This is a genomic window from Geitlerinema calcuttense NRMC-F 0142, from assembly GCF_030285425.1.
The window spans coordinates 1-49,176 of record NZ_JASVEJ010000034.1 but is presented as its reverse complement, the minus strand read 5'-3'; the positions used below and the strand labels follow the sequence as shown (position 1 = coordinate 49,176).

The window sequence follows — 49,176 nt, the reverse complement described above, 5'->3', positions numbered from 1 at the left end:
CCCCATCCCCCCATCCTCTTCTCCCCAACTCCCAACACCTAATTCCCTTCTTCCCACTCAGCACTCAGCACTTTCCACTCAGCACTAAAAAATGTTTGTTGGTTTACACATTCACAGCGATTACAGCTTACTTGATGGGCGCGTCCCAACTCCCGGATCTGGTCGATCGGGCGGTAGAATTGGGAATGCCGGCGATCGCCCTAACCGATCATGGCGTCATGTATGGGGCGATTGAACTGCTGAAAGTTTGCCGCAATAAAGGGGTTAAACCCATTATTGGCAACGAAATGTATGTCATTAACGATGATATTGAAGTTCGCCACAAACGGATTAAACGCTATCACCAAGTTGTTTTAGCCAAAAATACCCAAGGGTATAAGAACCTGGTGAAACTCACCACCATTTCTAACCTCAAAGGGATTCAAGGAACGGGGATCTTTGCGCGTCCTTGTATTAATAAAGAACTGCTGAAACAATATCGAGAAGGCTTAATTGTCACCAGCGCTTGCTTAGGGGGAGAAGTTCCCCAAGCAATTTTACAACGGCGTCCCGATGTGGCGCGGCGGGTGGCCCAGGAATATAAAGATATCTTTGGGGAAGACTATTATTTAGAAATTCAGGATCACGGATCGAAAGAAGACCGGATCGTGAATGTGGAAATTGTTAAAATTGCTCAAGAACTGGGGATTAAAGTCGTTGCAACCAACGATTCCCACTTTATCTCTTGTTATGACGTAGAAGCCCACGATGCGCTACTGTGCATCCAAACTGGGAAACTGATTGTTGAAGATAAGCGCCTGCGCTATAGCGGTACAGAATATCTTAAGTCTGCCGAAGAGATGGCGCAACTATTCCGCGATCACTTACCGGATGAGGTGATTAAAGAGGCGATCGCCAATACGCTAGAAGTGGCGGACAAGGTGGAACCCTATAATATTATGGGTTCTCCCCGCATCCCCGATTACCCCGTCCCCCCCGAACACACCGCAGACACCTATTTAGAGAAACTGGCGTGGGATGGGTTGCTAGAACGACTGGGGAGGCGATCGCGATCGGAAATTGACCCCGTTTATAAAGAACGCATGGAAACCGAACTGAAGGTTCTCCAACAAATGGGATTTTCCACTTACTTTCTAGTGGTTTGGGACTATATTAAATTTGCTAGAGATCGTCAAATTCCAGTCGGGCCCGGACGCGGTTCGGCGGCGGGTTCTTTAGTTGCTTATTGTCTAAAAATTACCAACATTGACCCCGTACATCACGGCTTATTATTTGAGCGATTTCTCAATCCCGAACGGAAATCGATGCCGGATATTGATACCGATTTCTGTATCGAACGTCGGGATGAAATGATTAAATATGTTACCGAAAAATACGGCGAAGATCGCGTCGCCCAAATTATTACCTTTAACCGCATGACTTCAAAAGCCGTCTTAAAAGACGTGGCGCGGGTATTAAATATTCCCTACGGGGACGCCGATCAAATGGCGAAACTCATTCCCGTTGCGCGGGGGAAACCTGCCAAGTTAAAGGTGATGATTTCCGATGAAACACCTGCCCCTGAATTTAAACAAAAATACGAAAGCGATCCTAACGTTCGCCGCTGGGTAGATATGGCGATGCGAATTGAAGGAACGAACAAAACCTTCGGCGTTCATGCGGCGGGTGTAGTAATTGCAGCCGAACCTTTAGACGAAATTGTACCGCTACAAAAGAATAATGACGGGGCAGTTATTACCCAGTATTTCATGGAAGACATTGAATCGATGGGTCTTCTGAAAATGGACTTTTTGGGATTAAAAAACCTCACAATTATTAAAAAAGCCGTCGATTTAATTAAATTAAATCACAACCTAGAACTTGACCCCGATCAAATTCCTCGCGACGAACGCAAGGCATTTCAAATCCTCTCCAAAGGTCAAATTAAAAAGATGCCAGAGGATATCCAAAAAACCTATAAAGTTTTGGAAGCGGGCGATCTAGAAGGCATCTTTCAGCTAGAATCCTCTGGGATGCGCCAAGTGGTGCGCGACCTCAAACCCTCTTGTATTGAAGATATTTCTTCAATTCTAGCCCTTTATCGACCGGGGCCTTTAGATGCCGGTCTAATTCCTAAATTTATTGACCGCAAACACGGGCGCGAGGATATTCAATACGAACATGAAATTCTAGAACCCATTCTGCAAGAAACCTATGCGGTTTTGGTCTATCAAGAACAAATCATGAAATTAGCCCAAGATTTAGCCGGATATTCCTTGGGACAAGCAGATTTGTTAAGGCGGGCAATGGGTAAGAAAAAGCCCGAAGAAATGCAGAAACATCGCGTCCTATTTGTGGATGGGGCAGCGCAAAATGGAATTAGCAAAGCTTTAGCCGATAATCTGTTTGAGCAGATGCTAAAGTTTGCTGAATATTGCTTTAATAAATCCCATTCCACAGCCTATGGATATGTTACCTATCAAACGGCGTATCTCAAGGCAAATTATCCGGTTGAATATATGGCAGCTTTGCTTTCTGCCAATAGCGATAATCAGGATAAAGTCAAAGCTTACCTTAACAATTGTCAAGCCTCAAATATTGAGATAGAAGGGCCAGATATTAATCGGTCGGGTGTAGAATTTACCCCGATCGGGCAAAAGATTCTATTTGGCTTATCGGCGGTGAAAAATGTGGGGGAAAACGCGATCCACTCTATTTTAGAAGCGAGAAAGACCGATGGGCCGTTTCGATCCTTAGCCGATTTGTGCGATCGCGTAGACTTGCGGGCGGTTAACCGTCGTACCCTCGAAACCCTGATCCACTGCGGCGCTTTTGATAAACTCAACCCCAACCGTCGCCAACTGGTTCGCGATCTCCCCTTTGCCATCGACTGGGCGCAAAGTCGGGCAAAAGACCGTGCGGTCGGTCAAATTAACCTGTTTGATATGATGGGGGATACCCACGCTGAGGGTAAACAAAGTAACGCCTTTGAATCTGCCCCCGCTGCACCCCCCGCAGCAGACTATTCTCAACAAGAGAAACTGCAAATCGAGAAAGAACTCCTCGGCTTTTATCTTTCCGATCACCCCTTAAAGTCGCTGCATCGCGCCACTCAGAATATTGGACTTTCCACAGTGAGTTTATCGCGCTTGGCAGAGGTAAACAAACGGACTAAAGTTTGCGCGATCGCCATCCTCACCGAAGTCAAAAAGTAGTAACGAAAAAAGCGGTGAAGAGATGGCCATCTTGAAAATAGAAGATATGGAAACCCAGGCGGATGCTGTGGTTTTCCCGGAAACCTACAAAAGATTGGTAGCCTCATCGAACCGGATGCGCGGTTAATCCTCTGGGGAAAAGTCAGCCAGCGAGAAGACAACTATCAGATCGTCATTGACGATGCAGTCCAGATTGAACCCGATCGCCTCGTTGTTCTGCAACTGAACTACGATCAAGTCAGCGACGCCCAATTCCGCCAACATCTCCTCGTCAGTTTGCAAGAACAATCGGGGGAACCGCGCCAACCCAAAGTCCCCGTCATTGGGATTATTGCGGGACAATCCTCGCGCTATATTATTCGCTTTGGTCATGAATTTTGGGTACAAGACTGCGAAACCACCGTCAACCGCTTAAGCAGTAGCAGCTTTTCGGTGAGTTTGCAGCCTCTTTCCCAGTAGCCTAGACTGCGAGGAAGCGTTGAATCACCTCGTTACTGAGTTCAGTCGTTGAACCCGAAGCGACGATACCGCCCTTTTGCATCGCATAATACCAATCCGCTTGGCGAACAAAATGCAAGTGTTGTTCGACCAACAGCACAGAAATTCCCGTTGTTTCAATAATTCGCCGCACGGCAGCTTCAATTTCTAGAATAATTGAAGGTTGAATGCCTTCAGTGGGTTCGTCCAGAACTAACAGGCGAGGACGACCCATCAACGCCCGCGCGATCGCCAATTGCTGCTGCTGTCCCCCGCTCAAATCGCCTCCCATTCGCCCTAGCATCGTCTTGAGGACGGGGAAAAGCTCAAAAATCTCTTCTGAAACCTCACTGTTACCCCGGCGTCCTTCCGGGCGCGCCTCCATGCCTAAAAGGAGATTTTCCTTAACGCTGAGACGGGGGATGATCTCGCGACCTTGGGGAACGTAACCAATCCCTAGGCGGGCCCGTTGGTCTGGGGTACATTCGGTAATGGGTTTATCGCCTAAAACCACCTGTCCGGTACGGGGTTTGAGCAATCCCATAATCGTCTTGAGGAGAGTGGTTTTTCCCACGCCGTTACGACCAATTAAGCAAACCATTTTGCTACTCGGAACGCTGAGATCCACATCCCGAAGAATATGACTTTCGCCGTAATAGACATTGAGACCCGATACTTGCAGCATCAGTTGAGTCCCTTCAGATGCGATCGCCGGACTTGCTTGTACCATTTTGACGCCTAAAACAACAACAGCTTGAGGAGGCTTTATTCTACCCCTTTTGATGAATAAACCAGAGGAACCCTAGAGATCGTATTAGAATATACCCAATGTCAAAATCAGGGTGCAGCCTGTGCTGCAAATGAGAGCGATCGCCATCAGGCGACCCCCGCAACGTTCCTTCCACTCCATCCTGTCCAAGATCGATTCAGATAACCCGCAAGTTTGGGCTTAAGAGGCAATAATGAGAACGGTCACTTCCTTAGCAGAAGTTGCAACTGATTTAGAAAATCACGCTAATTCTGGGCGGATCAAAAAACTGATTTTTAGCCTTTGTCAAAATCAGTGGGAAAATGACCTGACAAAAATCGAACGAGTTCCCTTTGTAGAACTCGTTCAACAGTTTCGCGAGTTACATTCCAGCTTAGATAAAGCCGATCTAGCTCTCGATCGCATGGTAAAAACCCTGAACAAACCCGCCGAATATGCCTTAGTGGCTCAAGTCATTCTTCAGCATTTTCGTCCCCTGTATCGCATTCTAGAAGAACCCACCCAAATCTTACCGAATGCCACCGACTATTCGCCCGCGCACCAATCTCACCTAACCACCGTTTACGATCCCTTTCGCCTGCGTTTGTCTGTCATGCAATATACAACGCCACTGCGAGCCAAAATCGTCTTATTTTCAGCGCTATATCATCCCTTTGGCTTTCGTTCGCGAGATTGGATCGAACTCAAAAATCTAGAATTAGACTACTTACTGGTTAAGATTTTTCGGGAGTGCGAAAGCGCCAAAGAACTGGAAAAGAAACTGACTCAAGTCTCGCCGGGAGTCCCTGAAAAATCAGAACTTCTCCAAGCTGCCAGCGCCATTGTTCAAGCCTTAACGCCCCTTTATCCAAAACGTCAAATCGCCCTGAATCAAGCCTCGCCCTACTACCAACATCCCACAGAAATTACTCAGTTAATGCCGAGCAACTTAACTGAAGAAATTCTAGCCAATTGGGACGATAGCGACGATGACGAAGAAGCCACTTGTCAATTCTTCATACCTTAAACCGAGAGTTCAACTTCAACTATGGATAGCAACGAACTTTTACAGCGGTATGAAGCAGGCGAAACAAAATTTCCAGGGGCTAGCTTAAGCCGAGCTAATTTGAGCAATGCCGACTTAATTGGAATTAATCTTTATCAAGCAGATTTACAAAATGCCAATTTAGTCTTTGCTTACCTTAACCGCGCCAATCTCAATCGCGCCAACTTAATGGGCGTCAACTTAAGTGGAGCCAACCTTTCCCAAGCTTCTCTAAGTTCAGCTAACCTAAAAGATGCCGATTTACATGGCGCGCTTCTTCCCCAAGCCGATTTACGCAATGCGAATTTAATCTTAGCTAATCTCTTAGATGCTAACCTGATTGAAGCCGATTTAAGAGGAGCAGATTTAAGCGGCGCGAACCTCACAGGAGCTTGTTTGCGAGGCGCTAATTTCCGAGAAGAAAAGCGCTTATACACCTCATCTTTGCGCGGTACTACCTTACGAAAAGCCGACTTACAAGGCGTCAATCTCACGGGTGCTAATTTAGCAAAAGTAGACTTAAGCGGCGCAAATTTAGCAGAAGCAACCCTTCGCAATGTTGACTTACGAGGCGCAAATTTAAACGGTGCAAACTTAAGCGGAGCCTTTTTAACAGAGGCAAACTTAAGCGAAGCAAACTTACAACAAGCCACCCTCGTGAATACTAAAATAGAACGGGGAAATTTGACCAACGCCGACTTACAAGGGGTCAATTTATCGGGTTCTTTGCTTGCCGATGCTAAACTAGTTCGCGCCAACTTAAGCCAAACCAATCTTTACCGAACTCGCCTCACGCGGGGCGATTTAAGCCGAGCGAAATTAGTGGGTGCTAATTTAACAGAAGCGGACTTAATTGAAGCTTATTTAGCGCGAACCGATCTAACCAACGCGAATTTAACAAAAGCCAATTTAGTCCGGGCAGAAATGAGCAGCACCAACTTATTAGGGGCAATTTTACAAGCAACCATCATGCCCGATGGTAGCATTCGGAACTCAGGATAAAGAAGAACGGTTCCGATCGGCTAACGAATGTCTCAAAAGCTTGCTGGTGTAGGGTTTTGTGGTATTCAACCCAGCCTTTAAAAAAGATTTCTCCCAGAAAGCGGTTATCCGCAATTGACTGACTATACTGCTGTAGCGAAACCCAACACAACCCTGACTGCTGTTGGGTTTCGTACCTCAACCCAACCTACGCGAAAGAGGGTGAGTGTCAGTCAACCAGGCGGTTATCCTTTGAAAAGCGCGATCGCCTCCTCATCCCTTGGGTGCAGAAGTTCTAGATGCGCCAAATCGCTACACTGCCCCAGAGTTCTCCTAAAGCGTGGAATCTGACCCCCTCTTGCTCTAAACTGGGAGGGCGATAAATTGTCGGGTCTAGGAAGGAGCGAAGGGATGCGACTCTCACAAATGCTGTTTTATACGTTACGGGAAGATCCAGCAGAAGCCGAAATCCCTAGTCATAAGCTATTAGTTCGGGCGGGGTATATCCGTCGCATTGGTAACGGGATTTACGCCTATTTGCCCTTGATGTGGCGCGTTTTGCAAAAATGTCTCAGATCGTGCGCGAAGAAATGAACGCCACAGGGGCGCAAGAATGCCTGCTCCCCCAACTGCAACCCGCACAACTTTGGCAAGAGTCCGGGCGCTGGGATACTTATACCCAAGCCGAAGGGATTATGTTTGCCCTCACGGATCGCCAGGATCGGGAACTCGGTTTAGGTCCAACGCACGAAGAAGTAATTACCACCATTGCCAAAGAAACGATCCGTTCCTATCGCCAGCTACCCGTTCATCTTTACCAAATTCAAACCAAATTCCGCGATGAAATTCGCCCGCGCTTTGGCTTGATGCGGGGTCGCGAATTTATCATGAAGGATGGCTATTCCTTCCACCCGGATGAAGCCAGTCTCGCCAAGACTTATCAGGATATGGATGGGGCGTATCGCAATATGCTGCGACGTTCCGGCTTGCAGTTCCAAGCGGTACAAGCGGACTCTGGGGCAATTGGCGGCGGCGTGTCTCAAGAGTTTATGGTGCTAGCAGATGCGGGGGAAGATGAAGTTCTTTATACTCCCGATGGACAATACGCGGCGAATGTCGAAAAAGCGCTATCTCTGCCGCCCGATAAGGTTGATTCGCCGTTTAAAGAGTACGAAAGACGGGCAACCCCCGATACAGAAACCATTGATAAGGTTTGCAAGTTTCTCAAATGTTCGCCGACGAATGTTGTAAAAAACGTTCTGTATCAAGTGGTTTACGACAATGGCATGACGGTACTGGTGTTAGTCAGCATTCGCGGCGATCAAGATGTTAATGAGGTAAAACTCTACAATGGCTTGACGGGGTTAGCACCGCAATACAATGCCAAAACGATTTTAGCGCTAGAAGTTCCGGCCGCAGGGTTGCAGCAGGTTTGGGCTACTCGTCCTTTACCGTTGGGATACATGGCTCCGGATTTGGGGGATGATTATATTAGTCCGGCGAAGAATGTGGCCCCGCGCTTTTTACGCATTATCGATCGCACGGCGATGGAATTGGAAAATTTTGTCACTGGGGCGAACGAAACTGGATATCACGTGGTTGGGGCAAATTGGGGTAAAGAGTTTCAACTCCCGCAACACCAGATGGATGTCCGCAAGGCGAAAGCAGGCGATCGCGCTATTCACGATCCCGCCCAAACCCTACAAACCGCTAGAGGCATTGAAGTCGGTCATATCTTCCAACTCGGAACCAAATACTCTCAGGCGATGGGGGCGACTTTTACCACCGAACAAGGGGAAGAACTTCCTTTCTATATGGGTTGTTACGGGGTTGGCGTTTCCCGGTTAGCTCAAGCAGCCGTCGAGCAATCCTACGATAAAGATGGGATTATTTGGCCAGTGGCGATCGCCCCCTACCACGCCATTATCTGCGTTCCCAATATCAGCGACGCCCAACAACTGGAAGTTGCCGAAAAACTCTATACCCAATTAAATGCGGCTGGAGTGGAAACCTTATTAGACGATCGCAACGAACGGGCAGGCGTAAAATTCAAAGACGCCGATCTGATTGGCATCCCCTTTAGAATTGTGACGGGTCGTTCTTTATCCTCTGGCAAAGTTGAAATTGTTCAGCGAATAAACCACGCCGCAGAAGAGGTTGCCATTGAGGAAGTTGTTACTTTCTTAAAGGAACGTATCAATACAGCGCTTCAGGCATAAAAGCGAATATAATAGCCCGTCGAAAATCAATTTTTAGGCGGGCCTATGTCTTCTCCCCTTGCTTCGCCTCAACGAATTTCTTCTATTAGAGAAATTCCCTTTCATCCCGGAATTCCCATTGGCTTCATCGTTTTATTAGCAGCCATTCTCTATTTCTTTCAATTGGATGCTAAAAGCCTGTGGATTGATGAGTTAATTAGTATTGCTGACGCTCAAAACGTCGCGTTTCCTCCAACATTTAGCAAGGGTCGCCTACTTTACTACCTTCTCCTGCGCGGATGGATGCTGCTAGGCCATCATGATGCCTGGTTAAGAAGCTTGTCCGTTCTATTCGCTTTAGGCAGCGTGATTTTAATTTATCATCTGGGCTGCCGTCTATTTCGACCTGCTACAGGGTTAATTGCTGCCCTTTTGTTCGCGCTTTCCCCGACCATTATCAACCACGCCCAAGAAGTTCGCTACTATACCTTAAGTCTGTTTCTCGGACTGGCAGGAAGCCTTTTATTGGTTCGAGCTATCGATCGTCCGGGTGCCATTCAACCGCTGTTAGGGTGGTCAATTTTCAGAATATTAGCGATTGTTACCACCCCCATTAATGCAGCCCTAGCGATCGCAGATGGTGCGATTGTGGTGTGGCATTTTCGGCGCAATAAGAGAGCAATTGGGCGATTTTTGGGAGGGGCGATCGCGATCGCCCTCGGTTCTCTCCCCTCCCTCTACTCCATCCTCAACTCGCGCGGTTCGCATTGGGTAGAGGCTTCCACCCCAGGTTTGAGCCATGTTTTGCGAGAAATTCGCTTTCTCACCGCCTATCCTTTTCCACCGACTCCTCCCTACCAAACCCTGTTTTTTCAAGGATTTATTCTGGTGCTGTGGGGATTAGTTGCGATCGCCCTGTGGTTGCGCCCCCCCGAACCGCGCGTTACCTGGGTTAGCATCTGGGCATTTGTCCCCCTCGGCGCAATCTTTATGCTCTCCCAGGGGAGCCGCTCCTTTTGGGTCACGCGCTACCTTTTGCTCGTCAGTCCCTACTTATTCTTATCGATCGCCATCGCCCTGGAAAAACTGTGGCAGCGTTGGCGCATCTTGGCGTTGGGCGTTTTGTTCGTTTACGCGATCGCCCTCAGCTTAGGACTGCACGCTTATTATACTCGCAGCGATCGTTATATCGGCGTCACTGGAAATTACCGCGATCTGATCCAAACCATCAGCAACCGCGAACAACCCGGCGATCGCATCTTATGGATTTCCAGCCATACCCGACCCCAACTGGCCTTAAACCATTACTATTCAGGAAAAGCCAGCATTAACTACCCGCAACCCCTCCCGCGCGATCGCCTCAACGAAACCGCATTGAGAGCCTGGATCGCCCAACTCCCCTTCTCCCCCTCGCGCACTTGGTTGGTTTACCCCAACAACCGCATCACCCCAGAATTCAGCACCCTACTGGAAAACCAGTTTCAGGTTCAGTTCCATAGGGACTTTAGAAACGCCCATCTCTGGCTGCTTGTCCCTCGAAGTCTACCCCAGAATCGATCTTGAGGGAGGCATTCTTGAGAAAATAAGCCAAACTAGAGTCGAGATAGAGTCTTGCTCCCCACCCATCTTGCAAACATGGCCAAAGTTGAATTAAAGGCGATCGCATTATCTCTCAGGCAAAGAGAACTTATCCTAGGGGTTATCTTGGCTCTAGTGGCTGGCGCGACAGGATACTTACTCGGACGCCCCCTCTTAGGAATTATCTCAGCGATCGGCATATTCACAATGGCGATCGGCTATCAGTATCCCCAACTCAGCTTATGGCTATTTTTGCTATATATGCCCTTTGCGGGGACTGTCACCTATAACCTCGGTCAAGGGCATGGACTGTTTCATCTTGTCAAAGACATCTTCTACTTTCCTGCCCTGATCGGTTTGATCCACATTACCAAAAATACCCGCTCCTTTCGCGCGATCGCCTCCCCTCTAAAATGGCCCCTACTCTTCTTAGGTGCAATCTGCCTGCTGTGCTTCCTATTCACGAATCTACCAGCCCAGATTGTCCTGCAACGCCGCGCCTATCCCCTGCTCATGGGTTTAGTGGGATTTAAAACCCTATTTGGCTACATCCCCTTAATTTTCTGTGCCTATTACCTAATCCGCGATCGCCGCAGCCTCTTATTCTTCACGCGATCGCACACCGTCGTGATTTTAGCGTGCTGTAGTTTAGCCTTTATTCAATACCTAATGCTGATCCACGGCATTTGTCCGGGCAGTCAAAACCTCACCGGAGAACATGCCGTCAGAGCCTCCCTCGGCGCGCGTTGCTTTGTCGGCGGATCGTTACTCTTCAACCCCGAATTATCCTTAATCCGCTTGCCCGGAACCTTCGTCGCCCCTTGGCAATGGGGATGGTTCCTGATCTCCGGCAGCTTTTTAGCCTTCGCGGCAGGGGCTAGCGATCCCAAGCGGTTGTGGCGATGTTTAAGCTTGATTGCGATCGCCCTTTTAGTCGTCATGACCGTGATTTCCGGTCAGCGCACCGCTTTAGGCTTCGTCCCCATGATCTTAGTCTTTTTACAGATTTTCACCACCACCCACAAAAAACTGCAACCCTTTGAACTGGGACTAGCCGTTTTTCTCGTCATCTTACTTCTGAGTAACCTCGACAAAGTTCAACAACAACTCGACAGCTTCATCAACCGCTGGAACGCCTCCCCCCCACCCGCCTTCATGATGGAACAATTCATCTGGGTTATCAATAACCTGAATAGTTGGTTAGGAAACGGGATCGGAACAGCCACCAACTCCTCGCGCTTCTTCGGTTATCCCCGCCTGATTGAAACCTACTATGCTAAAGTTCTGTACGAAATCGGTCCTTTCGGCGTTCTCGGCGTACTCGCCCTAGTTACCACCCTCAGCTACATCACCTTCAAAGCCTACCGTTCCCTACAAGACCCCAACCTGCGGGCTTTAGGACTATGCCTTTGGCTATTTGTCCTGTTTATTAGCTATTTTCCCTACTACTATCCTCTCGATGTCGATCCCGTCGCCGTCTACTACTGGTTCTTCGCAGGCGTCTTGCTCAAACTTCCCCATCTAGAACGGGGGAAGAAGGGAGTTGGGGAAGAAGGGAATTAGGAGTTGGCAATTCCCAATTCCCTCAATAAGCTCTGGGTGTGGAATACTGACTTAAAACTTCCTTGCTGAGGCGAACGAGGGGTTCGGGGCCTTCTACCATGAGTAAATAACGGCCCTGGCGGAGGTGATGGCGATAGATACCTGCTGTACTGCCTTCCCCAAAAAAGCCCATAAGACCGCCAACTACAGCCCCACAGAAGCCACAGACGAGGATTGCGGCTGGAAATAGCGCCCAACTGAGATCGATTGGGGGAACCCACCAAACTTTTAGGGTGAGGATAATCAGAAAGCCTGCGATCGCTCCTAGGCCTCCTGTAGCGATCGCCATGCTGCGAGCTTGACGGAAGGTAATTTGCATCGGTTTGAGCAAACCGACCCATTCCGGAGAATTATAGCCCTTACCCACAATCGCCAAATATTCCGGGGAGATGCCATGTTGTTGCACCAAGCGGTAAGCAGCAAAAGCCGCCTCCGCATCCGGGAGAACTGCGATCGCCAGATGAGAACGACGCTTAAACTTGGTTTTGCGAAAACGGCGCGAGTTCTTCACACCACCCGTCCAACTTACAAGAGTTCAGTCCAGTCTCTTTGAATTCTAGCGCTACTCACTTGTTGACTTGCCAATTCTTAGGCTTGCCTTATCAAATTTTTCATTAAGCAATTGGGTCAAAGAGTGCGATAAGTTAGAACTACTCAGGGCTTGACCCCATTAACGACTCCTTTTACTTTACAACTGCCTATGCCTCCTCGTTGGCCTCGCAAACCCACCCGTAACGACCCCGCCTATCGTCGTTTAGACGATCGCATGAACTTTGCGGTTCATGTGGGTCTTTTTGCTGCAACCAACTCCGGGTTGTGGTTTTTCCAAACGTTACGATCCGCTCATTGGCAATGGTTGATCGCACTAACCTTAAGTTGGATGGGTTTGCTGTTGATTCATGCGATCTATATTTTTGCGATCGCTGACTATCAAAAACAAAGCACTCCCAACTCCTAGATAGAGGATCTCACTAAATTATGACTAACCTAAATGCAACTGAAGCCATTGAAAAACTATCGGCTGAAATTGGCGAAAATATCTACATTGATGTGGCCAAGTGGCATCTGTATCTTCGGGATGCTCACCTACATACCGTCTTAGCAGAACGTCTTTATCCTATGCTGACTAGCAACTCGCTCAATGAAGACGACGTTCTCGGCGTTCTCCAAAGTATTCCAGTCAAACTCGGCGGCGGGAAGCGAGAAATTCCCCTAGCCGATCTCCTTCCCATGCAAGTTCAAGTCAATCTCATGGATTTACTTGAAGAATATCAGCGCCAACTCTAAAGAAAGATTAAAAATCGACAACTGAAAAAATAGAGAACAGGTGGGTCTGAACTCGCCTGCTTTTTTTTAGGGTGCGGAGTTTGATGGACTGAGTTATGCTCAGAAAAATTCGACTCAAATCAGATCTTGCTCCATTCTCAGTCAGACCTGAGAAACTGGGTTTCAACTTGAGCGATTGGCAAGAAACCCGGTTTCTAGCACTGGCGCAAGATGTCAGACTCAACAAACTCTCCTGTCTCTCTCATCCCTCTCTCCATCTCCTGATTCTTTATGAAGTCCTCTTTTGTTCAGCGCCCGTCTGCTGTTCGCAAGCCCCACAAATCTCTATCCCTCAGACCTCTGTTGATCGTTCCGTTTGTCGCCCAAATTTTTCTGGCGGTTGGACTGACAGGTTATCTGTCCTTTCGCAATGGTCAACAAAGCGTCAACGAGGTGGCTTCTCAACTGCGCCGCGAAATTGTTGCCCGCATTCAAGAACGCCTATCTATCTATCTAGCCACTCCCCATTCTATTAACCAGATCAACGCCGATGCGGTTCGCTACGGAACGCTCGATTTAAGCAATTACAACCTGATGATGAGCCATTTTTGGCAGCAAATTCAGGCGTTTGAATTGATGAGTTTGATCTATGTTGGTAACGAGCAAGGAGAATATATTGGTGCGGGCCGCGAAGGAGGGACGATTACGGTTGATTTAGTCAGTGAAAGTACCGGAGGATATTATCATGCTTATCTTCCCGACGCCCAAGGATATCCCGCTCAACTCAGCAATACGTTGAGCCGTCCCTACGATCCTCGGCGGCGTCCGTGGTACATTGCAACTGTTGAGAATCAAAGTCCAATTTGGTCGCCAATTTATACTTATTTCAGTCCGCCAGCGCTGGGAATTACGGCGACTCGTCCGCTTTATAGCGACACGGGAGAACTTTTGGCAATTTTTGCAACGGATCTGTCTTTATCGACCATTAGCCAGTTTCTCAGTACCTTGAAGGTTGGGAAAACTGGACAAAGTTTTATTCTAGAGCGGTCGGGAATTTTAGTGGCGACTTCTACGGCGAATCCTCCCTATCGGTTGAATGAAAAAGGAGAAGCCGAACCTATTACTGGAGATCGAAGCACTAATCCAGTTACGCAAGCAACAACGCGCTATCTTTACGAGCATTTTGGCAGTTTAGAACAGATTCAACAGCCTCAACAATTGGCGTTTAAGTTTAATCAAGAACGGCTATTTTTAGAGGTTTCGCCGATTAGCGATCGCTATGGGATTAACTGGTTGGTGATTGTCGCCATTCCCGAAGCCGATTTTATGGAACAGATCCACGCCAATGCTCGCACAACGATTGGATTATGCTTGCTGACGCTAGGGGTGGCTACAGTTGCCGGAATTGCGATCGCGCGGCGGGTTATTCGTCCAGTTACTCAATTAAACCAGGCTGTTAGTGCGATCGCTCAAGGCGATTTAGAACGGCGCGTTAGCGTTACAGGGATTGATGAATTAGAAACCCTCGGTCAATCTTTTAATCAGATGGCTATTCAGCTACAAACCTCATTTAGCGCTCTAGAAGAGGTCAATCGGGAGTTGGAAAATCGAGTAGAAGAACGCACAACAGAATTGAGGTTAGCTAATCAAGAAATTAGTTCGCTTAACGAGCAATTGAAGGAAGAAAATGTGCGAATGAGTGCGGAGTTAGATGTTGCTCGTAAAATTCAACAAATGATTTTACCCAAGGAACAAGAATTAACGGCTATCCCCGATTTAGAAATTGCTGGCTTTATGGAAGCTGCCAATGAAGTTGGGGGCGATTATTACGATATTCTTCAAGGGGAAAATCAAATTAAAATTGGGATAGGCGATGTTACAGGACATGGACTAGAAAGCGGCGTTTTAATGATTATGGTACAAACCGCAGTTCGCACGCTGCTTGCTGTTAACGAGCGCGATCCGGTTAAAATCTTCAATGCGCTCAATCAAACGATTTACAGAAATGTCCAGCGAATGAATTCTCATAAGAATTTAACGCTTTCTTTGTTAGATTATTGGGAAGGAAATCTGTATTTAAGCGGTCAACATGAAGAAGCCATTGTTGTGCGAAGAAATGGAGAAATTGAGCGCATTGATACGGATGAATTAGGCTTTCCCATTGGTTTAGTCGAAGATATTAGCACCTTTGTGGGTCAACATTCTCTTTACCTAAATCCGGGGGATGGGATTGTTTTATATACGGATGGTGTAACAGAGGCGGAAAATAGCGATCGCGCTCTCTACGGAATCGAACGTTTAATGACCATTATTCAACAAAATTGGTCGCGTTCTTGCTCAGAAATTCGCGCCTCTCTGGTTGAGGATATTCGCCAACATATTGGCGATCATACAATTTATGACGATATTACCTTGGTTGTAGTCAAGCGCCGAGCTTGAATAGGGAATTGGGAATTGGGAGTTAGGAGTTGGGGAAAGAGGGGGGAAGATTCTTGCAATCCTGGGTTTAGCTTAGGATGAGAGAGGCTCAGTTGGTATAAGGATAAGAGCGGTGATTCGAGGAACGACGCGACTTTTAGGGGTAATTGGCTATCCGGTGAAGCATTCGCTATCGCCAGTGATGCATAATGCGGCGATCGCGCATTTGGGGGTAGATTATGTTTATCTGCCGTTTCCCATTCAACCGGAAAGTTTAGAGACTGCGATCGCGGGATTTCAAGCCATCGATCTGGTTGGATTTAGCATTACCATTCCCCATAAACAGGCCATCATACCCCTCTTATCAGAGATTACCCCCATTGCTCAGGCTGTGGGAGCCGTCAACACCGTTTGGCGAACCGAGACGGGGTGGAAAGGAACCAATACAGATGTTGCAGGGTTTGTGGCACCCCTAGCGAGTTTAAACCAAGATTGGACTCAAGCCCGTGCTGTCATTTTAGGGAACGGAGGCGCAGCGCGGGCAGTTGTGGCGGGATGTCTTCAGTTAGGGTTTGCTGAAATTCAGGTTGTTGGGCGAAATTGGCAGAAATTACAGGCATTTCAAGCCAGTTGGGGGGCGCAGATTTTGCAAATTCACCCCTGGGAGAACTTGGCGCAACTCCTCCCCGACGCAAGTTTGTTCGTGAATACCACACCCATCGGGATGCATCCCCATATCGCTGATTCTCCAGTGGAATTGGCAGTTTTGCAAAACTTGCCAAAGGGCGCGATCGCCTACGATTTAATATACACTCCAAAGCCGACCCGATTTTTGCAACAAGCCGCCCAATGTGGCGCAACCCCCATTGATGGATTAGAAATGCTAGTCCAACAAGGAGCAGAAGCATTACAGTTATGGTTAGGGCAACCCGTCCCCGTTGAGGTGATGCGTCAATCTTTAATCGAAGTGCTAGGAGACAAGCTTTCAGCCTGAACCGGGGTTGAGTGCGATCGCCAACACCCCAAATACAATGGATTTACCCCCTAGAGTCTACCCGAACTATGAGCGCTCACATCCTGCTAGTCGAAGATGAACCTAGACTTGCTCGTTTCATTGAGTTAGAACTCGGTTATGAAGGGTACAAAGTGAGCGTAGCCAATGATGGTTTTACCGGGTTAACCCATGCTAGAGAATTGCAACCCGACTTAGCGATCCTTGACTGGATGCTTCCGGGGTTGTCTGGAGTGGAAATTTGCCGGAGGTTGCGGGCGACGGGCGATAAAGTCCCCGTGATTATCTTAACGGCGAAAGATGAGATTGGCGATCGCGTTGCCGGGTTAGATGCTGGGGCGGATGATTACGTGGTTAAACCCTTCAGCATCGAAGAACTCTTAGCCAGAGTGCGGGCGCATTTGCGACGCACCCAAGATGAAGAGTCAGAAACCCTCCAATTTATAGATATTGTCTTAAATCGGCGTACCCGACAAGTGCATCGGCGCGATCGCCCCATCGATCTTACCGCCAAAGAATTCGACTTACTTGAATATCTCATGGCCCATCCCCAACAGGTCTTAACCCGCGACCAAATTTTAGAGAAAGTTTGGGGATACGATTTTATGGGCGATTCTAATATTATTGAAGTCTATATTCGCTATCTGCGGCTGAAACTGGAAGCCCAGGAAGAAAAACGCCTGATTCAAACCGTGCGCGGCGTGGGTTACGTATTGCGAGAATCTTAAATGCACAGTTCCAGCAACTTAACCTGGCTATCTCGTCCTTCTACCGCCAAAGCCCCAGCATAATTCTCCCCCAGATTTAAAGCCTGGAGCAACCACCGATCCGGACTATCTCCGACAGTGCTGAGTAACTGGGCGGGTTCTGTGGGCAAAAGCGATACTGTAAACTGATTGAGGGGTAGAGAAAGTCCTTTACCCGTTGCTTTAATATAAGCTTCCTTGCACGTCCAACCCCAGAAAAAAGCCAAACACCGCATTTCTGGCGGAAGTTGGCGCAACATTGCAAACTCTTGGGGTGCAAAAAACTTCTGAGCAATCTCCAAATCGGGAAAGTCCGTGCGGATAGATTCTACATCAATCCCCACAGCGCGGTCGCGCGTTACGGCGTAGAGAATTAATCCGGGCGAGTGCGATACATTAAAACAGACCGCAGGCGGTTCTAATTCCGGCTTGCCAAATTCACCATAACGAAAACATAGATCCGCAGCCGCCTGACCCGTATAATAACTCAGAAGCACCCGCAGCAAACCGCGAGCCAGAATAAAGCGATCGCGATCGGTTTCAAACCGAAACTTTGCGGCCCGCTCTCGCTCCTCTAAACTCAGGATCGCCTGCAAGCGTTCAAGCGGAAAGGTTTGTTGCCCTTCAAAAACTCGCCAAACCTGCACCTCATTCTCTGCTAAGGTAAACCTTTGGTCGGGATACTCCGTTAAAATCACCGGACAGCGCAACCATCCCTCTAGAGAAGCAACCATTCTCCTTCCCCTCAACCCAGAACTTGCTCTAATAGATCGGAGATTTTTCGCAATACCAGCGCTTGATGAGCGTGTAAGAAGAAATGATCGCCTGGAAACATTTGGAGTGTAAAGGCTTGAGTCGTTTGTTGTCGCCAAGCTTCCAAATCTTCCGGCTTTACCTTCCAATCTTGCAAACCGCCAAAGGCAAAAATCGGACAATCTAGGGGGGGTTCTGGTTGATAGCGATAGGTTTCTACCACAGAAAAATCAGCCCGCAGGGTTGGTAATAACAGTTGCATCAACTCCGCATTTTGCAAGACGGCTTCCGGCGTACCATTATAACGACGCAGCTCTTGCAGCAATTGATCATCTGGTAGAGCGTGTAGCGGCGGATCGAGATCCGGGAGTTGCGGGGCGCGATGACCCGATAGCAATAAGTATAGGGGAAGGCGATCGCCTTTTCGACGCAGCGATCGCGCTAGCTCAAAACCCACCAACGCCCCCATACTATGCCCCAAAAACGCAAAAGGCTTCGTGCAGTGGGGAACCAGCGCCACCGACAGCGCTTCAATCAGGGGTTGTAACTGTGCAAACGGCTGCTCAAACAACCGCGCCCCCCTTCCGGGGAGTTCTATCGGGCAAACCTCCACCTCAAAGGGCAAAGCATCCGACCAATTGCGGAAGCTAACCGCGCCCCCTCCAGCATAATGGAAGCAGAATAGGCGCAACTTTGCTCTGGGATTGGGTTGGGGGTAGGTAATCCAAGATTTAGACTGAGAACTCACGTTAAACATGGGGATGAAACGGACAACCTCGAACAGCTTGATGATTGGGATCGATCAGTTGGGTACGATTGCGCGTAAATTTATCTAATACATTAACTGCCGTACTTTTCTCACAACGCAAGCTGCCAATTTCCTCTCCTCCAAATTTCTGACAAACCGAGCGATGGGCTTCAGTTAGGCTGAAATAGGCTTGCACAAAGCGTTGGTGCTGCGGTTGCAAAGTCGCCGGAAGCGTTTTAAAAACAGGGCGCAACTTTTTCCACAACTCTACCAAAGCCGCATGATCCCACGACATCAAACCGCTAAAGTCATTAGATTGGACGTTGGGAGGACTCATACTAGGGCGGATCTGTTGTTCATACGCTTGTCGGCTCACGCTTCCCGCTAGGTGCATTAAAGCACCAGAAGCCAGCATTAACTCAGTTGCCGTTTCGAGTTCCGTTTGGGCTTGCATCAAGTTCCCCAGGGATAAATAACGCTCAAACCGTCGCAAACTGACAATTAAGCCTTGGGTATTCACAAAAAACAGCCAGTGAAACCCCTGCCAAATTTGCTGGGGATCGAGAGTTGCGATCGCTATTTTTGCATTGACTTGAGTCATGACCGGTTCTCTAAAGATAAGTTAAAAACGCGTGCGAGTAGGAACGCATGACTTTTCATCCCGGCTTTTAACCGTTCGGTTTGGGTTAAGTCAAACGGTTCGCTATCGCACTGAAGTTTCAGAAAAATTTGATAAGTCATCAGCAGACTCCACACTACGCAGGTTGGAGATTCTGAAGATTGGACATGGCTGACGTTGAAATAGTTATCAAAATCTGACACTTCCCAAGGCTTCAGCGGCGTTTGCGTCGAAGGGATGGGTGCGGGTTGAAGGGTACCCAGATCTAAACTCGCCAGTTCCCGATCGAGAGCGGCGAGGGCAATGCGATTCTCGCAGGGATCGCTTCGCGAATCGCAGTTTTGGTCTAGAATTTGTAAAAACTGTTGAAGGGTTTGACCGAGTTTGACCCGATCCGTTTCATTCAACGGTTGCTCGATGGGTAAGTCCCAAGGTGCTAGCAAGTAAAGTCGATTGGGAAAAGGATTTTGGGTCATCGGCGGGCAAAATGAAGTTGGGCGTTGGTGGGTTGATAGCCCTGTTGACCTATCAAAATGAGTGGGGTTGAATTAACTTAAGGGAGGCGGAAAAAATTCGGCTTCCTGCAAGTCGCGAATCCCATTTTTCATCGCTTGCAGAACCGCTTGAATATCCGCATCGCTATGAGCGGTCGAAAAGAAACCGCCGCCTTCTCCGCGCAGTAAAATACCTTGATGGAATAAGCTGTAGCGCAATAGGTTTAACCCCGCCATGAAGGGCATCATTTCCGATGGGGGAACATCGGGGAAAACTGGACCGAAGAATGAGCCAGCATTGGCCATCCGCACAGGAAGCTGACAGGCTTCTAGGTGATGGTTGAGTTCGGTGACGTAAGCGGCGGTGCGCTGGTTGAGTTGCTCTTGTAGGGAGGGGCCTTGCTGTTTAAGATAGTGGAGGACGGCCCGTGCAGCAGCGATCGCTAAGGGGTGTTTGCAGTGGGTTCCCGCAAAGAAGGTTCTTTCTACCTGGGGAAAGGAATCATCGCCATAATCCCACATTCCCCCGTCAATGCGATCGAGATATTCTGCTTGACCTGCAATGACGCCAATGGGCATCCCGCCGCCTACCACTTTACCATAGGTGGCGATATCGGCTTTGACACCAAACCAAGCCTGCGCGCCGCCTAAATGCAGGCGAAACCCCGTCACCATCTCATCAAAAATTAAAACAATTCCCGTGGCTTGCGTCAGGGTTCTCAGTTCTTGAAGAAAGGCTTTCGGCTGTAAATTCGGGTGGCGGCTTTGGATGGGTTCGACTAAAACCGCTGCAATTTCGGTTTGATGGGTTTGAATGACTTCTAAAGATTGGGGATTGCCATACTCTAAAACTAGGATATCTTGAACCAGACTGGAGGGAATCCCAGGGACGAAGGGTTCCGCTGAGTGGTTTGCACCCGGTTTGACTAAAACGCTATCAAAATGACCGTGATAGGAACCGGAAAAGACTACAATTTTAGGGCGTTTTGTTGCTGCCCTTGCAAGGCGAATGGCACTCATAACGGCTTCGGTTCCGGTATTGCTAAAAGCAACCCGTTCCATGCCTGTTAATTCGCAAATTAATTCGGCAACTTCCCCCACTTGTTCGGCTTGCGGGCCGAGGGGAATTCCTTTTTCCAATTGTTGGGCGATCGCGTCTTTAATAAAAGGGGGATTGTGTCCCAAAAGATTCGCCCCAAATCCCATCATAATATCGATGTATTCGTTATTATCGACATCCCAGACTCGCGAACCTTGGGCTTGTTTTGCCACAATTAAATAGCACAATTCTTTAATTGGCATTTCAAACCAATCTGGAACGCGCGGATCGGCTAAGACGGCGCGACATTCCTGAGTCATTTTTTTGGAATTTTGAGTCGCTGTGTATAGCGGGCAATGAATTCTTGAAGATATTGTTGTCTTAAATCAGGGGTTGTCTTAGTAAGCATCTTTAAGGAATCCTGTCAAGCCAAGTATGTTACTTTTGGGTCTGTTTGTGTTACTGCAAAACTTTATCTCTAACTCCTCACTCTAGAGTAAGGCGAGTTAGAAATTAGTTAAGCTTGTTTAGAATCGCGATAGAAAATTAAAGGTTCTTTTTCTTGCGCTTGGAATTGGGTTGTTTCTGAAAAAGAAGGCTTGCAAGCCATAAAATAGGCATAGCGTTTTTCTGGAGACTTTGAGAGTTTTCCGGTAGGCTTATAAACTTGGACTTGCGTAAATCCTACAGCTTCTAGAGCAGCCTGTACTTCTTGCTGGGCATAAGGTTTTACGGAAAAAGTTAGATCTGAGCGCTGCCAATCTTTCTCGACCCAATTTAATAAAATTGAGGGTTTGAGATAGCGGAGAACAGCGTTGAAAATAGAGCGCTTAATTTGCTGCGATCGCGAATGAGTTTGAGCAGAAGAAGACGGGCTTTGAGGTTGGAACATAGTAATTGTAAACGTTCCCTTTTTTTGGAGAGGATCGTAAGTTTCACCAACCATCCAAGCATAATCTTCTTTCAGTTCGCCATCATTCACCGGAATGTTACGATATCGCTTTTCTAAGCCTAAGTCAAATAGAAATAGTCCGTTAGGCTTCAGCGCATTAAACACATTCTGAAAGACTTGCTGAAGCTCTTCTAAACTCAAAATGTGATTCAATCCCGAATCTGTTGAAAGCACCGCATCAAATTGAGTCTCAAAGTGAAAATTACGGGCATCTTCTAAGACAAAAGTGACTTGCGGGGCATTCTCGCGGGCATAGTGCAACATTTGCTCCGAACCATCTAACCCCGTGACTTGATATCCTCGTTGGGTGAGTTGGTGAGAAAGCTGTCCCGTACCGCAGCAGAGGTCGAGAATTTTAGCCGATTTAGGAATAGCAGGAAACAGCACCTTTTCCAAACAAGGCATAAATCGTTGATAGGCGAGTTGGGCTTCTGATTGGTTATAAAGCCACGCCCAAGGATCGTAATCGGTATAGCGATTGATTGAAGACATTTGCAGATTTTTCCTAAGATTAAATAGAGGAGTTCAGAACAGAAGGCTGGGGTAAAAATTCCCGTTTGATGAGGTGCTTAAAGTAGGTTTCCCAGAGGCAATTGTCCAGGGGAATACAACGAATGGGGCTATGGGCTAACCCGGCTTGCACGTTCTGACAATCAAACTGCAATGCGGGTGGGTTGGAAGCCGCAGTCTGAGGGGGAAATAGGGGAACGAGGGGATATAAAGCATGTTCTGGTTGGTGTTGGGCAATCTGTAGCAATTTTGCCCGCCATTGCTCGTAGGGCAGAGATTGGATAGAATAGCCAAGCGATCGCAGTTGCTCAAATAGCACCCCAGACGAGACAGGCTGGGGATGAACCAGGTGAAAAACGCGGTTCTCCGTTGGGTGTTGCGATAGCGTCACAATCGCTTTGCTGGCATAATCGACAGGCAACACATCCAGCATCATTTCGCCTTCGGGAACGCTTCCCAACTGCACGCAACCGATAATCAGGCGATAGAGGAAATCATTGACATTAAAGCAGCCCGTTTGACTGTCCCCCGCAATTCGCCCTAATCTATAGGTAAAGATGGGAAGACCGCGATCGCGCGCTTGCTGCATTAAGCCTTCTGCCACCCACTTACTTTGGTTGTAACCGCCCAGGGGGGCAGGAAAATCTGCCAAACTATCCGTTTCTTGAATTACCTGCACGCCAGACGCTTGAGTCGGCGAGAACACGCTAGTTGCAGACAGGAAATGGACGGGTTTGGCTTGTCCTTGACAGGCGAACCGCAGCACCTCCTGAGTCCCTAACACATTCGTCGGTTTCAGCAGCGTATAGGGGTAAGCATGATGCACCCACGCGCCCCCGTGATAGATAACCTGAATGCGATCGCCCATTGCGCTAAACTCAGATTCAGATAACCCAAAACGCGGTTTCGCCAAATCCCCCACCACTGGGATAATGCGAGTTTTAAAGCCTTCCTGCCAAATCTGATAAGACTCCAGCGTCCCCTGTAGCTGTCGTTGCGCCGCCTCCGCCGTCTCAGCGCGTACCAAACAGTAAATTTCCGCCCTCGTTTGCTGCAACAGTTCAGCCAGCAAGAACGCCCCGATAAACCCCGTCGCCCCCGTCAGGAAAATCGCCTGCGGGTTATCCCCATTCGCCCTATTCTGAGGAGGAATAATCCTAGGGTCGAGAACCGCTTCCCCTTGGAGGAATGCCAAGAGATTATCTAACTTAGCAGAAGATTTTCCAGACAAGCGTTGGGCTAACCCCACCACCGTTGGCGCTTCAAACAAATCCAACACCGCCAACTCCACCCCAAAGCGCTGTAACAGACGGGAAATTAACTGAGTCGCCAGTAACGAATGACCCCCCAACTCAAAAAAGTCATCATTAACCCCCACCCGTTCCACCTGGAGAACCTCTGCGAATATCTCCGCTAGCTGCATTTCAACAGGCCCGCGCGGGGCAACATAGGCTCCCGCCAACTCTGGGCGGGTAAAATCAGGTGAGGGTAACGCTTGACGGTCTACCTTACCATTGGGATTGAGGGGCAAAGCCTCCAGTTGGATAAACACCGCAGGAACCATATACTTCGGTAACTTTGCCTCCAACTCCCGGCGCAAGTCGCCCTTCGTCAGATTTCGACCCGGTTCCGCCACCCAATAAGCACAAAGGCGCTTATCCCCCGGTTGTGCCTCTCGTACCACCACCGCACAGTCGCGGATATCGGGATGTTGTAGCATCAGGGCTTCAACTTCCCCCAATTCAATCCGAAAACCGCGTATTTTCACCTGATTGTCTAAGCGACCGAGCAGTTTAATCTGCCCATCTCGGCGATAGTAAGCTAAGTCCCCCGTCTTGTAGAGGCGGCTTTGCTGGCTGAAGGGATTGGCAATAAAGGCTGCTGCGGTTTTTTCCGGGCGGTTGAGATAGCCGCGTGCCAAACCCACGCCCCCAATGTACAACTCCCCAGGAACGCCCGCTGGGACGGGTTGCAGATAGCGGTCGAGAATATACAATTGCTTATTCGCCGCCGGACGCAGAGTATCGCCGTAGGGAACCATACTGGCGTTGACGGTGGTTTCCGTGGGGCCGTAGGCGTTGATAAACAGGCGTCCTTTCGACCATTGGGCAATCAGTTCCGCCGTGGGGGCCTCGCCGCCGACAAGTACCATTTCCAAGGCGGGGAAGTCGTCGGGGGAGAGAAGCGCCAGGGCGGAGGGGGTGAGGGTAATATGGGTAATGGCCTGTTCGCGCAGCAGCTTGGTTAAGGCAGGTCCCGGCGAGAGTTCTGCTGGCGTGGCGAGGTGTAGGGCCGCGCCGCATCCCAAACTCATCACAAATTCTGGGATAGAGGCATCGAAGCCAAAGGAGAAGAATTGCAAAACCCGGCTGTGGGGTTTGACTTGGCAGGTGCGAATCTTATCGGCTGTTAAGTTGCCTAAGCCTGCGTGGGTGACGAGGACGCCTTTGGGGGTTCCCGTAGAACCGGAGGTATAGATGAGATAGGCTAAGTTTTCTGGAGTGATGCGGGTTTCGGGGTTGCAGTCCTGTTCTTGGGCAATGGTCGGCCAGTCGGTATCGAGACAGATAAGTTGGGCAGAGTGGGCCGGAAGCTGCGAGACTAGGGACTCGGTAGTCAGCAGCAGGGGGACTTGGGAGTCCGACAGCATGAAGGCAAGGCGGTCTGCGGGATAGGCCGGGTCAAGGGGAAGGTAAGCACCCCCCGCTTTGAGAACGCCTAATAAAGCAATTATCATTGAGAGCGATCGCTCTATGCAAATCCCAACTCGGACTTCCGGCTGGACGCCCTGTTTTTGCAGATAATGGGCCAGTTGGTTCGCCCGTTGATTCAATTCCCGATAGGTGAGGCGCTGATTTTGAAAAGCGACCGCAATGGCATCCGGGGTGCGTTCGACTTGGGCTTCAAACAGTTGGTGAAAGCTTTCCTCTGGGTAGGGCGTTGCGGTTTGGTTCCAGTCCCCCAGAATTTGCTGCTGTTCGCCGGGGGTAAGTAGGGGAAACTGGGATAGGGGCTGTTGCGGGTTGGTCAGAATACCCGTTAGCAAGGTTTGGAAATGTCCCACCATCCGGGCAATGGTATCGGCTTCAAACAGATCGCTATTGTACTCGAAGACCCCCAATAGGTCTGAATCAGTTTCGTAGAAATCTAAGCTTAAATCGAGTTTGGCGGTGGGATTTTCCGGTTGCAGGAAGGACAGGTTTAAGCCGGGAAGTTGCAAGTCAAGTTTTGAGGCATCTTCCAGCATAAACTTAACCTGGAAGAGGGGACTATAACTGAGATCGCGATCGCTTTGCAATTCCTCCACTAACTTTTCAAAGGGTAAATCTTGGCGGTCGTAAGCCTCCCAAGTCACCTGGCGCAAGCGTTGGAGGAGTTCTAAGAAGGTGGGATTTCCCGATAGGTCGGTTCGCAACACTAAGGTATTGACAAAGAAACCTATCAAACCTTCAATTTCCGTGCGGTTGCGGTTGGCGATGGGCGAACCCACTAAGATATCCTCTTGGGCGCTATAGCGATGCAATAGGACTTTGAAGATGGCCAACAGCGTCATAAATAGCGTTGCCCCTTGCTGCTGGCTGAGGGCTTTGAGGGCGGCGGTTTGTTTGGAGTCGATAGAAAATAGCTGTCTGGCCCCTCGGAAGGTCTGAATGCGCGGCCTGGGGCGGTCTGTGGGTAGCTGGAGAACGGGTAACGCGCCGCCGAGTTGCTTTTTCCAGTAGGCTAACTGAGTCTCCAAAACCTCGCCCTGAAGCCATTGGCGCTGCCACAGGGCAAAGTCAGCGTACTGGATGGGGAGGGGTGCGAGGGCGGGTGGCTTCCCGATAGAAAAGGCTGCATAGCCCCTGCTGAGTTCTTTGACCAGAATCCCAATCGACCAAGCATCGGCGATAATATGGTGCAGCGTTAAAACGAGGATATGCTCGGTTGCTTGCAGGCGAATCAGTTCCGCCCGGAAGAGGGGGCCTTGCTGTAAGTTAAAGGGTTTTTGGGTGGTTTGGTTAATCCATTCCAGGGCTTTGTCGGGGGGATGTGCTGAGAAATCCAAAAGCGGTAAGCGCATCTCAACATCAGGGTGAATCACCTGTACGGGTTGACCCTCCGCTGTTGTTAAGGTGGTGCGTAGGGTTTCGTGACGTTGCGCGATCGCTCTGATACTCTGTTCTAAAGCTTCAACGTGCAATTCCCCTTTCATCCGAATCGCCGCCGACATATTGTAGACAGGGCTATTCGGTTCCAATTGGTCGAGAAACCACAGGCGCTGCTGGGCAAAAGATAAGGGTAAATTTCCCGGACGCGCGGCGGGGAGAATGGGTGCAGAGACTGGCCGAGTTTGCTGCAATACTGCCATAATTTCGGCTTTGCGATCGCGAATTTCTGCACTTAGCGCTTCAGTTAACACCTCCTCCGGGCCATTACAGCGCAGGCGGCTATCTTCAACCCAAAGCTGGATATCAAGATCGTACAACTCTTGTAAAAACCGATCGATTGTCTTCATAGCTCAATGTCCTTACGACCTGCACGGCCCGCTAAACTGGGAACAACCTGTCGTTGGGCTAAACGCAAGGTTTCTAAACGTTCGGCGAACCCTGCAATGGTGGGTTTTTCAAACAGGGCGCGGAGGGGAACTTCTAACTGAAAGTGGGTTCGCACGCGGGAAATGACTTGCGTTGCGAGTAGCGAGTGACCGCCAAGCGCAAAGAAGTTATCGGTAATGCCCACCCGTTCTTGCCCTAAAATCTCCGCAAATAAGCCCGCAAGCCAGGTTTCTGTCGGGTTGCGAGGGGAGATAAAGGTCGCCTGTGCGGGCGCGATATCGGGCGCGGGGAGGGCGCTACGGTCTAGTTTGCCATTGGGAGTCAGGGGCAATTCTGCTAAGGGGACAAACACCGCCGGAATCATATAATCGGGAAGGGTTTGTTGAAGAAATTGCTGCAATTGTTCAACGTTCAAACTCGCCTGGGGGGAAAGCACAAGATAAGCTGCGAGATAATCGCGAATGACTGCAACTGTGCAAGCGAGAATATCGGGATGCTGAAGTAAAGTTGCCTCAATTTCCCCTAATTCAATTCGCAATCCTCTCAGTTTGACCTGATGGTCAATTCTTCCGAGATATTCAATCTCTCCGGTTTCTAAATATCTTGCTAAGTCTCCCGTTTTATATAATTTCCCTGCCTTAAAGGGATTTGAGATAAACTTTTCAGCGGTTAATTCTGGTCGATTTAAGTATCCTCTGGCTAATCCCATTCCACCAATATGCAATTCTCCCGCTACGCCGATGGGGACGGGTTGTTGATGTTGGTCTAGAAGATAAATCTCGGTATTAGCTATCGGTCTGCCAATTGGGACTTTTCCTAATTGACTATCTGGATGACATTCCCAGAAGGTGACATCAATGGCGGCTTCGGTTGGGCCATAGAGATTATGCAATTGGGCGTTGAGTTTGCTAAAGAAGCGCTGTTGTAATTCCCAACTTAAGGCTTCTCCACTACAAATCACTCGTTTGAGACTCTGGCAATTCTCGACTCCGGTTTCTTGGAGGAAGACTTGCAACATGGAGGGGACAAAATGAAGCGTTGTAATCTGTTGAGATTGGATGAGATTAACTAAGTAATGACTATCCTGATGTCCTCCGGGTTGGGCAACAATTAATCTCGCACCGGTTATTAAAGGCCAGAAGAATTCCCAGACGGAGACATCAAAGCTGAAGGGAGTTTTTTGTAAAATTCGCTCAGTTGCAGTTAAACCATAAGCTTCTTGCATCCACAACAGACGGTTGACTACACCTCGATGCAGGTTCATCGCCCCTTTGGGTTGTCCTGTGGAACCAGAGGTATAGATAACATAAGCTAAGTTATCCGGTGTAACTTTGACCTGAAGATTGTCTGCTGGATAAGCAGAGAAATCGCTATCTAAATCAACGATTTGGGCTGGATGTTGGGGTAAGCTTTCAATTAGATGAGATTGAGTTAACAAGACTTGGACTTGAGAGTCTTGTAACATGAACGCGAGTCTAGCTTTAGGATAAGTGGGGTCAAAGGGAACGTAAGCTGCACCGGCTTTGAGGATGGCTAAGAGTGCGATAACCATCTCTAGGGAACGTTCTGTACAGACTCCAACTAAGGTTTCTATCCCAACGCCGAGAGATTGGAGATGATGGGCGAGTTGATTGGCTTTAAGATTGAGTTGGCGATAGGTGAGAGAGTGGTTTTCAAAAACTACTGCAACTGCATCGGGAGTTTGTTCAACCTGTTGTTCTACCCAATGATGCAGACACCTCCGTTGAGGATAGTCTACCTGGGTGTTGTTCCGCTCCACCAAAAGCTGATGCTGTTCTGCGGGAGTGAGGAGGGGGAGAGTTGCAATCTCGCGATCGGGATTGGCGATAATACCAGCAAGTAAGGTTTGGTATCCCTCCAGCATTCGGGTAATCGTATTAGCTGTAAATAAATCGGTACGATATTGAGCGATCGCAATTAAGCCATCCTCGGTTTCCACCATCTCCAGGGTTAAGTCAAACCGCGCCGTTCCGGGATCGAAGGGTAAGCGACTGACTTCAACGCCCGGTAGCGACAGAGGCGTCATTGGCAGATTTTGCAACTGAAACAGGATTTGAAAGAGGGGCGTATGGCTGAGACTTCGTTCTAGGCGGAGTTCTTCTACTAATTGCTCAAAGGGTAAATCTTGGTGGGCGTAAGCCCCAAAAGCCACCTGGCGAACGCGGTTTAAGAGTTGGCGGAAACTGGGGTTTCCCGACAAGTCCGTCCGCATGACTAGGGTATTGACAAACAAGCCAATTAAGCTTTGCGTCTCGGCGCGATCGCGACCGGAAACCGTTGTCCCAACAGCAATATCCACCTGTTGCGTATAGCGGTAAAGCAGGGTTTGAAAGGCGGCTAGCAGCGTCACGAACAGGGTGACACCTGCTTTTTGGCTCAAAAGTTTCAAATCCTGGGACAGGGACGCAGAAAGCCTTAGAGACTGGGTAGCGCCGCTAGAAGTCAGCACGGCAGGGCGGGGGCGATCGCTCGGTAGAGTTAGCGTTGAATTGACCCCTGCTAGCTGCTGCTGCCAATAGGCGAGTTGCGCCTCCCGTTTTTCGCCGCCAAAGGTTTGTTTTTGCCAAACCGCAAAGTCTGCATATTGAATGGGCAATTCCGGTAAGGCTGCACAGACATACAGGCGGCTGAGTTCCTGCATCAAAATCCCGATCGACCAGCCATCGGCAATAATGTGATGGATCGTCAGCAGCAAAACCCAGTCTGCGGAGTCGAGTTGCAGCAACAGGGCGCGTAATAGAGGCCCCTGGCTGAGGTCAAACGCAAATTGAGCCGCCGCGATCGCCTGCTGCTGAACCTGTTGTTCCCGTTCTTTAGGGGGCAGGGGTTGCAAGTCAATAACAGGTAGCGCCAGAGTCAGGTGAGGAAGTATTCTCTGTTGGGGTTGTCCCTCCTGTTCCTGAAACACCGTGCGGAGGGCTTCGTGACGGGCGATCGCACTATTGAGGCTATCGCGCAACCTCTCCACATCCACCCGCCCCCGCAAGCGATAGGCCTGGGGGATATTGTAGGTCGGGTTTTGCGGTTCCAACCGATCGAGCAGCCACAGCCGCTGCTGAGGGAAAGAAAGCGCTAATGGTTCTCCGGTGCGGGGTTGGGGCCCAATGGCGTTAGGTTTAACTTGTTTAAGCCGTTCGAGGAGAAGTTGGCGTTTTTCGGGCGATAAATTGGCAAGGCGTTGGTTGAGTTCGTTCATCAGATCCCCCCAGTGGTTGCCAGCAAAGCTTGGACTTCATCGTCAGAGAGCATTTCAATCTCAGCTAAGGCTTGGGCGAGGCTTTGGCGATCGCTCCTGACGGCAAGCTGTTCGACGATCGTTTCCCCCAAAGCGGCGACTGTGGGCGCGTGGAAAAAGCTGGCGGGAGAAAGTTCGAGGTTAAAATTTTTGCTCAGTCGCGAGATCAACATCGTTGCCATCAGCGAGTCACCCCCCAACTCAAAAAAGTTATCCTCTACCCCCACAGGTTCAACCCCTAGCAATTGCTGAGATAACTGGGCAATTTCACTTTCCACGGCATTGCGGGGGGCCGTGTAGGGCGTCTCCAGGGGGGGACGAGGATGGGCGGGTTTTGCCGTCACCTGTGCCGTGAGTTGTGCCTGCCACGCCGTCACCTGTCGCGATCGCGCTTGCAGGGTAGCAAAGTCTTCCGGCGACACGATAATTTGAGCCATCGGGGGACTGCTTAAAATCCGCTCAAAAGCGGCAACCCCTTCCTGTACCGTCATTCCCTCCGTTGACCCTGCCATCATCCCCACCTGCCAGCGGCCCCAATTAATGGCACAGGCGGCCGGGTGGGTGCGGGCAAAGGCATCGAGGAAGGCATTGGCGGCGCAATAGTCCACCAAACCGGGAACGCCAACCATACTGTTCAGGGAAGAACAGCAGTAGAAGAAGTCGAGGGGGGCATCTTGTAACAGTTCGGCTAACAGGCGGGTTCCCGTCACCTTGGGGGCGAGGGTGCGATGCAGTTGTGCGGGCGCGAGGCGTTGAATTGTCCCGCCTCCAGGGATACCGGCGGCATGGATAACCCCGTGGATCGGGCCGAAGCGTTGCGTCGCTAGCGCGATCGCGGGTTGCAGTTGTTCGCGACAGGTAATATCTGCCTGCACGACTAGCACTTGGGCCCCTAATGCCTCCAAAACCGGGACTTTCTCAGCCGTTTTCGCCGTTCGTCCCACCAGAATTAACCGCGCTTGGACGGTACGGGCGAGATATTCCGCCAAGGCGAACCCAATACCCCCTAGTCCTCCGGTAATTAAATACACCCCTTGATGGCGCAACCGTTGGGGTGTCGTCGCCGTTAACCTCACGGGTTCGTAACTCGGCAGCCAGCGATGCGATCCGCGATAGGCAACGACCGGATCGCGGCTGTTGGAGGTGACTTCCGCTACCAGTTGGGCGATCGCTTCTGGGGAAGGCCACGCGATATCGATGCTGCGACAGGTGATGTTGGGGTATTCCAGGGGAATGACGTTACAAGCTGCCAGGGCGATCGCAGTTTCCGGTTCTCCCCGTTCTAACCCCGTCACCTCCTGCACTTGGTTAGACAGCACCGTCAGCGTCAGGGGTTGGGTTATATTCGCCGCCCCCAGGTTTTGCACGAGGGCTAGCAGGTTCTCAACATGAGTCAGCGAGGGGTTGCTTAACCCCCAACCCTCGATAATTTGAGTGGGGCAACCTTTCTGTAACAGGGCGAGGTAGTCGGGATGGGGCGAGGTGATGGCGATCGCCTGAACCCCCCGCGCTTGCAACTGCTCGATGAATTCCCTTCCCTCCGCACTCTCTGCCATCAGTACCCACACGCAACCGCTGGCGACCGAACTTTGGGATAAGAGCGATCGCTTCCAGGAAGGCAGATAAAACCAGTCTGAAATCTCCCTGTGTTGCAGGTTGCGGGGGTTTTGTCCCACCAAGGCTTGAAACTGGGGATGGGGTTCTAGCCAATAGCGCTGGCGTTCAAAGGGATAGGTGGGCAGCGGTACGCGAGAACGAGGAGTTGCGTAGAATTCAGATGGGTTAACCTCCACCCCCACCAGCCACAGTTGGGCGACGGTATTGAGAATAAAGGCGCGATCGGAATGCTGTTCTTGGGGATGGCGCAGCGTCGTTAAAATCGTCTGAGAGGGGCTTTGCTGCTGGCTGAGGCGGCTTAACGTGCGACCGGGCCCCACTTCGATCAAAATTTGGTCTGGGTCTTTCAGCAGTTCGGCAGCGCCTTGGCTAAACTGCACGGGGTTGATTAAATGCTCTCCCCAGTAACTCGGATCGGTGGCTTGAGCGGCCGTAATCCAAGTTCCCGTAACATTGGAGAGGAAGGGAAAACGGGGCGGCTGTAGTTGCAATGTCCGCACCAATTCCACCAACGGCGCAACCGCATTCCCCATCAAGGGAGAATGGAAGGCATGGGAGGTTTGCAAGCGCCGACAGCCTATCCCCGCTTGTTCTAACTGGTGTTGCAGGGCATCTATGGCGGCGAAGGTGCCAGAAACCACGCAATGCGTCGGGCTATTGTACGCCGCTAACCAGAGGTTTTCCCCCAATTCCAGCCGATCCGCCTGCTGTTGCACGGCTAGCATCGCCCCTGGCGGCTGTTGCTGCATCCAATATCCCCGCTGGGCGACGAGGGTTAAGGCATCTTCAAAGGTAAATACCCCGGCTAGGGTGGCGGCGACATATTCGCCAATGCTATGTCCTAACGCGACATCGGGCACGACGCCCCAGGAAATCCACAGTTGCGCTAGGGCATATTCCACTACAAATAAGGCAGGTTGAGCAATTCCCGTAGGCGTCAGCGAGTCTATTTCTGAGTAAAGCCGGGAACGCAAGTCTAAACCCAGATGCGGTTGCAGAACTTCGCAGCCGCGATCGATCCAATGGCGAACGGTGGGTTCGCTGTCGTAGAGTTCCCGCGCCATGTTCAAGTATTGCGAACCTTGTCCGGGAAACAGGAAGGCAATGGAGCGATCGCCCGTTTTACAATAACTGGAGGCGGGGGGATGGGTAAAGGCTGCGATCGCCTCTGCTACGGTTTGACAAACCACCGCCCGCCGATACTCCAAGGGACGGCGACCGAGATGTAAGGTATAGGCAACATCGGCTAAGTTGAGATCGGGATGCTGTTGCAGATGTTGGACGAAATTCGCAGTCGCTGTTTCTAAGGCGGTTTCGGTTTTGGCGGAGAGTCGCAACACTTGCCCAGACTCTACCGGAGGGGATGGCACTATAGGCGGCGCTTCTTCTAAAATGACGTGGGCGTTGGTACCCCCGATACCAAAGGAACTCACCCCAGCGCGGCGCGGCGTTCCGCAGGCTTCCCAAGCCGAGAGTTGGGTATTGACATAGAAGGGACTGTTGGCAAAATCAATCTGGGGGTTGGGTTGCTGGAAGTGCAGGCTGGGGGGAATTTGTTGGTGTTGCAGGGCGAGAACGGTTTTAATCAACCCTGCTATTCCCGCCGCCGCGTCTAAATGGCCGATATTGGTTTTCACCGATCCAATGGCGCAAAACCCCCGCTGAGAACTGCTAAAGGCTTGGGTTAAAGCCGCAATTTCAATTGGATCTCCTAAAGGGGTTCCCGTACCGTGGGTTTCAATATAGGTGAGGCTTTCGGGGGGAATTTCCGCGATCGCGATCGCCATCCGGATCGCCTGGGCTTGACTGTCGAGGCTGGGCGCGGTATAGCTAACTTTCAAGGCTCCATCGTTGTTAATCGCCGATCCGCGAATCACCGCTTGAATGCGATCGCGATCGTTCAAGGCATCTTCGAGGCGCTTCAAAACCACAATACCGACGCCTTCCCCGCCTACGGTACCTTTCGCAGCAGCATCAAAGGCGCGACAATGCCCATCAATGGAACCAATACCCCCCTCATGGTAAAAATAGCCCATTTTCCGAGCCGCGCTAATTGAAACGCCCCCGGCTAAGGCCATGTCGCACTCCCCATTCAACAGGCTTTGACAGGCTAAATGGACTGCGACTAGGGAAGTAGAACAAGCCGTTTGTACCGTATAACTCGGTCCTTTTAAGTTCAGCTTATACGCTACCCGCGTGGTTAGAAAATCCTTATCATTCCCAATCGCCAATTGATGCAAATCCACCGTATTTTTAAGCTGGGGATTCAAGCAGGCGTTCAGTAAATAACTGCTTAAACTCGAACCCGCAAAGACGCCAATGGCTCCTGGATATCTGGGCGCATCATATCCCGCATTTTCTAACGCTTCCCACGCAGATTCTAAAAAGAGGCGATGTTGCGGATCGGTAATTTCGGCTTCTCGCGGACTCAACCCAAACAAACCCGCGTCAAATCCTTCCACTTCATCTAAAATTGCCCGCGCTTTCACAAAGTTAGGATCGCTCAAGGTGGCAGGATCGACGCCTGCTGTTTGCAGTTCTTCATCGCTAAAGAAAGTAATGGATTCTTTGCCGCTTTTTAAGTTCTGCCAAAAGGCCTCTAAATTTTGAGCTTGGGGGAATCGTCCCGCCATTCCGACAATTGCAATCGCGGTATCTGGTATTTCTAAGGAAGTTGACAAATCGTTCATTGGGTTGAGCAGTTTGAAGGATAGAGGAAAGAGAGATTAAAGGTTATATATTTTTTAAGGATTTCATTTTCTGCAAGCGTTGTTTTTGCTTGGTTTTTTGAGTGGCTATTTTTTTCGTTAGAAAGACTCGCTTGAGGTTCATTTGAGGCTTGACAATTAACGGAATTAATGCACTGAGCTAGCATTTGCAACGTGGGATTTCTAAAGAGTTCAACAATGGATAAATTGAGATTAAATTGGGCTTTGATATGACTATTGACCTCAATCAATAGAAGCGAATGTCCGCCCAAATCGAAGAAATTGTCTTGAACGCTAACCTGCTCAACCTGTAGAACTTTGCACCAAATCTGAGCAAGCTTAGATTCAATCTGGTTTCGGGGTAAAATAATTTCGCTTTCGCTGTCGGGGCGAACTGAGGGGGGAAGTGGGAGCGATCGCCGATCGATTTTACCATTAAGACTCAGCGGCAAAGCAGCCAGCGAAACCCAACCCGAAGGAATCATATATTCGGGAAGTTTATCCATTAAGAAGTTTCGCAGTTCTGTCACATTAAGGCTAACTCCTGCATCCATCACCAAATAGGCAACTAGGCGCGGATAACCGGGCGTATCTTCGCGTAACATCACAACCGCTTCCTGAACCTCTGGATGCTGAAGTAAAGTTGCCTCAATTTCCCCTAATTCAATCCGCAATCCTCTCAGTTTGACCTGATGGTCAATTCTTCCTAGATATTCAATCTCTCCCGTCTCTAAATATCTCGCTAAGTCTCCTGTCTTATATAACTTCCCTGCCTTAAAGGGATTTGAGATAAACTTTTCAGCGGTTAGTTCCGGTCGATTTAGATATCCTCTGGCTAACCCCATTCCACCAATATGCAATTCTCCCGCTACGCCTATCGGGACGGGTTGTTGATGTTGGTCTAAAATATAAATCTCAGTATTAGCTATCGGTCTACCAATCGGGACTTTTCCTAACTGGCTGCCTGGATGACATTCCCAATAGGTGACATCAATGGCGGCTTCGGTTGGGCCATACAGGTTGTGCAGTTGGGCGTTGAGTTTGCTAAAGTATCGCTGTTGTAATTCCCAACTTAAGGCTTCTCCACTACAAATCACTCGTTTGAGACTCTGACAATTCTCGACTCCGGGTTCTTGGAGAAAGACTTGCAACATGGAGGGGACAAAGTGCAAGGTTGTAATCTGTTGGGATTGGATGAGGTTGACTAAGTAATGACTATCTTGGTGTCCTCCCGGTTGAGCAATAATGAGTCTCGCACCTGTGATTAAAGGCCAGAAGAATTCCCAAACCGAGACATCAAAGCTGAAGGGAGTTTTTTGTAGAATGCGGTCAGTTGCAGTTAGCGAATAAGTATCTTGCATCCACAACAAGCGGTTGACAACGCCTCGATGTAGGTTCATCGCCCCTTTGGGTTGTCCTGTGGAACCAGAGGTATAGATGACGTAAGCTAGGTTATTCGGCGATACCTGAGTTTTGAGGTTATCTGTGGAATAAGTTGAGAAATCACTACTTAAATCAACGATTTGGGCTGGATGTTGGGGTAAGCTCTCAATCAGATGAGATTGAGTGAGCAAGACTTGGACTTGAGAGTCTTGCAACATGAACGCTAATCTAGCTTTAGGATAAGTGGGGTCAAAGGGAACATAAGCCGCACCGGCTTTGAGGATGGCTAAGAGTGCAATAACCATCTCTAGGGAACGTTCTGTACAGACTCCCACTAAGGTTTCGACTCCAACGCCAAGAGATTGGAGATGATGGGCGAGTTGATTGGCTTTAAGATTGAGTTGCCGATAGGTGAGAGAGTGGTTTTCAAAAACTACTGCAACTGCATCGGGAGTTTGTTCAACCTGCGCTTCTACCCAATGATGCAGACACCCCAGTTGAGGATAGTCTACTTGGGTGTTGTTCCATTCCACCAGAAGCTGATGCTGTTCTGCGGGAGACAGTAACGAGAAAGTCGAGAGACAAGCATCGGGCTGGGCAACCACTTCAGCGCATAATTGCTGTAAATGTCCTGCCATGCGGTCAATTGTCGCCGCTTGAAATAAATCCGTGTTGTACTCAAAACGCGCAACTAACCCTGTAGGCGTCTCTTCTAGAGAAACATTGAGATCGAACTTAGCATGATGGCTAGTCAACTCAACCGGACTTTGCTTTAAACCCGGCCATTCCATCTGGACATTCGCCGCATTCTGCAAGCTAAACATCACTTGGAACAGCGGCGCGTGGCTTAAATGACGTTCCGGCTTCAGAACTTCTACCAACTGTTCAAACGGTAAATCTTGATGAGCATAAGCCCCCAGCGTTACCTCGCGTACCCGCGCCAGCAATTCCCGAAACGTTGGATTTCCCGATACATCCGTCCGCAATACCAGCGTATTGACAAAGAAACCAATCAACCCCTCAATCTCAGCGCGGTTGCGATTGGCAATCGGGGAACCAACTACAATATCCGTACTGCGAGTATAGCGGGATAGCAGTAGATTAAAGACCGCCAACAGCACCATAAATAACGTGCTGCCCGTTTGCTGGCTGAGAGTCTTGAGGGCGCGACTGAGTTCGAGAGAGAATGAGAGAACCCGCACTTTCCCCTGGTAGCGCTGCACTACCGGGCGCGGGAAGTCTGTCGGTAAGGCTAGCAGGCTACTCACTCCGGCGAGTTGCTGCTGCCAGTAAGCCAACTGGGAGGCGAGAACTTCCCCTTGCAACCATTGACGCTGCCAAACGGCAAAGTCTGCATACTGAAGGGGCAATTCCGGTAAAGGAGAGTGTTGGTTTTGGCAGAAGGCGCGATACAGTACCGCCAATTCTTGCACCAAAATCCCCCGCGACCACCCATCCGAGGCAATATGGTGCATCGCCAGCAGCAGAATATGAGACTGTTCGCCCAGTTTCAGCACTTTCACCCGCAATAGGGGAGACTGGGTTAAGTCAAAGGGGGTTTGCGCCTCCTGTTCCAGATAGGACTGAACTTCAGTTTCCGAGAGTTCTATCTGGGGAATGGCTAGCGGTGCTTGCGGGGCGATAGTGGCAACCGGGCGTCCGTCAACGGTGTGAAAGGTGGTGCGGAGGCTTTCGTGGCGGCGGACAATTTCATTAAAGCTTTGGGTTAAGGCTTCCCGGTTTAACACTCCATCCAAGCGAACCGCCCCGCAAAGATTATAGGCGGTGCTGTGGGGTTCTAACTGAGCCAGGAACCACAACCGCTGCTGGGCAAAGGAGAGGGGAACGCTTTCGCCTCTAGAAGTGGGAATGAGGGGTAAGTCCTGATGGTTTTGGGAGGCTTGGGTAATGACTTGCGCCCATTGAGCCAAGGTGGGATTCTCAAAGAGGGTGCGTAGGGCAATCTCAACTGAGAAGACTTGGCGGACTTGGGAAATAACGCGCGTCGCCAGCAGGGAGTGGCCGCCCAACTCAAAGAAGTTATCGTCTCGGCTAATTTCAGGAATTTGGAGAATTTCAGCCCAAATTCCCGCCAGCAACTCCTCGGTAGGGTTCGCCGGGGCAATTAGCGATCGCTCCCCTAGAAAATGCTGCGGATCGGGGGCTGGCAGGGCTTGACGATCGACTTTGCCGCTTGGCGTGAGGGGGAGCTTGTCTAAGGGAATAAAGGCGCTCGGCACCATGTAGGCGGGGAGAAGCGGGCTTAAAAATTGTCGCAGTTCGGCAGGTTGAACTGGGGTAACGACATAGGCGATAAGCTGCTGTTGTTCGGACTGAACTAGAACAACGGCGTCGTCAACCTGGGGATGCTGGCGCAGGGTGGTTTCAATTTCGGTTAACTCGATGCGGAAGCCGCGCAGCTTAATTTGATGGTCAATTCTGCCGAGGAATTCTAAGTTACCATCCCGACGGTAGCGAACGCGATCGCCTGTACGATAAAAGCGGGTTCCCGGTTGAAAAGGGTTGGAGATAAACCGTTCTGCACTTAAGTCGGGGCGGTTGAGATATCCCCGCGCGATGCCTCTTCCCCCAATATAAAGTTCTCCGGGAATGCCGATGGGGACGGGCTGCAACTGGGCATCTAGGACGTAGGTTTGGGCATTTCGCACGGGTTTGCCGATGGGAACCCCGGTTACAGAGGGCGACAAGTCGCATAGGGTGGTGACAATGGTGGCTTCTGTGGGGCCGTAACTATTGACGAGGCGGATATCGGGGGAGGCATACTGGTGCCAGGTGGCGAGGGCTTCGGGGAGTGCGGCTTCGCCCCCAATAATGACGAGGCGCAGGCTATCGGGGAGGTTGAGGGCGGGTAACTCAGCCACCAGTTGATGCCAGAAGGCGGTGGGTAAGTCAAGGACGGTGATTTGCCACGCTTGGCAGGTTTGCAGGAATTGGGGGATGGAACTGAGCATTTCCTCGGTTCGCAATACCAGGGTTGCGCCTTGGAGGAGGGTGGGAAAGATTTCTTCGGCGGCGGCATCAAAGCTAATGGAGGCAAACTGGAGAATGCGATCGCCCCTAGCAATCTGGTAAGCTGCGATCGCGGCTTCGGTATAATTCGCTAAAGATTGCCGTTCGATGGCGACGCCTTTGGGTTTGCCCGTGGAACCGGAGGTATAGATAATATAGGCGAGGTGGCTGGCTGTTGCCCGGTTTTCAAGGTTATCTGAGGCTTGCGTAGCAATAACCGATTCTTCGGTGTCTAAACAGAGATAATGTAGGTTTTCCGCAGGTAGCGTGTTAGCGATATCGGTTTGCGTCAAAACCAGCGAAATCTGAGCGTCCGATAAGATCAAGCTCAGGCGTTCCGTGGGATATTCTGGATCGAGGGGAACGTAAGCCCCGCCCGCTTTGAGAATGGCCAGAATTGCGATCATTTGTAGCGGCGATCGCCCTAAGCACACCCCCACTAAAGTATCGGGTTTGACCCCCAACTGCTGCAAGTAACGGGCGAGTTGATTGGTTTTCGCGTTTAACTCCCCATAGGTGAGTTTTCCTTCCCCACTCTCGATGGCGACAGCATCGGGCTTGGCTGCCACTTGGGCGGTAAATTGCTCTAAAAGACAGCCCACAGGGGTAACAGGGGGCGGGTTCCAAGCTTGGAGTTGTTGCTGTTCTGAGGAGGTTAACAGCGGTAAGCGGGAGATGCAAGCGTCAGGATCGGCGACAATGGCAGTCAGTAAGGTTTGCCAATGCGCGATCGCCCTCACAATCGTTTCGCGATCGAACAAATCGGTATTATATTCAACCTTACCGCGAATTTCCGTTCGCTCTTCAATCAGATCCAGCGTTAGATCGAACTGCGAGGTTTCCGTATCTACCCGCGCGTGGCTAACCTCCAAACCCGGTAACTGAATATCCGCCACCGAAATCGCATTTTGCAAAACAAACATCACCTGAAACAGGGGCGAATAACCGGGATCTCGCGGCAGTTGCAGCGCTTCCACCAACTTTTCAAACGGTAAATTCTGATGGGCGTAAGCCCCCAATGTCACCTGGCGCACTCGCCCTAAGAGTTCCCGAAAACTCGGATCTCCCGATAAGTCCGTTCGCAACACCAAAGGATTAATAAAAAACCCAATTAACCCTTCCAACTCCACGCGGTTGCGGTTGGCGACAGGCGTTCCCACCACTAGATCGGTTTGTCCGCTATAACGATACAGCAGCACCTTAAACGCCGCTAGCAATGTCATAAATAGCGTCGCGCCCATTTGCTGGCTAAAGGCTTTCAGCGCTGCGGTTAGGGATGACGAGAGAACCACCGCCTCAGTCGTTCCCCGATAGGTTTGCACTCCCTGGCGCGGGCGGTCTGCGGGCAATGTTAATCTAGCAGGTGCGCCTTGTAATTGCTGCTGCCAATAGGCGAGTTCTGGGGCGAGGAAGGTTGCATTCAACGTTTGGTGCTGCCAAACGGCATAATCTGCATATTGAATCGGTAGCGGCGGTAATGCTGGAGGTTGTCCCTGGCTAAAGGCAGCATACAGCAGGTTTAACTCGCGAAATAGCACCCCCATCGACCAACCATCAGAAACCAGGTGATGCATTACCAGCAGCAAGAGATACTCAGATTCGCCTGTTTGCCATAACCGGAGGCGAAACGGCACCTCAGCCTCTAGATGGAACGGTTGATGCACCGCTTGGTGAATCTGTTGTTCCACCTCATCAGGGGAAGCGGGAATAGCGTGTAGAGTCAAGGGAACGCTAGGCGCAATCTCTTGCACGGGAATTCCCTCCCTTTCCGGTAGCGTCGTTCGCAAAATCTCGTGACGCTGAATAATTGCCTGCAAGCTGCGTTCCAAACCCGCCACCGAGAGAGAACCGCGAATGGTTAATTGCACTGCCAGGTTAGAAAGGGCGCTGTCTCCCTCCCGTTGGGCGAGGAACCAACCCCGCTGTTGGGCAAACGAGAGGGGTAATGCCGCATTTCTAGGGGTAGGGAGAATGGGCGCTGACTGCTGCAAGCGGGCGATCGCTTCGAGTTTGCGATCGCGCAATTGCTGTTTCAGTTCTGCCGTCAGCACGCCTTCTGGGGCGCTGTAGCGCAACTTGTCGCCCTCGACCCAAATTTTGACCTGAAGTTGAGAAAGACGGGTTAAAAGCGCTTCTAAGCTGTTCATAGTTCGCCCTCCTCATAAGCCAGGGCGGCGGTTAGGGTCAAGGGTTGCAATTGTTGGTTCAGGGAACGCACGGTTTCGAGATATTCTGCTAACCCGGCTATGGTAGGGGTTTCAAACAGTTGTTGAATGGGGAGTTTGATTTGAGTTTGCGCCTCTATCTGCGAAATCGATCGCGTGGCTAGCAGCGAGTCGCCGTTGAGTTCAAAGAAGTTATCGCAAACGCCGATAGGCTGAATGCCTAGCAAGTCTTCCCAGAGGCGAACTAACAGTTCTTCTAAGGGCGTGCGAGGGGCAAGGTAGGAAGCCGGGAGTTGGGTTCTAACATGCAACGGCGGCTTTTCTGGCGGTTGCGCGGTAAAAGCTTGGCGCAGGCGCGTCTTTAAATCTGTGGTAGAAACAATAACCCGATCTAACTCAGCCTGAGATAGGATGCGTTGCAGGGCGTCTAACCCTGCTTCCGGGGTGAGGGCAAATTCTGCCAAACTGGAGGTGACGCTTCCCTGCCAAATATCCCAATTCACGACGATCCAAGGGAAACGGGCATTGCGGTTTTGCTGGCACGCCCAAGCATCCATATATAAGTTAGCCGCACTATAAGCCGCCGTCCCCCATCCTCCCAATACGCTAGAAAGGGAAGAACACAGCAAGCAAAAATCGAGGGGTTTATCTTGCAATAGGGTTTGCAACACCTGGAGTCCCTGAATTTTGGGACGAAAATGCGGTTCTACCGCCGCTTCATCAATTTGGGGAATCGGACAAAATAGGGTATCGCCAACCTTACCCGCCGCGTGAATAACGCCATTGAGACTACCAAAGCGCGTTTCGGCTTGTTGCACGACTTGGCGCATCTGTTCGAGGTTCGCCACATCCGCCCGCACAATTAAGACTTCTGCACCCGCTGCTTCTAGGGCGCGCAGGGCTTCGGCTTGACTGGGGTTCAGGCGATCGCCAGAACGTCCCGTTAGAATTAATTTAGCTTGATACGTCTGGGCGAGGAATTGCGCGATCGCGCTACCAATCCTGCCTAAGCCACCGACAATTAAATAAACCCCTCCTTGTCGCCAGCGAGAAAATTCAACGCTTCTATCGGTTAATTCAATCGGTTCAAACCGTTGCACCCAGCGATATTGCTGACGATAGGCGACAATGCGTTCGGTAGAGTCGCTGGCGAGTTCTGCCAGTAACTGATGCACCTGTTTGGCAGTCAGTTCTCCCCCTTCAAGATCGAGACTGCGGCAGTGCAGATTGGGATATTCTTGGGAAATTACCTGAACTGCCCCCAGTAGCGTTGCTTTAACGGGGGCTAAATCTTCGGTGCCCATGACATCTTGCAAGCCACTGGAAACGACTAAAATAGATAATTCTGGTTGGTCTCCCAATGCCTGCGCTAAATGCAGCAAGCTATAGAAACCGAGAGTTTGCGCCCTTTCAAAGTCGAGATCGGCTTGGGTATAATTCCACAAATGCAAAATCTGAGTCGGAAATTGCCCCAAGCGGGAAAGGTGCGCCAGTAAGGTGACATAATCTTCTCGATGATGGGGATTCAGGGTATAGGTGAATTCATCAAGTTGAGCAAATTCTGAGCCAACTTTGACGACAATCCGATTGGATAATGGTTCTAAGATGCGATTCCCGCAGGGATTCCTACGGAAAGCTGCGCTAACACTTCGCGAATCGCCAAATCCTGCCTCATCAACAAACACCAACACCCAACCAGAAGGTTCTGCGGGAGAAGGGAGAAAGCGCGATCGCTGCCAGGAGGGAAGATAGAACCATTGCCCAATCTCCCGCTTTTTCACTAAACGGGTTGGGGTTGCCTCAGCGGGCGGATCGATCCAATAACGCTGGCGTTCAAAGGGATAGCTGGGAAGCGGTACCCGGCGGCGCGTCTCCTCCCGGTGGAAGCCCTGCCAATCTACGCGAACGCCAGCCAGCCACAGTTTGCCCAATGTATTTAAGATAAAGCCAATTTCTGATTGCGGCTCTTTGGGATGGGGGAGCGAGGGCAAAACGGTACATTGAGGGGCTTGTTGCTTGACAAGGGTGGTTAAGGTGCGTCCCGGCCCCACTTCTAAAAATAGGGAGGGCGAGTCTGCCAATAACTCCGCAATTCCCGGCGCAAATTGCACCCCCTGGCGCAGGTGTTGTCCCCAGTAATGCGGATCGGTGGCTTGCTGCGCGGTTAACCAGGTGCCAGTGACATTGGAAATCAGGGGAATTTGCGGCGCGTTTAAAGTAACTTGGCGAACGCACTCTGCAAACGGTGCAACGATCTCATCCATCATCGCCGAGTGGAAGGCGTGGGAAGTCTGCAAGCGTCGCGTCGGAATATCCTGTTGGGCAAGTTGGGCGGCAAATTGGGCAATCTCCGCCTCCGGGCCGGAAATCACGCAGGCTTTGGGGCTGTTACTGGCGGCAATAGAGAGTTGACCGGGCAGCATGGGGGGGATCTCGTCCGCTGCCAAACTCACCGCCAGCATCGCGCCTGGGGGCTGCTGCTGCATCAATTGACCGCGCCGGGTGACGAGGGTTAGCGCATCTTCTAAGGAAAAGACTCCGGCTAGCGTGGCGGCGACATATTCCCCAATACTATGACCGATCAGGGCAGCCGGTTGAATGCCCCAAGACATCCACAATTGAGCCAAGGCGTATTCAACCACAAATAAGGCGGGTTGAGCAATGGCGGTTTGTTGCAGTTGTTCAGCCGCGTCTGAGTAGAGCCGGGAACGTAAGTCTAAGCCACAATGGGATTGGAGGAAACAGAAAGCGCGATCGCAGGTTTCCCGAAAAATGGCTTCCTTCTCGTAAAGTTCTCGCCCCATGTTGGCGTACTGCGAACCCTGTCCGGTAAACATGAAGACGACACTAGGGTTTGAGTCTGCACAGCCCGTTGTCAGCGATCCTAACTGTTGGATGGCGTCCGCCCGGTTGGAAACAACGGCGAACCGGCGATACTCAAAGGCGCGGCGGCCTAAATGCAGAGTATAGGCAACATCAGCTAAATCTAAGTCGGGTTGCTGGTGCAGATATTCCCCTAAATTTGCCGTCGCCCGTTCTAAAGCCGCCTCTGTTTTGGCGGAAAGCGCGAGTAACTGCCAGGATCGAGAAGGACTGACTGGGGATAATTCCGGCGCTTCTTCTAAAACGGCGTGGACGTTGGTTCCACCAAAGCCGAAGGAACTCACCCCGGCGCGACGCGGGAAGCCGCTAGTCTCCCAAGGAGTAAGTTGAGTATTGACGTAAAATGGACTGTTGGCAAAGTCAATTTGCGGGTTTGGCGTCTCAAAGTTGAGGCTGGGGGGTAAAACCTTTTCGTGGAGGGCGAGGGCGGTTTTAATTAAACCCACAATTCCCGCCGCCGCATCCAGATGTCCGACATTGGTTTTGACGGAACCAATAGCACAAAATTGGGTTTTCGAGGTGCCAAATGCCGCCGTCATCGCTGCAACTTCGATGGGATCGCCTAAAGGGGTTCCGGTTCCGTGGGCTTCCAGGTAAGTAATGGTTTCCGGTTCCACCTCCGCCATCAGATGCGCGGCTTGGATGGCGCGGGTTTGTCCGAGTTGGCTGGGGGCGGTGTATCCTACTTTTTGGGAACCGTCGTTATCGATCGCAGACCCTTTAATGACCGCATAGATGCGATCGCGATCGTTCAACGCCTCTTCTAAGCGCTTCAACACCACAACCCCAACCCCATTCCCCCCAACGGTTCCATTCGCCCGCGCATCAAAAGCGCGACATTCGCCATCGGGTGAAATAATCCCTTCTGGGGAAAGGGTGCGTTCGTTTTGGGGAACTTTGATGGAAACGCCCGCCGCTAGTGCCATGTCGCATTCCCCGCTTAACAGGCTTTGGCAGGCTAAATGCACTGCTACCAGAGAACTCGAACACGCCGTTCCCACGCTGATACTTGGTCCTGTCAGATTTAACTTATAGGAAACCCGCGTTGGGACGTAATCTTTGTCAGTGGAAATTAGGGTTTGTAAAAAGCCTTGGGATTCTACTAAACCAGGATGGGGATAGAGATTGTGGAATAGGTACGTTCCCATTCCTACTCCGGCATAAACGCCAATCAATTTTTCAGTTTGTTCGCTATCATATCCCGCATTCTCTAAGGCTTCCCAAGCACATTCGAGAAATAGGCGATGCTGCGGGTCGAGGATTTCGGCTTCTCTGGGACTAAAGCCGAAGAAATTAGCGTCGAATTGGTCAATATTTTCTAAAATTGCGCCAAATTTTTGAGAACCCTGACTAAATGGTTTAATGAGTCGTTCGCCTGCTTTAATCTTTTGCCAAAAGTTATTCAAGTTTTGACTCTCAGGAAAGCGTCCTGATAGTCCAATAATGGCAATTTCTAATCCAGTTTTGGGGAAATTCATTGTACTAAAATCAATAATTTTAGGCTCTCTTCCGTTTGAAAGAGCGGCGAGCGAAAGGCTGCTATTGCTTGGATATTCGGGATTGTGCGAATCTTTTCTGAAGCCGACTCTTACCTTGAAGAATTTGCTGCTCTCGTCCTGAACTTGGCTCTAAAGCAGAAAAGCTAGAATCCGCGCTGAGATATTGAACTAAGGCTCGCGTTGTCGGGTACTTAAACAAATCCATTAATGTCAGACATTGTACTCGATTGGGTAACAACTCTGACAGCTTGCGATAAATCTTTGTGAGTAATAAAGAATTACCGCCCAAATCAAAGAAGTTATCATTAATTCCCACCTTTTCAACCCCCAAAGCAGCTTGAACGGCTTCCACCACTTGACGTTCTAAATCGCTTTTAGGCGCAACATAGCAAGCTTCCAGTTTTTGCACTTCAGCATTTTGCTGTGCTAGCCGTCGCCGGTCGATTTTGCCATTAGCAGATAAGGGGAAACTTTCTAACACAGAAAACCCCGAAGGTATCATATAATCGGGTAGTTTTTGCTTCAGAAAGTCGCTTAACTCCGTTAAATTGAGCAACGATTTTGCCTGGAGAATGAGATAAGCAACCAAACGGGCTTGACTCGATGACTCGCCCATCGCCATCACCACCGCCGCCCGAACTGCGGGATGTTGCAGCAACGCCGCTTCCACCTCCCCGGCTTCAATGCGGTAGCCGCGAATTTTAATCTGAAAATCTGCCCGCCCTAAAAACTCAATATTGCCATCGGGTAGATATCGCCCCACATCGCCCGTCCGATACAGGCGTTCCCCCGTGCGGGGATGAGTGATGAAACTGGCTTGCGTCTTTTCTGGGCTGCGCCAATAGCCCTTAGCCACTTGCACCCCCGCGCAGTACATCTCGCCGGGAACCCAAACCGGACAATCTTCCAACGCCGAATTCAAGATATAGTATTTAGAATTGGCCATCGGTTTGCCATAGGGAATGCTCTTCCAACTGGGGTCAACCGCCGTCACAAGATAGCCAATATTCCAAACCGTCGTTTCTGTAGGCCCGCCAATACTCAGCACTTGCACGTTAGGCGCTAACGCTTGGATGCGGTTGGGCAAACTCACTGGCAGCCAGTCGCCGCCTAGAATAGCTAACCGTAAATGAGGTAAACAAACCTCAGCGCCCTCCACCAGCATTTCCATCATCGGCGGGACAGAATTCCACAGGGTAATGGGTTCGCGCTGCAACCACTCCGCCCAATGGTGGGGATCTTTTACCCGACTGGCATCGGGGAGAACCAACGTCCCGCCAGCACTCAGCAAGCCAAAAATATCGTAAACCGAGAGGTCGTGGTTGAGTGCCGTCACCCCTAAAATCGCATCCTGGCAACCCACCTGAAACCGCTGGTTAGTATAAACCACCAGATTCGCGGCATTGCGATGGGTAATCATCACGCCCTTGGGCAAACCTGTGGAACCTGATGTATAGATAATGTAGGCAAGGTCATCTGGAGTTTGGACGGGGGATAAAGGCGTTGTACTTTCTGAGGTGCAGTCTTCCACGCACAAGCGCGCCACCCCTGGGGGAACTTCCAGACTATCCTTGAGGTGAGTTTGGGTGAGGATAATCTGGGCGTTGCTATTTTCTAATAGATAATGGAAGCGATCGCGCGGTAAACTCGGATCGATCGGCACGTATGCCCCACCCGCCGTTAAAATCCCGAAAACGGCGACAACCTGTTCCCATCCCTTCTCCATCACTACGGCGACTGGATGGTTCGGCACAACCCCAAGCCGACGCAAGCGATGGCCCACTTGTTGAGCCAAGTCATACAATTGTTGATAGGTTAACGTCCGCTGAAGCGAAACCACAGCCCGGTGTTGGGGTTGCACTGCCACCTGTTGGGCAAATAACACCTGTAGCAAGGCGTCTGAAATGGGGGCATCTGTTGCATTCGCCGCTTCCCGTTGGGCAAGTCGATCCGGGGAAAGTAATCGGCGCGTGGGGTTTGTCCAAACTAACTCTGAAGTCGCGAGTTGTTGCAACAACTGATGGTAGGCGCTAAACATTGCCTCAATTAACCCTTGCGGAAACAGTTCCGCCACCACATCCCAGTTAAACGTCAGCGTCCCTTTTTCTTCCCAAACTTGAATATCCATCCAGGCTTGCGAGGCTTGGCTAATGCCATACACCATCTCGCCAAAGTGACTAAAGGTGAGGGTTTCTTGTCCTAGGGAATTAAAGCCAATGGTACTGGTAAACACGATGGGCATAGCGCTAGGGGCGCTTCCCCGACGGCGGCAAGTTCCCGCACGACTCGCACCCCGCTAAAATGGCGGTGTTCTAAGTCGCGCCACAATTGTTGCTGCAAGCGGAGGGCGCGTTGTTGAAACGGTTCGGCTTGGCTATTGTCAACGGCGAGGAGGGTGACAGAGGTGAAATCCCCTAGCAGATCGTTGACTTGCGGATGGAGGGGGAGGCGATTAAACAGCGCCAGATTGATCGTGAATTGCGGATTCTTGCCCCACAATGTCAGAATTTCAGCAAAAGCTGCCAAAAGTACCCCCGATGGGGTTAAACCCGCTTGGGAGGCACGCTGTTTAAGTTGCGCCCAAACCGCTGACTCCAGTTTGGCTTCGTAGCGTTGGGTGCGGTGGTGTTGCAATTCTTGGGGCGTTTTCGCCAGGGGTAAGTCTGGGGCGGGGGGTAAGCTATCGAGGCGACTCAGCCAGTAGTTTTGCGATCGCGCAAACCACTCGGTTTCCTGCAACCCTTGCAAAGCCAAGACATAATCTCGGAAAGATAACTCTAGCGCGGGTAAACTCGTTTGGGGATTCTGATACAGCAAAAACCACTCATCGAACAGGCGAAATAGACTCCAAGCGTCAAACACCTGCAAGTCATAACTAATATGCAGGCGCACCCGCCCCCCATCAAGGCGCGTGGCGCTAAACTCAAATAAAGGCCAGCGATCCGCCGGGACGACTTGGTGAGAAAGGCGATCGCGAATAGCGCTTAATTTCTCCGTTGCCGTTGCCGCATCCACGCCCCGCAAGTCTACCATCGACATTTGATAGGGCGGTACTTCCGATAACACCTGTTGCTGTCCGTCGGGAAGCACGATCGCCCGCAACATATCATGGCGCTGGATCAGTTGTTGCAAAGCCCAATTCAAGCGGTCTAAATCGAGATCCTCACCCTCAATTTCGTAGTAACCATGATTGGCAACATCACCCAGTTCTAACACGCCGCTGCGCCCGACCCAAAACGCATATTGCATATCCGTCAAAGGGAACGGTTCGTAACGCAACTGCGGCTGCGGCACAATAACGGGTAAGCGAGTCTGCTCCTGTTTCTGTTGCAATAGAGCCAGAATTTCAGATTTATAATGGCCTAGCCAGTGACGCAATTCTGGAGTAATTGCCCCTTTGGGTGCATTAATCTCTAAGCTATTCTCTTGGGCCGCGAGTTTAACGCCTTGGTTTGCTAAGGTATCCAGGAGTAGATGCAGTTCCATTTCTAAGTGCTGAGTGTAAAGTGCTGATTCTCAGTGCTGAGTGTAAAGTGCTGAGTGCTGAGTAAAGAAGGGAGTTGGGAGTTGGGGGTTGGGGAAGAGGGGAGTTGGGAGTGCTGAGTTTGAAGTGCTGTATTTGGCTTGGTGCGTTGCGGGATGCTGAATGAGAAATAAAGTGCTTTTTAAGTCTTGAATTAAGAGCAAAGTGTTGAATTCCGACCAGGCACTTCCATC

At 50.4% G+C, this 49,176-nt stretch carries 23 protein-coding genes and 3 pseudogenes; 11 read left to right on the top strand and 15 right to left on the bottom strand.

The genetic code is table 11. The annotated features are described in order from the left end of the window. Positions 1-91: 91 nt before the first annotated feature. Positions 92-3,653, top strand: a pseudogene (locus tag QQ055_RS08970) (DNA polymerase III subunit alpha). Position 3,654: 1 nt separating this feature from the next. On the opposite strand, the gene urtE reads toward QQ055_RS08970, so the two are convergent. Beyond that, entirely contained in the window at positions 3,655-4,401 is a 747-nt protein-coding gene (gene urtE, locus QQ055_RS08965) for an urea ABC transporter ATP-binding subunit UrtE (protein ID WP_432806010.1), read from the bottom strand. A gap of 232 nt (positions 4,402-4,633) precedes the next feature. Here urtE and QQ055_RS08960 point away from each other — a divergent pair, with 232 nt between their 5' ends. The 5 genes and pseudogenes from QQ055_RS08960 (at position 4,634) to QQ055_RS08940 (ending at position 11,784) form a co-directional block, all read left to right on the top strand. Next, a complete protein-coding gene (locus tag QQ055_RS08960) occupies positions 4,634-5,446 on the top strand; it encodes a hypothetical protein (RefSeq protein WP_284476016.1) in 813 nt (270 codons plus the stop codon). 21 nt (positions 5,447-5,467) lie between these two features. After that, positions 5,468-6,466: a pentapeptide repeat-containing protein gene (locus tag QQ055_RS08955; protein WP_284476015.1), complete on the top strand. Its 999-nt coding sequence runs from the start codon at positions 5,468-5,470 to the stop codon at positions 6,464-6,466. 390 nt (positions 6,467-6,856) lie between these two features. After that, positions 6,857-8,664, top strand: a pseudogene (gene proS, locus QQ055_RS08950) (proline--tRNA ligase). 45 nt (positions 8,665-8,709) lie between these two features. Next, positions 8,710-10,206 (top strand): glycosyltransferase family 39 protein, encoded by a 1,497-nt coding sequence (locus QQ055_RS08945; RefSeq protein ID WP_284476013.1) that lies wholly within the window; start codon positions 8,710-8,712, stop codon positions 10,204-10,206. 72 nt (positions 10,207-10,278) lie between these two features. Next, entirely contained in the window at positions 10,279-11,784 is a 1,506-nt protein-coding gene (locus tag QQ055_RS08940) for a hypothetical protein (protein ID WP_284476012.1), read from the top strand. Positions 11,785-11,806: 22 nt separating this feature from the next. On the opposite strand, the gene QQ055_RS08935 is transcribed toward QQ055_RS08940, so the two are convergent. Continuing rightward, positions 11,807-12,334, bottom strand: coding sequence for a hypothetical protein (locus QQ055_RS08935; protein WP_069965252.1), 528 nt, complete (start codon positions 12,332-12,334; stop codon positions 11,807-11,809). A gap of 189 nt (positions 12,335-12,523) precedes the next feature. Here QQ055_RS08935 and QQ055_RS08930 point away from each other — a divergent pair, with 189 nt between their 5' ends. The 5 genes from QQ055_RS08930 (at position 12,524) to QQ055_RS08910 (ending at position 17,247) form a co-directional block, all read left to right on the top strand. Beyond that, entirely contained in the window at positions 12,524-12,781 is a 258-nt protein-coding gene (locus QQ055_RS08930) for a 2TM domain-containing protein (RefSeq protein ID WP_283358227.1), read from the top strand. 20 nt (positions 12,782-12,801) lie between these two features. Beyond that, positions 12,802-13,110: a DUF3181 family protein gene (locus QQ055_RS08925; protein WP_283358226.1), complete on the top strand. Its 309-nt coding sequence runs from the start codon at positions 12,802-12,804 to the stop codon at positions 13,108-13,110. A 270-nt stretch (positions 13,111-13,380) separates the two neighbouring features. Continuing rightward, positions 13,381-15,528: a SpoIIE family protein phosphatase gene (locus tag QQ055_RS08920; protein WP_284476011.1), complete on the top strand. Its 2,148-nt coding sequence runs from the start codon at positions 13,381-13,383 to the stop codon at positions 15,526-15,528. A gap of 112 nt (positions 15,529-15,640) precedes the next feature. After that, positions 15,641-16,501: a shikimate dehydrogenase gene (locus QQ055_RS08915; RefSeq protein ID WP_286004592.1), complete on the top strand. Its 861-nt coding sequence runs from the start codon at positions 15,641-15,643 to the stop codon at positions 16,499-16,501. 68 nt (positions 16,502-16,569) lie between these two features. Beyond that, positions 16,570-17,247, top strand: a complete 678-nt coding sequence (locus tag QQ055_RS08910; RefSeq protein WP_284476010.1) for a response regulator transcription factor — start codon at positions 16,570-16,572, stop codon at positions 17,245-17,247. Here the strand turns inward: QQ055_RS08910 and QQ055_RS08905 are convergent. The 13 genes and pseudogenes from QQ055_RS08905 to QQ055_RS08840 form a co-directional block, all read right to left on the bottom strand. Then, positions 17,244-17,999: a 4'-phosphopantetheinyl transferase family protein gene (locus QQ055_RS08905; RefSeq protein WP_284476009.1), complete on the bottom strand. Its 756-nt coding sequence runs from the start codon at positions 17,997-17,999 to the stop codon at positions 17,244-17,246. The genes QQ055_RS08910 and QQ055_RS08905 overlap by 4 nt on opposite strands. Before the next feature lie 11 nt (positions 18,000-18,010). After that, complete coding sequence (locus QQ055_RS08900) at positions 18,011-18,775, bottom strand: thioesterase II family protein (RefSeq protein WP_286004591.1); 765 nt, start codon at positions 18,773-18,775, stop codon at positions 18,011-18,013. Next, a complete protein-coding gene (locus QQ055_RS08895) occupies positions 18,768-19,367 on the bottom strand; it encodes a 3-methyl-L-tyrosine peroxygenase-related protein (protein ID WP_284476007.1) in 600 nt (199 codons plus the stop codon). The genes QQ055_RS08900 and QQ055_RS08895 overlap by 8 nt, the downstream gene beginning before the upstream one ends. Next, positions 19,364-19,861: a hypothetical protein gene (locus QQ055_RS08890; RefSeq protein ID WP_284476006.1), complete on the bottom strand. Its 498-nt coding sequence runs from the start codon at positions 19,859-19,861 to the stop codon at positions 19,364-19,366. The genes QQ055_RS08895 and QQ055_RS08890 overlap by 4 nt, the downstream gene beginning before the upstream one ends. A 72-nt stretch (positions 19,862-19,933) precedes the next feature. Then, positions 19,934-21,238: an aspartate aminotransferase family protein gene (locus tag QQ055_RS08885; RefSeq protein WP_286004590.1), complete on the bottom strand. Its 1,305-nt coding sequence runs from the start codon at positions 21,236-21,238 to the stop codon at positions 19,934-19,936. A gap of 197 nt (positions 21,239-21,435) precedes the next feature. Further along, positions 21,436-22,362 carry a class I SAM-dependent DNA methyltransferase gene (locus tag QQ055_RS08880; protein ID WP_284476004.1) on the bottom strand — a complete coding sequence of 309 codons (927 nt, stop codon included), beginning with the start codon at positions 22,360-22,362 and terminating at the stop codon, positions 21,436-21,438. A 19-nt stretch (positions 22,363-22,381) separates the two neighbouring features. Continuing rightward, positions 22,382-26,878 (bottom strand): amino acid adenylation domain-containing protein, encoded by a 4,497-nt coding sequence (locus tag QQ055_RS08875; RefSeq protein ID WP_284476003.1) that lies wholly within the window; start codon positions 26,876-26,878, stop codon positions 22,382-22,384. Then, complete coding sequence (locus QQ055_RS08870) at positions 26,875-30,135, bottom strand: non-ribosomal peptide synthetase (RefSeq protein WP_284476002.1); 3,261 nt, start codon at positions 30,133-30,135, stop codon at positions 26,875-26,877. The genes QQ055_RS08875 and QQ055_RS08870 overlap by 4 nt, the downstream gene beginning before the upstream one ends. Then, the gene (locus QQ055_RS08865) at positions 30,135-34,481 is read right to left on the bottom strand and encodes a type I polyketide synthase (RefSeq protein ID WP_284476001.1); all 4,347 of its coding nucleotides are present in this window, start codon (positions 34,479-34,481) and stop codon (positions 30,135-30,137) included. Before QQ055_RS08865 ends, QQ055_RS08870 begins: the two co-directional genes overlap by 1 nt. Then, a complete protein-coding gene (locus QQ055_RS08860; RefSeq protein ID WP_286004589.1) occupies positions 34,478-41,059 on the bottom strand; it encodes a non-ribosomal peptide synthetase in 6,582 nt (2,193 codons plus the stop codon). The genes QQ055_RS08865 and QQ055_RS08860 overlap by 4 nt, the downstream gene beginning before the upstream one ends. Then, positions 41,056-45,438: a type I polyketide synthase gene (locus QQ055_RS08855; RefSeq protein ID WP_284475999.1), complete on the bottom strand. Its 4,383-nt coding sequence runs from the start codon at positions 45,436-45,438 to the stop codon at positions 41,056-41,058. The genes QQ055_RS08860 and QQ055_RS08855 overlap by 4 nt, the downstream gene beginning before the upstream one ends. A gap of 61 nt (positions 45,439-45,499) precedes the next feature. After that, a pseudogene (locus QQ055_RS10840) lies at positions 45,500-48,945 on the bottom strand (non-ribosomal peptide synthetase). Positions 48,946-48,975: 30 nt separating this feature from the next. Next, positions 48,976-49,176 (bottom strand): hypothetical protein (locus QQ055_RS08840; RefSeq protein ID WP_286004586.1); only part of this gene is annotated, 201 nt, incomplete at its 5' end.

What these genes read in the sequence shown, in the direction of transcription:
- urtE (WP_432806010.1), bottom strand. Translation starts at nt 4,401, where the DNA reads ATGGTACAAGCAAGTCCGGCGATCGCATCTGAAGGGACTCAACTGATG.
- QQ055_RS08960 (WP_284476016.1), top strand. Translation starts at nt 4,634, where the DNA reads ATGAGAACGGTCACTTCCTTAGCAGAAGTTGCAACTGATTTAGAAAAT.
- QQ055_RS08955 (WP_284476015.1), top strand. Translation starts at nt 5,468, where the DNA reads ATGGATAGCAACGAACTTTTACAGCGGTATGAAGCAGGCGAAACAAAA.
- QQ055_RS08945 (WP_284476013.1), top strand. Translation starts at nt 8,710, where the DNA reads ATGTCTTCTCCCCTTGCTTCGCCTCAACGAATTTCTTCTATTAGAGAA.
- QQ055_RS08940 (WP_284476012.1), top strand. Translation starts at nt 10,279, where the DNA reads ATGGCCAAAGTTGAATTAAAGGCGATCGCATTATCTCTCAGGCAAAGA.
- QQ055_RS08930 (WP_283358227.1), top strand. Translation starts at nt 12,524, where the DNA reads ATGCCTCCTCGTTGGCCTCGCAAACCCACCCGTAACGACCCCGCCTAT.
- QQ055_RS08925 (WP_283358226.1), top strand. Translation starts at nt 12,802, where the DNA reads ATGACTAACCTAAATGCAACTGAAGCCATTGAAAAACTATCGGCTGAA.
- QQ055_RS08920 (WP_284476011.1), top strand. Translation starts at nt 13,381, where the DNA reads ATGAAGTCCTCTTTTGTTCAGCGCCCGTCTGCTGTTCGCAAGCCCCAC.
- QQ055_RS08910 (WP_284476010.1), top strand. Translation starts at nt 16,570, where the DNA reads ATGAGCGCTCACATCCTGCTAGTCGAAGATGAACCTAGACTTGCTCGT.
- QQ055_RS08905 (WP_284476009.1), bottom strand. Translation starts at nt 17,999, where the DNA reads ATGGTTGCTTCTCTAGAGGGATGGTTGCGCTGTCCGGTGATTTTAACG.
- QQ055_RS08900 (WP_286004591.1), bottom strand. Translation starts at nt 18,775, where the DNA reads ATGTTTAACGTGAGTTCTCAGTCTAAATCTTGGATTACCTACCCCCAA.
- QQ055_RS08895 (WP_284476007.1), bottom strand. Translation starts at nt 19,367, where the DNA reads ATGACTCAAGTCAATGCAAAAATAGCGATCGCAACTCTCGATCCCCAG.
- QQ055_RS08890 (WP_284476006.1), bottom strand. Translation starts at nt 19,861, where the DNA reads ATGACCCAAAATCCTTTTCCCAATCGACTTTACTTGCTAGCACCTTGG.
- QQ055_RS08885 (WP_286004590.1), bottom strand. Translation starts at nt 21,238, where the DNA reads ATGACTCAGGAATGTCGCGCCGTCTTAGCCGATCCGCGCGTTCCAGAT.
- QQ055_RS08880 (WP_284476004.1), bottom strand. Translation starts at nt 22,362, where the DNA reads ATGTCTTCAATCAATCGCTATACCGATTACGATCCTTGGGCGTGGCTT.
- QQ055_RS08875 (WP_284476003.1), bottom strand. Translation starts at nt 26,878, where the DNA reads ATGAAGACAATCGATCGGTTTTTACAAGAGTTGTACGATCTTGATATC.
- QQ055_RS08870 (WP_284476002.1), bottom strand. Translation starts at nt 30,135, where the DNA reads ATGAACGAACTCAACCAACGCCTTGCCAATTTATCGCCCGAAAAACGC.
- QQ055_RS08865 (WP_284476001.1), bottom strand. Translation starts at nt 34,481, where the DNA reads ATGAACGATTTGTCAACTTCCTTAGAAATACCAGATACCGCGATTGCA.
- QQ055_RS08860 (WP_286004589.1), bottom strand. Translation starts at nt 41,059, where the DNA reads ATGAACAGCTTAGAAGCGCTTTTAACCCGTCTTTCTCAACTTCAGGTC.
- QQ055_RS08855 (WP_284475999.1), bottom strand. Translation starts at nt 45,438, where the DNA reads ATGAATTTCCCCAAAACTGGATTAGAAATTGCCATTATTGGACTATCA.